A 56,627-nucleotide genomic window follows, 5' to 3' on the forward strand; every position below is an offset into this window, starting at 1 on the left:
CTATACTATCAAGTGAAAAAGCAAAGGAGATGTTTTACATGGCGAAAAACCAGAAATCTTACACTCCGGAATTCAAGCAGCAGATCGTGGATCTGTATAATGCCGGAGGAACCTCGTATCCGCAACTGGAGCGTGAATATGGCGTAAATCGAAGCACACTCAGCAACTGGGTAAAACAGCTCTCCCCATCAAAGTATCCGGGAGGAGACGGTCACCCTTAAGGAGTATAAGGCTCTCCAGAAAGAAATCCAACTCCTTAAGATTGAGAATGAAATATTAAAAAAAGCGACCGCCATATTCGCGAAAGAACAATAGCCGAGATTGTTTCCTTTATCCAGAACAACTTAACCCGCTACTGTGTATCTCAGCTTTGCAGCGCTCTGAAATTCCCAAGGAGTACCTATTACAAGGCTCTGGTTTGTGTACCCTCGAATAAGCAGAAGGCATATGCGGAATTCGGCAGGAAAGTGAAACAGGCATATGATGACTCAAAACAAAGGTATGGGGCTGTCAAAATATGCCGTGTGCTGAATGATAATGGTACACCTTGCAGCGTCAAGAGGGTGCAGAGGCATATGGCAGAGCAGGGACTGCGCTCTATCGTAGTAAAGAAGTACAATCATCATGCCAACCATGGCAGCATCCCGGAGGATAAGAAAAATATCCTGAGGCGTGATTTTGGGACGGAGACCATCAACCAGAAATGGTGTACGGATATCACTTACATCCATGTACAGAAAGAAGGATGGACCTATCTGGCTTCTGTCATGGATCTGTGCAGCCGAAAGATTATAGGGTATGCCTATGGCACATCTATGACGGCGGAACTGGCGGTTAAAGCGGTAGAAAACGCATGCCTGAATGTCAGGGATACCGAGGGGATCATCCTTCATAGTGATCTTGGAAGTCAGTATACGAGCCAGGCATTTGAAGACTGCCTGGGCAGTAAAGGAATCCTGCATTCATTTAGTCGTAAGGGAAATCCATACGATAATGCCTGTATGGAATCTTTCCATTCCGTACTGAAAAAGGAAGAAATCTATCTTCATACTTACCAGGATTTAAAGGAAGCTCGCAGAGCAATCTTTAAATACATAGAGGGCTGGTATAACCATAAACGGATCCATAGCTCTATCGGTTATCTGACACCACAGCAAAAGGAGGATGAGGAACTCAAAAAAGCAGCATAATCTTTCAACTTTTTTTGTCTAAAGTATTGACATAGATCCAGAATGCGCAATGAGTTGGAACTGGAACGTGACAGCCTGAAAGGATTGGCAAAACTGACAAAGAAAGGGGAACTGCAAAGTAGGATTGACCGCAAGAATGAGGAAATCGACCTTTTGAAAGTCGGTTTGTCGGGGATAGTCAAGCGATATGGATTCCAGACGGTTCATGATTTCTACAAAGTCTTTTCTGTCTCTAAAACTGCTAATGCCGAATATCGGAACAAGGTGGATAAATGGGAAGAACAATACGGGGAAAAAGTACAAAAGAAGGAAGAAAGCATATCCAAACGGTTACGGAATTATCAAAGGGAAAATGCAGACAGACAAACAAAACAGATTTCAAAAAGCAGAAACAGAGGGGCAAGATGACATGCCCCTCTAAAATTTTATTAAGATATTTTTGGCTTGTAAAAACTTTACATCAATTTTACAATGCCACGATATTGGATTTGATATTTGCGCTATATGATATAGCTGTAAACTTCAAGAAAAACAAAAAGCAAAGGAGATTCAAAAAATGAAAACATCAAAAAAATTCTTGGCATTTGCCCTTGTGAGTGTTCTAATGCTCTCTGCATTAACGGGGTGCGGTAATAAGAACGGGGGCGATTCCGGCAAGTTCGACACGTCAAGAGAGATCAATGTACTTACCCGCGAAGATGGTTCGGGGACACGCGGCGCGTTCATAGAGCTGTTTGGAATTGAGCAGAAAAATGAAGCGGGAGAAAAAATTGACTATACAGCAGACATCGCCGCCGTTACAAATTCTACGTCTGTTATGATGACAACGGTTGCCGGGGATTTATACTCTATCGGATATATTTCTCTTGGCTCCATGAATGATACTGTAAAGGCGATTCAGATCGACGGCTGCGAAGCAACGATTGAAAATATCAAAAATGGTACATATAAGATCGCGCGTCCCTTTAACATTGCAACAAAAGACGGTTTGAGTGACACGGCGCAGGATTTTATCGACTTTATTATGAGTGCGGACGGTCAAGCGGTGATTGAGGAAAATGGATATATTTCTGTATCTGATGCGGGAAGTTACAGCGGAGAAATGGATTCGGGCAAAATTATTGTAGCGGGTTCCAGCTCTGTCACCCCGGTTATGGAAAAACTCAAAGAAGCCTATCTTGAGAGAAATCCGGGCGTTACGATTGAGATACAGCAAAGCGATTCTTCTACTGGTATGTCTGACACGATAGACGGAACCTGCGATATAGGTATGGCTTCCCGTGAGCTGAAAGATTCCGAAATGGAAAAAGGACTGACCGCTACCGTAATTGCAATGGACGGTATTACAGTGATTGTTAATAATGACTGTCCCATAAATAACCTTACAAGTGAACAGGTAAAAGATATTTTTATGGGTAACGTGGTTCATTGGAGTGAAATATCACAGTAGGATTTTAAGGGGCTGCGGTAAGAAAGCCGCCGCCCCTTTTCAATAAGGAGCATGATTATGAAGAATATAAAAGAAAAAGTGATGAAACTGCTTTTTTTCTTGACAGCCCTTGTTTCCATAGCAGCGGTAATTCTAATCTGCATATTCCTGTTTGCAAGCGGTATCCCTGCAATAAAAGAAATAAGCGTTTTCAAATTTTTGCTGGGTACAAGCTGGAAACCCGCAAATAATCTCTATGGGATTCTCCCTATGATCGTCGGCTCTTTCTATGTAACTGCCGGAGCATTGATTATTGGCGTACCGATTGGAATATTGACAGCGGTATTCATGGCAAGATTTGCTCCGAGAAGTATCTATGCGCCTTTGAAAGCTGCTGTTAATCTAATGGCGGGGATTCCGTCGGTTGTGTACGGTTTTTTTGGATTGGTAGTCTTAGTGCCTTTTATCCGGGAAGCCTTTGGCGGGCGCGGTATGAGTGTACTTACTGCTTCTGTCCTGCTGGGGCTGATGATTTTACCTACCATTATCAGCGTTTCGGAAACTTCAATCCGGGCTGTCCCGGAAAGTTACTATGAGGGAGGGCTTGCTCTTGGAGCTTCCCATGAAAGAAGTGTATTTTTTACGGTTCTTCCCGCAGCAAAGAGCGGTATTTTTGCAGGGGTTGTATTAGGGATTGGGCGGGCAGTCGGTGAAACAATGGCGGTTATGATGGTTGCCGGAAATCAAGCGGTTATCCCGGACAGTATGCTTTCCGGCGTTCGGACACTGACCACAAACATTGTATTGGAAATGGGATATTCTACGGATTTACACCGTGAAGCGTTAATTGGTACGGCTGTTGTTCTGTTTGTTTTCATTCTCATTATCAATCTGTCCCTCTCCCTGTTCAAAAGGAGGGTGAAATAAATGGTTGGGAAATTGAAACGGAAATGGTGCGCATACAGACGAGACCCTAAATCTTTTGTTCTCTTTCTTTCTGTATGCCTTGCAGCAATGATTACAATGCTTGCGCTTATTTTTATTAGTGCATATATATTGATAAAAGGGATTCCAAATTTAACGCCGGATTTATTTGACAGCAAATATACAACAGAAAATGTGTCCCTGCTTCCGGCACTTATCAATACACTGTTCATTATGCTGCTTTCTCTGCTGTTTGCAGTTCCCGTAGGAATTGGTGCAGCAATTTATCTGACAGAGTACGCAAGACGGGGAAATAAACTGGTTCATATCATAGGTATTACCGCTGAAACATTGTCTGGGATTCCGTCAATCGTTTATGGGCTGTTCGGTTCCCTGTTCTTTGTAAAATATCTTGGGCTGGGGTTGTCTTTACTGTCCGGGGCTTTGACTTTGAGTATTATGATTTTGCCGCTTATTATGCGGACAACAGAAGAAGCCTTGCGAAGCGTTCCCGACAGTTACCGTGAGGGCAGCTTTGGGCTTGGAGCCGGAAAGCTACGAACCGTGTTCTCTATTGTCCTGCCCTGCGCTGTTCCGGGTATTTTGTCCGGCGTTATTCTTGGAATCGGGCGTATCGTCGGGGAATCGGCAGCACTGATCTTTACTGCCGGAACCGTTGCAGAAATAGCAACAAGTATTTTTTCGTCGGCAAGAACTTTATCCGTCCATATGTATTCTATTTCGGGCGAGGGGCTGTATATCAAGCAGACCTACGCAACTGCGGTTGTATTATTGGTTGTTGTCATTCTGATAAATGCACTTTCCGGGTTTGTGGCAAAAAAGATAGGAGGTAAAAATACAGATGGATAAAATCGTGGTTGAGGATTTGGATTTATTCTACGGAAACTTTCAAGCCTTGAAAAAAATAAATGTGGCGTTTAAGGAACACGAAATTACCGCGCTGATCGGACCGTCGGGCTGCGGTAAATCAACATTATTAAAAACATTGAACCGAATGAATGATTTGGTGGAGGGCTGCCACATCAAAGGAACTATCCGTTTAGACGGTGAAGATATTTATGGAAATATGGATATTAACCTACTGCGTAAACGTGTAGGAATGGTCTTTCAAAAACCGAATCCATTCCCTATGAGCATTTATGACAATGTTGCCTTTGGAGCAAGGACACATGGAATCCGTTCTAAAGCTGCGCTGGACGAAATTGTAGAGCGTTCCTTAAAAGGGGCGGCAATTTGGGACGAGGTAAAAGACAGGCTGAAAAAATCTGCGCTTGGTATGTCGGGCGGTCAACAGCAGCGTCTTTGCATTGCCCGCGCTTTGGCAGTGGAGCCGGAAGTTTTGCTGATGGACGAACCGACCAGCGCACTTGACCCTATTTCTACGGCAAAGGTAGAGGAACTTGCCGCAGAATTAAAAAAGGACTATACCATTGTCATTGTGACACATAATATGCAGCAAGCACTCCGAATTTCCGACAGGACATCGTTTTTCCTGCTTGGAGAAATGGTGGAGTTTGGCGAAACAGAAAAATTATTCTCCATGCCGCAGGACAAGCGGACAGAGGATTATATTACGGGGAGGTTTGGATAATGCGCCTAAAATTTGATGAACAGTTAGATTTATTAAATAAAGAGTTGATTACAATGGGGGCTTTTTGTGAAAATGCGATTGCTATGTCCGCAAAAGCTCTGACAGAGGGGAATCCCGCGCTTGCAAAGGCTGTTCCCGATCTCTCTGTCCAGATAGACCACAAGGAGCGCGAAATTGAAACTATGTGTCTAAAACTGCTCTTACAGCAGCAGCCAGTGGCAAAAGATTTGAGGGTTGTATCGTCCGCGCTGAAAATGGTGACAGATATGGCAAGAATCGGAGATCAATCCGCAGACATAGCGGAAATTATCACATTAGCCAATATCCACGCCACCGACGACACACAGGTTATCCATGATATGTCGGTTGCTGTCATTAAGATGGTAACAGACAGCATTGACGCTTTTGTGAAAAAGGATATGCAGATGGCGAAAGCCGTGATAGATTATGATGATGTGGTAGATTCCTTTTTTGATAAGGTGAAGAAAATGTTGATTGAGCTTTTCAGTAAACCCGAAACAGACGGTGAATATGCCATAGACCTGTTAATGATAGCAAAATATTTTGAGCGTATCGGAGATCATGCGGTCAATATTGCAAAATGGGTTCTGTTCTCAATCACAGGGAATAAAGAGGGGTGAGCATACCGCCGTTGATGAAATACAGGTAATATGGTATGATTGAGTTCGGAATATTGCCACAGGAAAGAAAGGAGCGGATTTATATGATTTATTGTGTTGAGGACGACAGCTCTATCCGTGATCTGATGATATACACATTAAATTCTGCCGGATTTGAAGCAAAAGGTTTTGACTGCGCGGACAGCTTTTTTGACGCTTTGCAGACAGAAAAGCCCCAGCTTATTATGCTTGATATAATGCTTCCCGGCGAAGATGGCATTTCCATATTGAAAAAGCTGCGTATGCAGGGGACGACAGAGGATATTCCTGTTATTATGGCGACAGCCAAAGGAACCGAATATGACAAAGTAACCGGGCTTGACTTGGGGGCTGATGATTACCTTGCAAAGCCGTTTGGCATGATGGAAATGATTTCCCGTGTGAAAGCGGTATTGCGCCGTACAAGCCCGAAAGAAGAAACAAAAAAGCTAAAAATCGGAAATTTAGAATTGAATTTGGAAACATATATTGTACTTGTAAACAACGAACGGGTTCAGTTGACACTGAAAGAACATAAGCTGCTCCATATTTTTATGGAAAACCCCGGACGGGTGTTTACACGCGATCAGCTTCTTGAAATGATATGGGGCATTGACTACATAGGGGAAACCCGAACCGTAGATGTTCACATTGGAACACTCCGAACAAAATTAGGCGAATGTGGGAGCTATATTGAAACGGTACGGGGAGTTGGGTATCGAATGGAGGGGGAAGTATGACGAAACGAATTTTTCGTTCAATCTGCCTTGTCGCATTGACTGTTTTTCTCGCGTCTGTTGTCCTGTTCATGGGTGTTCTGTATGAATACTTTTCAAATGTTGAACAGGCACAGCTAAAAATGCAGACAACCCTTGCCGCACAGGGCGTTACAAATGAGGGTATTGATTATTTCCATGATTTGAAAGTGAAAAATTACCGTATATCATGGATTGATACAGAGGGAAATGTCATTTTTGATAGTGCGTCTGATACTGCGGAAATGGAAAATCATTTAGAGCGGGAAGAAGTGCGGGAAGCCCTTTCTTCGGGCTATGGTGAAAGCAGACGGTATTCTGCTACTTTGATGGAGCGTTCGTTTTATTCCGCGCAGAAACTTGATGATGGCACTATATTACGGCTTTCTATATCTCAAAATTCTATTTTGACTCTCCTTTTAGGCATGACACAGCCGATTTGCATTATCTTTGTGATTGCGCTGATTCTTTCCATTGTTTTAGCTATTCAAGTTTCAAAAAAAATAGTAAAGCCATTAAATGAAATTGATCTTGATAATCCGTTGTCAAATGAGGGCTATGATGAGCTTTCCCCTTTTTTACGGCGTATTGACAGCCAGCAAAAACAGTTACGGGGACAGAAAGCCGAACTTCTCCAAAAAGAGAATGAATTAAATACGATTATCGGCAGCATGAATGAGGGCATGATTCTCTTAAATCAAAAAGGAAAAATTATCAGTATAAACCCTGCGGCAAGAAAACTGTTAGACGCTGACACAGACTGTATCGGTTCTGATATGCTGTCCTTGTGCCGTAATCTTGAATTGCAGGAAATCCTTACAAAAGCCTTGCAAGGGGAACGGGGCGAGAACATTATCCGGCTGTATGGAGAAAGCTATCAAATTGACGCTGATCCGATCACTTCTGAAAACATTGTGAAAGGAGCCGCACTTTTCTTTTTCAATGTGACGGAAAAAGAAAAAGCAGAACAGATACGCCGAGAATTTACCGCTAATGTGTCCCATGAATTAAAAACCCCGCTTCACTCCATTTCCGGGTATGCGGAGCTTTTGAAAAACGATATGGTAAAGGAGAACGATAAAATACCTTTTGCCGGAAAGATTTATGATGAAGCCGGACGTATGATACGGCTTGTAGAGGACATTATCAGTCTTTCGCACCTTGACGAAGATGCGGACGATATGCAGAGGGAAAATATCGACTTATACACATTGGCAGAAAAGGCGGTACAGAGCTTAGAGCCACAGGCAGATACTGTATGTGTTGCATTGGAGCTTTCCGGCGTTCCGGCTCCCCTTAACGGTATACCCCAGCTTTTATACAGTGTGATTTATAATCTTTGTGACAATGCGATTAAGTATAATCACGAAAACGGAAAAGTAATGGTGAACATACAGAATGAAAACGGCATGGTAGTTTTATCAGTGGAGGACACAGGGATAGGAATTGCACCCGAACATCAAGAGCGGATTTTTGAGCGTTTCTATCGTGTTGATAAGAGCCATTCTAAGGCAGTAGGGGGAACCGGGCTTGGGCTTTCTATTGTGAAACACGCCGCTAAAATCCATAATGCCAAAGTTGATGTAAAAAGTCATGTCGGAAAAGGCACGACGGTTATTGTAACATTTCCCAAGTAAAAATATGAACGGTTTTATTACCTCTTGTCATAAGTGTTAATTTAGAAAAAGCTGAACCGATAACATATATAATTAGCAGTTATCGGTTCAGTTAATTTGTTTCAATTTGTTCATTAAAAAGCTACACTATGCAAATATTGATATAGTAATTATAAAAATTACCACAATTCCAATGAATCTTCCGCATCCACCCACATCTGCATATTTCCATCAAGATAGAGCCTTGCGTATTCAAGCGGCTCGTCTATTGCCAGAGCATTTAAGGCACATTCAGAGCAGGGAGTAGTTTTCAACCCTTCTTCCGCTTTATTGCAGTCTATCCGTAAAAAGTTGCCTACATAAGTGTATACGTCAATGCTGTTATGGTGGATATTGTATGTTGCGTAAATCATATTTATTTTATCTGTCCTCTTTTCAATGATTTTTTGAAAGCATTTCAATCAGTTTACCAATTCCCGTATATTATGTGTTATAATATTTTATGTGATTTTGTTTCCCTCATTTTTTCCCTTATCAGGGTTCGTAATGCCCTGTGGGAATATATAACACAAGGGAAACCTTAAGGGAAAGTTCACCTGCAATAAACTTAGTGTTTTCAAGGGTTAGCGGATATTTTAATAATAAAATATAACAGCTAATATTCCCCTTAAAAATCATCGAATCACAATCGGAATTTGAAAGGGAACATTGGGATGAAAAAGACAATTTTTATAATCGTTATAATCATTGTAGTAGTCAGCGCAATAAGTATCCATCTAATAACCAGCCCCAAAGTATTAGGCAATATGAGCAAAAGTTATTCAGAGCAAATAACTACAACTTCTGATATTTCGTTTTCGGGGAAATCAGGCGATAGAATAAAGTTTTCATTCAAGTCTGATATTATAAGCGGGAATTTAGATATGGTCTTATATGATTCAGTTGGAAATGAAGTATATACATTAGACAGCGCAAAAGCGTTAGAAACTTTTTTCACTTTGGAGCGTTCAGATACATTTACTTTAGTTACCAAATGTAGTAATTTTATTGGAGATTATAAGATTGTTGTTTATAATATGTCAGATTAAAACGTTTTGTCTGACACAGAAATTCCTGTTTGTCGGGAAGTCAAGAATAAAAAGAAATCGGAATTTCATAAGGAGAGGATAATGGTTAAAGAAGTAAAATGGACAAAATATTTATGGCTGAGTTTACTTTCATTTGGAGCATTTATGCTTGAATTGCTGTCAATATTTGCAATTGAAGTTATAATTCTGCATGTAGACATACAGAATTATACAATGTAGCAAAGAAGTATTCATTGTATCATAATGGTTTTTATGTGGGCGTTTTTAGTACCATATAAGTGTAAGAGATAAAGCATATCATGAGTGCTTTACCTTCTGCACTTATTTTTTTATGATAAGGGAGTAATTGGTCTGACGTGGCTTTTTTTGGATTAACCACATCCGTCAATAAAACCGTCAACCACCCCTTATTATAAGCAGTCGTTTAAGCAGGTTGAAACCCGTAAGGCGCTTTCGTGTAACGAACTAAAATGAGTGGTAATAAGTGTGGATGGGACAATTACAAATTTATTTTGGAGTTTACAGATGATAAGTGTAGGAATTGATGTGTCAAAAGAAAAAAGTACCATATGTATCTTGAAGCCATATGGTGAGATTATGAGCAGGCCTTTTGAAGTCTGTCATACAGAGAAAGAACTATCCGAATTGACTTCTATGCTGCTACGTTTGAATGATGATGTCCGTGTAGTTATGGAAGCCACCGGGATCTACCATCTGCCTGTATTATGCTATCTGAAAGAAAAAGGGCTATTTGCGGCAGTGGTCAATCCATTTGAAATGAAGGAATACCGTTGCCAGGGACTGAGGCGTGTGAAAACAGATAAGCAGGATGCGGTTACGATCGCTAACTATGGGATTGACCATTGGTATCGGCTGAGAGAATATGAAGCGGAAGAAAGCAGCTACGCAGAGCTGAAGCTTTTAGGACGGCAGTACCGCCATTATATGCGGATGCGTGTGGAAAGCATGTTGGAACTGACCCATCTTCTGGACTATACGATGCCTGGGATCAAAACGCTGCTGAAAGGCTGGAATGAAACAAATGGAAAAGAGAAGCTGGGGGATTTTGTGGAAGAATACTGGCATTATGATAATATCACGAAGAAATCGGAGGAACAGTTTATAGGGGGCTATCTAAAATGGGCAAAAGAGAAGGAATACCACCAGAGCCAGGAGAAAGCTGTCAAGATTTATGCGCTGGCAAAAGAGGGCATCCCTACAGTATCCTCCGATACCCCATCGACCAAAATGCTGGTACAGGAGGCAGTGCGGGTGTTACGAGAAGTCGATAACACTCTAATGACGATTCTAACACAGATGCAGACATTAGCCAAGAGTCTACCGGAATATCCGGTTGTCAGGGCAATGGGAGGAGTTGGAAATGTCCTTGCGCCTAAATTAATCGCAGAGATTGGGGATGTAAGGAGGTTCCATAGTGGAAAAGCCCTGATAGCCCATGCAGGAATCGACACGCCGCCCTATCAATCAGGGCAGTTCATTGGAACAGAGAGAAAAATATCCAAGAGAGGATCTTCCAGTCTGCGTAAGATCGGATTTGAAGTGATGAGATGTCTGAAAACCCATAAAGAACCAGAAGATGCGGCAGTATATAGATTTATTTTGAAGAAAGAAAAAGAAGGAAAGTCAAAACGTGTAGCAAAAATAGCGGGATTAAATAAATTCCTAAGGATTTATTATGCACGTGTGATGGAAGTATACCAGAAGTAAAAAGAACTAAAACAGAGGGTAAGGCAGACCGGATTTTCCACCGGTCTAATTGTCGTGGGAAAAATTTCATCCAAAAATTTATGAAAAAATCTGCTAAAAAGTCTTGACTTTTCTTAGCAGGTTTCATTGGCGTTCTCCTGCTTTTTTCAAGGAAGCATTATCATTTTCCGGAAAGGGGAAGCAAAAGGGATAAGATTTCCTCGAAAAGTTGGATCGTAACGCTTGCTTGTTTCATTGGCTGAAAAATTATGACTTTCATTGATTGGCATACATTAAAGATTGTCGGAGAAGCACAGGGTAAAACTGTATTCCAATTTTGCGCGCAATATTGATACTATATATTTGAAGTGCTGCTTGTTATTCTAATCATAATATACGGGCAAAAAGCGATTGAAACTCTGTTGAAAAAAGAAAGCCCAATTTCTTTTGGCGGTATTATATTGGCTATGACATGGGGAGCGATTCAAGCGTTTCTGATACCGATGATTATTATAATAATCTATGTAATCTGATACAGCCTCCTTTAGCTCCTCATATGTTTGAAATTTCTTCAGGTAATACATTTCTGATTTCAGCATCCCCCAGAATGCTTCCATTGGTCCGTTATCAATACATCTGGACACTCTTGACATGCTTTGTTTCATTCCCGCTTTGTTAAGCTTTTTACGGAAGTATTTTGAGGTGTATTGGTATCCACGGTCACTGTGGAATAAAGGCTTTGCATCTGGATGGTTTTCATGGGCAGTGTCAAAGGTTTCAAAAACAAGGGCATTATTATTGGAATGTCCAATGACAAAGGAAACAATACTTTTATCTGACAAGTCCAGAATGGCGCTCAGGTATGCCTTCCCACTGCCTCCATATTTCATCTCCGTTACATCTGTAAGTCATTTTTCCCCAAAACGTTCCGCATGGAACTCCCGGTTTAAGATGTTTTCGGCAGTAACCTCTGGCGTTGATTTTACATAGTTTCTTCTCCTGCGCCGGCACACAGATTTCAGATGTAAAATCCGCATAAGGCGCAAGATTCTCTTTGCGTTGACTTGAAATTCATTTTCACGGTTCAATTTAATCGTCATCTGCCTGTAACCCAGAATCCCGCTTTTTTTCCTCGTACGCATCTCTGATAAGGACACATAATTTCTGGTTGAATTTCTCATTTTCACTTGGTTTTCGGTTCAGCCATTTATAATAAGCAGAACGCGAAATTCCCGCAAATCTGCAGAGTTCTGATATTGAGCATCCCTGCTCGTCATATATTTCCTGTATCGCCAGATAAACCGTTTCATTTTGTGTCTGGCTTAGAACCGCCTCCTTTCGATTTCGTCGAGTTTTTAAGAAAGCAACCTCCAGCTGGGCTCTGCGCTTTTCCGCTTGAAGAAGCTTATTTTCCGCACGCAGCTTCTCCAGTTCCGACATTTCTGTTTCAGATTTTCTTTTCCCTCTTTTGTCAATAAGCCCTTCTACGCCGTTTGACTGGTATTTCCTTGTCCATTGGTAAATCTGTTGGTAGGATACCTGGTATTTTTCTGCTGCCTGGGCATAATCCATTCCATGCTCTATGCAGTATGTTACAATTTCCACCCGTTCCTCATATGAGGTTTTTCTTCCTTTGGTCATGACGCTGGTTCCTCCTGTTCCAGAAGCCTTTAACTTCTCATGACCATTATACTTCATAATCCAGTTGCGAAGCTGCTTATCTGAGCGGATTCCATACTTTTTCTGGATTTCCCTTAATGTTCCTTTGCCGGAAAGGTAATCGGCAACAGCATTTTGTTTTGTTTCGGCGGAATAGATACGGAGTTTTGGAGTTGTTTTTAACCCCTCTATTCCTAAAGACTGATACAAGGTCACCCACTCGACGATACGTGTTCCATTTGTTCCCAGGCTTCGGGCGATACTTTCTGTTGAACAGCTTCCCTCCAAATATTTTGTAACGGCATCTAATTTCATTTCAAAAGAGTATTTTGAATGTTGTCCCATAAAATATGCTCCTCCTTATAGTGACAGTTTTATTATTTCATCTGTCTACCATAAGGGGAGCATATCAAAAACTCACAGCTCATCGGCTCTGTTTGTCAGAAAGATAAAAATTTAGTCGTTGTCTTTCGTGCTTATTTCAGCAGTTTTTCTCTGCATCTCATTCAGCTTTTTGTGGAGCGGTATCGCCATGAATACCGTTATAACTGCGGAAAGCACATCGGCAATCGGTTGGGCATACATTATTCCATTTAGCCCCCAGACCATCGGAAGAAGCAGGATAACAGGGATAAAACAAATCCCCTGCCTGCAAGCTCCGAGGATAAAGCCCTCTCTGCCTTTTCCCAGAGCAAGGAACAGGGAAGAATACACTGTATAAAATTCAAAGAGCATAATGGAAATGCCGTTTGCTCTCAAAGATGCTGCCCCAATGCGAATCATCTCAGCATCGCCCTTTGTGAATTGTGAAACGATAGCTGTAGGGAACAGAGCCAGTATCACGCCAAAAATCACACAGAAAACCGTAGACCACAGGATGGAAGTCTTGATTGCTTCACGCAGACGGTCAAACTTCTTCGCCCCGTAACTGTACCCTGCAATGGGCTGAAAGCCTTTGATGAACCCGAATACGGACAAGCTGCCCATTGAAATAAGTCGGGTGACAACGCCCATGCCTGCAATGGCAGAATCCCCGTAATCACCAGCAGCATTGTTGATTAAGGAAATGGACACACTCGTTAAAATCTGGAATACCAATGTCGGGATGCCGATTTTGAAAATCTCAGATATGTTTTCTTTTGTATATGTGCAGTCCTTAACCCGAAAATGGAATACGCTTTTTTTCCGAAAAATATAGGTCAGATATACGCAGGTTGAAACGACTTGTGAGATTGCAGTCGCTATCGCCGCTCCTGCCACGCCTAAATCAAACACATAGATAAACAGCGGGTCTAAGGCGATATTGAGTACCGCACCCGTCAGCAAGGCACACATGGTTGTTTTGGCAGCTCCCTCGCTTGTCACAATGTTATTCATGGTGACATTGAATACATTGAAGATGCAGGAAACAATATAAATGCTTGCGTATGTGGCGGCAAAGGGGAGGATGCTGTCGGTTGCCCCCAAGAGCTTCAGTATTGGATGCAGGAACACCATACAAATAATAATGATGATTGCCCCCACGGATACGCTGCTGTATAAAGCGGTACTTGCCACTTTATCCGCATTTTCCTTATCCCCACGACCTAACAATCGGGAAATGTAAGAAGCCGCACCGTTTCCGAACAGCAGACCAAGACCGACAACGACCTGTCCGAGCGGATAGACCACGGAAATTGCCCCCATCTGGCTCTCCCCAAGCCCGCCGACAAAATAAGCGTCAACAAGGTTGTAGAAAGCATTTACCAACATGCCAACCATTGTTGGGATGCCCATTGCTAAAAGTGCTTTTGGTATGGATGTGCTGCCGAGCAGCTCCATCTTTTTGCTTTGACTGTTCATTTTGAACTCCTTTCTCTTGACAAATAGTATTGTTTATACTACTATAAAATATTGTAATTGCGTTGCGAGAATTATAATACTATAATTTATAGTAGTTGTCAATAGAAAAAGGAGGGACTTTGAATGGCGACCATTGACTTAATTGTATTGGGAATGTTGAAACAGGAATCCTTGAGTGCATACGATATTCAGAAACTGGTGGAATACCGCAACATTTCAAAATGGGTAAAAATCAGCACACCATCCATCTATAAAAAGGTTATTCAGTTGGAAGAAAAGGGGCTTATCACAAGCCGCACGGAGAAAGAGGGAAAAATGCCCGAAAAGGCGGTATATTCCTTGACGGATGCAGGAAATGAGGAATTTGAGAAACTGATGCTCGAAATATCCTGCAAGCCGATTAACATATTCTTGGATTTTAATGCTGTTATCGTAAACTTAGAAAGTATGGCGAAGGAACAACAGAGGGAATGTCTGGACAACATTGAGGGCAATATCTATGTGCTGAAATCCTATCTTGAGGAAAACATAGATTTAAAAGAAAATGTTCCCGATATTCCTGCCACGGGCATGGCGGTTCTGCATCAGCAATTTCGATTAGTGCAGGCAATCGAAGAATGGATAAGGGCATTGAAAGAAGAACTGCTGTAAATGTAGATGATTTAAAACATAGCAAGAATGATGAAAAGGCAGAAAGCTCCTTGTGCTACAATATTTCATTGGAATACCGCACAGGCATATCATAATGCTTAAAAGTGCGGGGAAAAGGAAAGGAGGGAGCAAAATGCAAGGTCAGACAGTACGCATTGTTTCACAAGCTATCCACTATATCGAAGAACATCTGCATGAAAAGATGGATTTAGATATGGTGGCATCGGCACTGCACTATTCCAAGTACCACCTGCATCGGATTTTTACAAAGACCGTCGGCTTGACTATCCACGACTACGCAAAACGGCGGCAGCTTACAGAAGCGGCAAAACTTCTGGTGTTTTCTGCAAAACCGATTATCGAGATTGCCCTTATGAGCGGGTATGAAAGCCAGCAGGCATTTACGGATATTTTTAAGGCGATGTATAAGACTTCCCCTGCGGAATTTCGGGAAACGGAAAACTTCTACCCGTTACAGCTTGAAATCTATCTGAAGGAGGAGCTTGTAAAAATGGATTTGACAAAGGACAATATTAAATTTGCCACTCCCGAAGATGTGGGTGACTGGATGGAACTAGTAAGCCTTACGATTGACGGCTATCCATGTCTGGATAAGGGAGATTACACCGCAAACCTGCATCAGTATATTGCGGATAAAAAGGCTTTGATTTTACGGGATGACGATATGGCTATTGGCGTGATGGGATTTTCGCCCGACACAGGCAGCATAGACTTTCTGGCTGTCCATCCGCAGTATCGGCATCTCGGCATTACAAAGCTGTTCCTTGATAAGCTGGCGGAGGAATTGCTTTGCGGGAAAGAGATTACCTTGACGACATACCGTGCAGGCGATAAGGCAGATACGGGCTGGCGGGAAGAATACCGCCGTCTTGGATTTGCAGAACGGGAACTGCTTGTGGAATATGGCTATCCGACGCAGCGTTTCGTGCTTCCACCGAAAAACAAGGAGGAAATACCGCAAGGGGATACCTCTATGCTATTCGGCAGTAAGGAGGAAACAAGGAATGACCGAAACACAGAAAAACCCGTTAGCAGAGAACTTTAACGCCCTATCCCTTATCCGATTTGCTTTCCCAAGCATGGTGATGATGCTGTTTATGGGATTATACACCATTGTAGACACGATTTTCGTCGCACGGTTTGTAGACACGAACGCTTTGTCGTCCATCAATATCGTCTGTCCCGTCATCAATCTGATTGTCGGTCTGGGGACGATGCTTGCGACAGGAGGAAGTGCGGTTGTTGCGAAGAAAATGGGGAATGGAAACATAAGGGAAGCCCGAAGCAATTTCACGTTGATTGTTGTGGCAGGGGCGGTTATCGGTCTGCTGATTACAGCGTCAGGGCTTCTCTTTTTGGATGAAATCATCTGGGGATTGGGGGCGAGTGAAATATTGTTCTCATATTGCAGGGATTATCTGACCATACAGCTCATTTTCGCCGCCTTTAATATGATGCAGGTGCTATATCAGAATCTGTTTGTGACGGCGGGGAAACCGACATTAGGCTTAGTGCTTGCTGTTCTGGCGGGGATTGCCAATATTGTTTTTGATTATGTTTTTATCGTTTTGCTGCAAATGGGAATCAAGGGAGCTGCTATTGGGACAGGCATCGGATATATGATACCGTCAATTATCGGTACAATATTTTTTCTGATGAAAAGAAGTGAATTGCACTTTTGCAAGCCTGATATGGACGCATCCGTTCTGCTGAAAAGCTGCTCCAACGGTGTGTCGGAACTGGTAAGCCAGTGTTCGACTGCCGTAACGACATTTCTGTTTAATATAACGATGATGAAGCTGTTAGGCGAGGACGGCGTAGCTGCGATTACGGTACTCATCTATTCGCAGTTCCTCTTAACAACGCTTTATATTGGCTTTTCTATGGGGACAGCCCCCGCCGTAAGCTATAACTATGGTAGCGGGAATGTAAAACAGCTAAAAAAGACCGTCCGTATCTGTTTCAGCTTTATAGCGGGGATTTCCATATTTGTATTTTTATTTTCCCTGCTTGGTGGAGAAAGCATTGCAAAGGTATTTGCCGAGGATAACAGGAATGTTTTTGAGATTACAAAGAACGGATTTACCATTTTTTCATTCAGCTTTCTGTTCTCTGGATGCAATATTTTTTCATCCGCTTTATTTACGGCGTTATCGAATGGAAAGGCATCTGCAGCCATATCTTTCCTGCGGACGTTTGGATTTATTATGGTGTTCCTTTTGGCATTGCCGAGATTTTTAGAGGTAACGGGCGTGTGGCTTGCAGTACCGCTTGCGGAGTTTTTCACGCTTATACTGACGGTATATCTGCTATGCAGGCATCGAAAACAATACCATTATTTTTGAAAGAAAGGCAGGCAAGAAATTGAAACAGACAGAATGGATATTATGCCCTGTCTGCGGGAGCAAAACCCGCAGTAGAATTAGGGAGGATACTATTCTGATAAATTATCCTCTCTACTGCCCGAAATGTAGGCAGGAAAGATTGATAGAAGTGAGAAATTTACAAACAATAGTCATCACAGAGCCAGACACATTAGATGCAGAGCCGATGAACGTGTGAGCTGATATGCTCCCCTTATGGTAGACAGATGAAATAATAAAACTGTCACTATAAGGAGGAGCATATTTTATGGGACAACATTCAAAATACTCTTTTGAAATGAAATTAGATGCCGTTACAAAATATTTGGAGGGAAGCTGTTCAACAGAAAGTATCGCCCGAAGCCTGGGAACAAATGGAACACGTATCGTCGAGTGGGTGACCTTGTATCAGTCTTTAGGAATAGAGGGGTTAAAAACAACTCCAAAACTCCGTATCTATTCCGCCGAAACAAAACAAAATGTTGTTGCCGATTACCTTTCCGGCAAAGGAACATTAAGGGAAATCCAGAAAAAGTATGGAATCCGCTCAGATAAGCAGCTTCGCAACTGGATTATGAAGTATAATGGTCATGAGAAGTTAAAGACTTCTGGAACAGGAGGAACCAGCGTCATGACCAAAGGAAGAAAAACCTCATATGAGGAACGGGTGGAAATTGTAACATACTGCATAGAGCATGGAATGGATTATGCCCAGGCAGCAGAAAAATACCAGGTATCCTACCAACAGATTTACCAATGGACAAGGAAATACCAGTCAAACGGCGTAGAAGGGCTTATTGACAAAAGAGGGAAAAGAAAATCTGAAACAGAAATGTCGGAACTGGAGAAGCTGCGTGCGGAAAATAAGCTTCTTCAAGCGGAAAAGCGCAGAGCCCAGCTGGAGGTTGCTTTCTTAAAAAAACTCGACGAAATCGAAAGGAGGCGGTTCTAAGCCAGACACAAAATGAAACGGTTTATCTGGCGATACAGGAAATATATGACGAGCAGGGATGTTCAATATCAGAACTCTGCAGATTTGCGGGAATTTCGCGTTCTGCTTATTATAAATGGCTGAACCGAAAACCAAGTGAAAATGAGAAATTCAACCAGAAATTATGTGTCCTTATCAGAGATGCGTACGAGGAAAAAAGCGGGATTCTGGGTTACAGGCAGATGACGATTAAATTGAACCGTGAAAATGAATTTCAAGTCAACGCAAAGAGAATCTTGCGCCTTATGCGGATTTTACATCTGAAATCTGTGTGCCGGCGCAGGAGAAGAAACTATGTAAAATCAACGCCAGAGGTTACTGCCGAAAACATCTTAAACCGGGAGTTCCATGCGGAACGTTTTGGGGAAAAATGGCTTACGGATGTAACGGAGATGAAATATGGAGGCAGTGGGAAGGCATACCTGAGCGCCATTCTGGACTTGTCAGATAAAAGTATTGTTTCCTTTGTCATTGGACATTCCAATAATAATGCCCTTGTTTTTGAAACCTTTGACATTGCCCATGAAAACCATCCAGATGCAAAGCCTTTATTTCACAGTGACCGTGGATACCAATACACCTCAAAATCCTTGCGTAAAAAGCTTAACAAAGCGGGAATGACGCAGCATGTCAAGAGTGTCCAGATGTATTGATAACGGACCAATGGAAGCGTTCTGGGGGATGCTGAAATCAGAAATGTATTACCTGAAGAAATTTCAAACATATGAGGAGCTAAAGGAGGCCATATCCGATTACATAGATTATTATAATAATCATCGGTATCAGAAGCGCTTAAACTGTATGACACCGATAGAATATAGAAACTATTTGAAAGATGCTACATAAAAACTCTTCCAGTCCTCTTTGCGACTGGCAGGTAAAAATTTTTATTTTTTTAACTGTCTACTTGACAGGGAGCGGTTCACTGCCCTTTAATGATAAGACTTTTCTTATTCTCTCCGTATCCCATTTTTCTGGGAACAATACCGCCATAATATGAAACGCATCCATCAGCCCTGCAATATACGCATGAGTGCCATATTCAAAATCCTGCTTATCCCTACAATCTAAAAGATGTTGGCAAACCGCCCTCTGCTTCTCCGTCAAATCAAGCTGATGAAAAGCATCCTCTGCACTTCCCTCGTTATTACTATCCTTTTGATAACTTGCATCGGTTTGTAACAGTTTCAATACAGATTCGTCTTTCAGTTTCTCTACTGCTATTTTTATCAGTTCTTTAAATTCCTTATCGCACATCACTTCCTCCTGCCATTCCTACTCTTAACTTTTTTATAGGTGCATGGATAACCTTGAAAATAAGTTCATCAACACAATCTGTATATCTGCCCTGCTGTATAAGCTGATTTTTCAGCTCCACAAGGCTATGTAATAAAATGCTTCGCTCATTGCTGTCCACATACAAATGATTCTTCTTTTCTCTCATATATATCACCATCCTTTTTTATTTTCATTATATAAGCAGACAGCGGTATCTTCAAATGTACGGGGATTATGTAACACCAGAAAAAAGCTCTTTGAACGAGTAACTTTTGCCTTTTCAATTAGCAGGATTTTTAGCATGATTTTTGCTCCGATTAGCAGGAAAGGCATTTTGATTAGCAAAAACCTCAATTTTCTTGCTAATCATTAGCAAGAAAATCGGTGACGATAATTAACAGTTCAATTTCTCTTTAGTCAAATCTGATTAGCAAAAACCGCTCCTGCTAATCGGACATTGTTATGAGTTCAAATTTATTTGGAAAATGAAAAACGCCGAAAACCTTGAAAAATCAATGTTTTCGGCGATGTTTTCAGCGTCGCTAAGAGGATTTGAACCTCCGACCTACCGCTTAGGAGTTCTAAATGTCCTTTCGCAGCAAGTAGTTTCTAACCTCCTGTAATACCCTCTAACACCTTATAATACAGGAAAAGCGTGAGGTCTGTGCGGAAGATAGATTCACGAAATGTCCTGTACTGGTAGCAAAAGTGTTAGCAACGTGTTAGCTGGCTCAGTTCCAGCTAGGAAACCATTTATCAAGATTATACGATACTCTTTTCCATAACGCAAGGAATAGACGTTTTGTGTGAAAACATGAAACGTCTATTTTTATATATGCAATAACATCAAAACTTTTATCATTATGTATATATCGAAAATCCTATAAAAATTTTGATTTGTGCATGGCTTTTTGCACTTATATCAAGTATAATCAAGATAACGAAAGATATATGCACGGAAAAGAGGGATTGTATGCAGTTAAACAACTATTTAGAATATCTTGAAAAAACAGTAATGGCTTATTCAGATAAAGTAAAACGTCATTTAGTAAAACAATTCATTCAGCACGGAATTGCGACTAAACAAACAGATACTTCGGGACAGTTATACATAGAGGGGCTAGAAACTGTAGATATTTCAGAAAAAACATTATCCGAACAGCTTGTAACCTGCATTCACCAAAGCAAAAGAGCTGGATATGCTTTAGAAAAATGGGAGTTTTTAAAAGATTATAAGTATTCCGTTATTTTTACCTGTGATGATTTTTCATCAACATTAAAAAGAGCAAAGGAAATCCTTCCTCTTAAAGACACTTATGAAAATGATTACTTATATACATCTTTCGTAAAACCTGTTGCATACTCTATGGATGGATACTATTTTCTGAAATTTAATTTGGCATATGCAGCTATTCATCCTCTCACACAGGAAGAATTTCTAACTAAATATCCCTTTTTAGTTGTGTTTCATGAAAAAGGAGAATTGATAGAATTTCGTTTTGATATTTTAAAACGGGTCTTTTTATCCGACAAAAAAGAACCGACCATATATTCCAACTTAATTGCGGAAATGTCTGATTATTTTAAAGAACATTTTGAGTGCGATTTGATTCCGCTAAATTTAGACTTTATGGTTAATGTATGCAAACGTGATGAAAATGTAAAACTTATTGCTCAATCTATGAAATTACCTAATGGTGGAAACGCACAACTGGATGTCGGCAACCATCAAGAATATATATTACCATTTATCGGAGAACTACGCTCACTATTAAATGACAATCAGGCAGAATTAGAAAAAGTACCTGATTTCAGAGAAGCCTTAGAACAATTTATGTTTGAAATGGAAGAAATGTCCGATTATCCTTGGATTGAATTATTATGGGAAAACGAAATAAAAACACGAAGTAACCGTGTTAAGTTTGTCTTTAATTACATGAATAAATCTTATTGTTTAATACAATATTACTATAGTAATGTGCTAATTGGAATGGAGCGAATGAATTATGTTATCGAATACATTGTCAATCATAGAAATGACGATACAACGCAAAATGAATAAAAATATAGATAGCATTGCCTTAACTAATTTTTCAAGAATTATAGAAAAAATATGTGGATTTATCCTGGCGTTTTGAAAAGAAAATTTTCCTTATCTATTCCTGAAATCTATGATTTTTTATCTGAATTGGAAAAGCAAGGAATTTTGCAAAGTTATTATGAATTATATTGTAGTAATTGCCAAAAATCTATGGGGACAGTACGTTTGTTTAATGAGTTACCAGAAACTTTTGAATGTGAACTCTGCCATAGCGAACTTTCCTCAATAGAAAATTCATTTTTAATATATATGGTGGTACGTGATGATTGATATTATGCCAGATGATAAAGAAATTTCTAAGGCATTAAATGTCCTTAATAGTATATCTGATAAATTAAGATACGAAAAAATTTGTGAAATTAGTGAAGCCCAAAAAAACATTTATAAAGAATTACTTGAAAAATTTAAACAGCTTCATGACAGTTCCCCTACGGACAACGCCCCTAAAAATTTACATAACTTAAAGGGAGAAGCTTTAGAAAATTTAGTTTCTTATCTCCTAACTATCTCTGGAAATATTTTTAATGTAGATAGAAACTTACGAACTTCAACGAATGAAATAGACCAAATCGTTACTTTAACTCCTCAAGGGAAAGTTTTGTTGACATATCATCTGATTGACCCAAAACTTGATACCTTTTTAGGAGAATGTAAAAATTACGACAAAGCCGTTAGTGTTACATACATAGGAAAATTTTGTAGTTTGCTTTTGACAACCAACATAAAAATAGGCATTTTATTTTCGTATTATGGTACTAGCGGAACCGGATGGAGTAATGGTGCTGGACTAATAAAAAAATTTTATCTCCATAAGGAGAAATTGGAAGATAAATATTGCATTATTGATTTCTCTATAAAAGAATTTGAAGCAATCCTTAACGGTAAAAACCTATTACAGATTGTAGATGAACAATTGAAATCTTTACAATTTGACACAGATTATTCCCGTTATCTTTCAAAACATCCAGCAGAAGACTAAAAAGTTAATAAGTATTTCCCTTATAGACGTTCAAAACTGAGCGTCTATTTTTTTACCCCAAAACCAGAAAGGATGTGATACTACGAAGAAATCACCACCGCCGGAGCGTTCCCCTCCGCTTCCAGACCAGAATCCCAAAACAACCATCAAACACCACATTCAGAAAGGACAGGTACATCTATATGGAATTAAAATTCGTTATCCCCAACATGGAAAAGACATTCGGCAACTTGGAGTTTGCCGGAGAAGACAAAACAGAACAGAGAAGAATCAACGGACGCATGGCGGTACTCTCCCGTAGTTTCAACCTGTATTCAGACGTACAGAGGGCGGATGATATTGTGGTTATCCTCCCTGCCGAAGCCGGAGAGAAACATTTTGACTTTGAGGAACGTGTGAAGCTCGTTAATCCCCGTATCACCGCAGAGGGCTATAAAATCGGCACAAGGGGCTTTACCAACTACATTTTGCACGCTGACGATATGGTAAAAGCGTAAGGAAAAGGAGGACATCAGACTATGAGATTAGCAAACGGAATCGTGATTGACAAGGAAGCAACTTTCGGGGCATTGAAATTTTCTGCCCTCCGCCGTGAGGTTCACCTCCAGAATGAAGACGGCTCAGTATCAGAAGAAATCAAGGAGCGTACCTATGACTTAAAATCCAGAGGACAGGGGCGTATGATTCAGGTTTCCATCCCTGCCAGCGTGCCATTAAAGGAATTTGATTACAATGCAGAGGTGGAAATCATCAATCCTGTGGCAGACACCGTGGCAACGGCTACCTTTCAGGGGGCAGAGGTGGACTGGTACATCAAGGCGGAGGATATTATCCTGAAAAAAGGGGCTGCCATGAATCCGCGGCCGCCGAAGAAAGACGCTCCCCCTGTAAAATAACAGGAACCTAAAAAATGAAAGGAGGATTGTTCCCATGAAGCAGCTTTTCCCCTGTGGAAAACGTATCCGCCCCACGGATAAAGACCTTATGTTCCATACTGCCCTTGCCGCCCTGTTCCCTGTCTTCCTGCTGGTTGTACTGCTGTTTCATATCCGGCAGATTGCCGGAACCAACTGGCAGGAAGTGTCCCTCTCCCAGATAATACAGGATGTAAATATCCCTTACCTGTTATTCAGCATGGGCGTGGCAGGGCTGGTGTGCCTTACAGCAGTTCTTCTGTTCTGGCGATACCGCAGGGATGAAGTAAAGCAGCTCATCCACCGCCAAAAGCTGGCAAGGATGGTGTTGGAAAACAAGTGGTATGAATCAGAGCAAAAAAAGGAAGACGCTTTTTTCAAGGACTTGTCTTCCAGCCGTTCCAAAGAAACCATCACTTACTTTCCAAAAATCTACTACCGGATGAAACAGGGCTTGCTCCATATCTGTGTGGAAATCACCTTGGGGAAATATCAGGAGCAGCTCTTAAACTTGGAGAAAAAGCTGGAAAGCGGCTTGTACTGTGAGCTGACGGATAAGGAATTAAAGGATTCTTATGTGGAGTACACCCTGCTTTATGATACCATTGCCAACCGTATTTCCATTGAGGACGTACAGGCAAAGGACGGCAGGCTCCGGCTCATGGAAAATGTCTGGTGGGAGTATGACAAGCTCCCCCATATGCTCATTGCCGGAGGAACCGGCGGCGGAAAGACCTACTTCATCCTGACCCTTATTGAAGCCCTGCTCCGCACCAACGCCGTCCTGTTCGTGTTAGACCCAAAGAACGCCGACCTTGCGGATTTACAGGCGGTTATGCCGGATGTGTACTACAAAAAGGAAGATATGCTCGCCTGCATTGACCGTTTCTATGAAGAAATGATGAAACGCAGCGAAGACATGAAGCTCATGGAGAATTACCGGACAGGGGAAAACTACGCTTACTTGGGGCTTCCTGCAAATTTCCTTATCTTTGATGAATATGTAGCATTTATGGAAATGCTCGGCACAAAGGAAAACGCCGCTGTCCTCAACAAGTTAAAACAAATCGTTATGCTTGGGCGGCAGTCAGGCTTTTTCCTGATTCTCGCCTGCCAGCGTCCGGACGCAAAGTATCTGGGGGATGGAATCCGTGACCAGTTCAATTTCCGTGTGGCTCTGGGGCGGATGTCGGAAATGGGCTATGGGATGATGTTCGGGGAAACCACAAAGGATTTCTTCCTAAAACAGATAAAAGGGCGTGGCTATGTGGACGTAGGAACCAGCGTTATCTCGGAATTTTACACGCCCCTTGTGCCAAAAGGACACGATTTCCTCAAAGAAATAAAAAAACTGATAGACAGCAGGCAGGAAGTGCAGGCGGCGTGCGAAGCGAAAGCCGCAGAAACGGACTGACCTGCTGTGGCTGGTGTGCCGCAAGGCACGCCAGCAGGAACCCCTCGTATCTAACAGAGGGGTACAAATCGACAGGCAACAACCAAACCACAGGGCAGAATCCCACGGTACACAAGGGATTTTCCCCATATCCGGCGTATGTCAACAAGGCTCCGAAAGTTGACATATGCTTTTTAGACAGGAGGGATTTTCACTGAATGAAGAAACATGGTTACGGGACATCAAAGAGAAACGGGAAGTTTACGGTATCTCACAACAAAAACTTGCATTGGCTGCCGGAATCACCCGTCCGTATCTAAGCGATATTGAAACGGGCAAGGCTCACCCATCCGAAGCATTACAGGAAACCATCACGGAAGCTCTGGAACGCTTCAATCCAGACAATCCCCTTGAAATGCTCTTTGACTATGTGCGGATTCGCTTTCCCACTACGGATGTGAAGCATATCGTGGAAGACGTGCTGCGGCTAAAGCTATCTTACTTTATCCATGAAGACTACGGCTTCTATTCTTACACAGAACATTACTATCTGGGTGATATTTTCGTTCTGGTATCGCCGGAATTGGAAAAAGGGGTGCTGCTGGAACTGAAAGGGCGTGGCTGCCGCCAGTTTGAAAGCTATCTTCTTGCACAGGAACGGAGCTGGTATGAATTTTTTATGGATGTTCTCATGGAGGACGGCGTGATGAAGCGGCTTGACCTTGCCATCAATGATAAAACGGGAATCCTGAACATTCCCCATCTGACAGAGAAATGTAGGAATGAGGAATGTATCTCGGTTTTCCGCAGCTTCAAAAGCTACCGCAGCGGCGAACTGGTACGGCGTGAGGAAAAAGAATGTATGGGGAACACCCTTTATATCGGCTCCCTCCAAAGTGAGGTGTACTTCTGCATTTACGAAAAGGACTATGAGCAGTACAAAAAGCACGATATTCCCATTGAAGACGCAGAGGTAAAGAACCGCTTTGAAATCCGGCTGAAAAATGAGCGTGCCTTTTACGCCATCCGTGACCTGTTAGAACATGACAATCCAGAACGGACAGCCTTTCAAATCATCAACCGCTATGTCCGGTTCGTGGATAGGAACGATACGAAGCCCCGTTCTGACTGGCGTATCAATGAGGAATGGGCGTGGTTTATCGGGGAACATAGGGGAAGCCTGAAACTGACAACCAAACCGGAACCCTATTCCTTTGAACGCACCCTGCACTGGCTCTCCCATCAGGTAGCACCCACATTAAAGCTGGCTCTCCGTCTGGATAAGATGAACCACACCCAGATTGTCCATGACATCATCACCCATGCAAAGCTGACGGAGAAGCACGAAAAAATCCTGAAGCAGCAAGCCGCCGCTGCAAAGGAGGTGGTGCTTTAACGGCGGCAATCTTGAAACATAAGGAATCTTACAGGAAAGAAAGGAGCTTTTATGAATTTCGGACAGAATCTTTACAACTGGTTTTTATCCAACGCCCAGTCCCTTGTGCTGCTGGCAATCGTGGTGATTGGACTGTACCTCGGATTTAAGAGGGAATTTTCCAAACTTATCGGTTTTCTGGTGGTGTCCCTTGTAGCGGTCGGTCTGGTCTTCAATGCGGACGGTGTAAAGGACATCTTACTGGAACTGTTCAATAAGATTATCGGTGCATAGAAAAAAACATATCACACTTCCGTTATGGGGCAAGCTCTGATTGCTTCATGGCGGAAGTCCACTAGGGGCTTGGGGAGCGTAACTCCCCAAAAACTGACAGAGAAAGGACGTGATACTGATTGAGGAAATGAGAATCTACATCCTGAACACCACACGGTTTTACCATGAGGATTTTGAGGAATATCCTGGGGCATGGTTTTCCTGTCCTGTGGATTTTGAAGAAATCAGGGAACGTCTTGGGGTTCAAAGTGAGGAAGAAATCGAAATTGAAGACTATGAGCTGCCGTTTCCATTGGAGGGCAACACAAGGCTCTGGGAAATCAACGCCCTTTGCCGGATGATACTGGTAATGCAGGGAACGCCCCTCTATTATGAAATGGATGTGGTACAAAAGCGGTGGTTTCCCAGCTTTACGGAATTTATCGACCACAAAGACCAGATACGCTATTATCCGGTGCAGGACGGGGAATCCCTCGCCCGTTATCTGGTGCAGGAGGTACAGCTATTTGGAGAAGTGCATCCAGACCTGTTGAACCATATCGACTACGCTTCCATTGGTCGGGAACTGGAAACCAGCGAAAACTACCTGTTTACGGACAATGGTATCTTTTATTACCGCTAAAAGGGGGTGAGTAACTTGGAAGAAATGCGGATTTACATTGCCAACTTAGGCAAATACAATGAGGGCGAACTGGTAGGGGCATGGTTCACGCCGCCTGTGGATTTTGAGGAAGTCAAGGAACGTATCGGTTTGAATGATGAATATGAGGAATACGCCATCCATGATTATGAACTGCCCTTTGAGATTGACGAATATACCCCCATTGAGGAAGTCAACCGCTTGTGTGAGATGGTGGAGGACTTACCGGAATATATTCAGGAGGAACTATCAGAGTTGCAATCCTACTTTGGCAGTATCGAAGAACTCTGTGAGCATGAAGACGATATTATCTGCCATTCCGGCTGTGACGATATGGCGGATGTGGCTCGCTACTATCTGGAAGAAACCGGACAGCTCGGAGAACTTCCGGCACACTTACAAAACTATATTGACTACGAAGCCTATGGGCGTGACATGGAATTGGAGGGAACCTTTGTTGTCACGAATCACGGCGTATATGAAATCTTACGGTAGACCCGTCTGTATCTCCTTTGGAAAGTGCAGGCGGATTTTTTGATTCAGGGGCGGCTTTTGCTGCCCCCATCTTTTAGAAAGGACGGACAACATGAAGAAAATACGAAGCTATACCAGTATCTGGTCGGTGGAAAAGGTACTCTATTCCATCAATGATTTTAAGCTGCCATTCCCCATCACGTTCACACAGATGGCGTGGTTCGTGGTATCTGTGTTTGCAGTTATGCTCTTGGGGAACCTCCCTCCCCTTTCGTTCATTGACGGAGCATTTCTGAAATATTTCGGCGTACCCTTTGCCCTCACTTGGTTCATGTGCCAGAAGACCTTTGACGGGAAGAAGCCTTACGGCTTCCTGAAATCCGTACTGGCATATCTGGTACGCCCGAAACTGACCTATGCAGGAAAGCCCGTGAAGCTGGAAAAGGAATATCCGGCACAACCCATCACGGCAGTAAGGAGTGATATTTATGGCATATCCGATTAAGTATATCGAAAATAACCTTGTGTTCAACCATGACGGGGAGTGCTTCGCTTACTATGAGCTGCTTCCCTACAACTATTCCTTTTTAAGCCCCGAACAGAAATATCAGGTACACGATTCCTTCCGGCAGCTTATCGCCCAGAACAGGGACGGGAAGATTCACGCCCTGCAAATCAGCACTGAATCCAGCATACGGGCAGCACAGGAACGCTCCAAACAGGAAGTGACGGGCAAGTTAAAGGACGTTGCCTGTGCAAAGATTGACGCACAGACCGAAGCCCTAATTTCCATGATAGGGGAAAATCAGGTGGACTACCGCTTTTTTATCGGCTTCAAGCTGCTTGTTAATGAGCAGGAAGTCACTATGAAGCAGTTTCGCAGGGAAGCAAAGACCGCTATTTCCGACTTCCTCCATGAAGTCAACCACAAGCTCATGGGGGATTTTGTTTCCATGAGCAATGAGGAAATCTGGCGGTTTCAGAAGATGGAAAAACTGTTGGAAAGTAAAATCTCACGCCGCTTTAAAGTCCGGCGGCTTGATAAGGACGATTTTGGTTATCTGATTGAGCATTTATACGGACAGACCGGAACCGCCTACGAAGACTATGAGTATTACCTGCCAAAGAAGCGTTTTCAGGAGGAAACGCTGGTGAAATACTATGACCTCATCAAACCCACCCGTTGTCTGATAGAGGAAAACCAGCGGTATCTGAAAATCGAACAGGAAGACGGGACAGTTTATGCCGCCTACTTTACCATCAACAGCATTGTGGGGGAACTGGACTTCCCATCCTCGGAAATCTTTTACTATCAGCAGCAGCAATTTACCTTTCCTATTGATACCTCTATGAATGTGGAGATTGTGACAAACCGGAAAGCCCTCTCCACGGTACGGAACAAGAAAAAAGAGCTGAAAGATTTGGACAACCATGCATGGCAGAATGACAGCGAAACCAGTACAAACGTGGTGGACGCTTTAGACAGCGTGAATGAGCTGGAATCCACCTTAGACCAGAGCAAGGAATCCATGTATAAGCTGTCCTATGTGGTGCGTGTGACGGCTCCCGACTTGGAAGAACTGAAACGCCGCTGCAATGAGGTGAAAGATTTTTATGACGATTTGAACGTGAAACTGGTTCGTCCCTTTGGAGATATGCTGGGGCTGCATGGGGAATTTCTTCCTGCCAGCAAACGGTATCTGAACGATTACATCCAGTATGTCACCAGTGACTTCCTCGCTGGTCTTGGCTTCGGGGCAACCCAGATGTTAGGAGAAACGGAGGGTATTTATATCGGTTACAGCCTTGATACAGGAAGAAACGTGTACTTAAAGCCTGCCCTTGCCAGTCAAGGGGTAAAAGGCTCCGTCACCAACGCCCTTGCTGCCGCTTTTGTCGGCTCCCTCGGCGGTGGAAAATCATTCAGCAACAACATGATTGTCTATTATTCCGTATTGTTTGGGGCACAGGCTCTCATTGTTGACCCAAAAGCGGAACGGGGACGCTGGAAAGAAACCCTGCCGGAAATCACCCATGAAATCAATATCGTAAACCTGACTTCGGAGGAACAGAACAGGGGCTTACTTGACCCGTATGTGATTATGGAGAACCCAAAGGATTCCGAATCACTGGCAATCGACATCCTGACTTTTTTAACGGGCATTTCCAGCCGTGACGGGGAAAAGTTCCCTGTTCTTCGGAAAGCTATTCGTGCAGTAACAAACAGTGAAGAACGGAGGCTTTTCAAAGTGATTGAGGAACTACGGGCGGAGGGAACCACCATCAGCACCAGCATAGCCGACCATATCGAATCCTTTACGGACTATGACTTTGCACACCTGCTCTTTTCGAATGGGGATGTCACACAGTCCATCAGCCTTGAAAAGCAGCTCAATATCATTCAGGTAGCGGATTTGGTGCTGCCGGATAAGGAAACCTCATTTGAAGAATACACCACAATGGAGCTGCTTTCCGTGGCAATGCTCATTGTAATCAGCACCTTTGCCCTCGACTTCATCCACACCGACCGCAGCGTGTTTAAGATTGTGGATTTGGACGAAGCATGGAGCTTCTTACAGGTAGCACAGGGCAAGACCCTCTCTATGAAGCTGGTTCGTGCCGGACGTGCCATGAACGCAGGCGTTTACTTTGTCACCCAGAACACAGACGATTTGCTGGATGAAAAGCTGAAAAACAATCTGGGCTTGAAATTTGCGTTCCGTTCCACAGACATCAACGAAATCAAGAAGACCCTCGCCTTTTTCGGGGTGGATTCCGAAGATGAAAACAACCAGAAGCGGCTCCGTGACTTGGAAAACGGACAGTGCCTCATCAGTGATTTGTACGGGCGTGTGGGCGTGATACAGTTCCATCCTATCTTTGAAGACCTGTTCCATGCCTTTGATACCAGACCGCCCGTAAGAAAAGAGGTGGAATGATGGTGATACATAGAACTTCCAACCGACAGCAATTCCCAGTTCCCTATCACACAAAAAAGGGCTTGTCTTGGAAGATGGCAGGAAAAGTGATTGGCAGGGTGCTTCTGGCACTCCTGCTCCTCCTCCTGCTACTTGCAGTCTTTGGCACAGCCGCCCACGCTGCCGGACTGGTGGATGATACGGTGGATGCTGCCAACGAATACAGCAAATACCCTCTGGACAACTACCAGCTTGATTTTTATGTGGACAGCGGATGGGACTGGCTCCCGTGGAACTGGCTGGACGGTATCGGAAAACAGGTGATGTACGGGCTGTATGCCATCACAAATTTTATCTGGACAATCAGCCTGTACCTTTCCAATGCCACGGGCTATCTGATTCAGGAAGCCTACTCGCTGGATTTCATTTCCTCTACGGCGGATTCCATTGGGAAAAATATGCAGACCCTTGCAGGCGTTACCACAGGCGGCTTGTCCTCGGAGGGATTTTATATCGGGTTCCTGCTGATTCTCATTCTGGTGGTGGGGATTTACGTTGCCTACACAGGGCTTATCAAACGGGAAACCACAAAAGCCATCCATGCCGTTGTCAATTTCGTGGTGGTGTTCGTGCTGTCCGCTGCCTTTATCGCTTATGCTCCTAATTATATCGGGAAAATCAATGAATTTTCCGCAGACATCAGCAATGCCAGCCTGACCCTTGGTACAAAGATTGTGCTGCCTAACTCGGAAAGTCAAGGAAAAGACAGCGTGGATTTGATACGGGACAGCCTGTTTTCCATTCAAGTCAAGCAGCCGTGGCTCCTGCTGCAATATGGCAATTCAGATATGGAAAGCATTGGAGCAGACCGTGTGAAAAGCCTGCTTTCAACCAATCCAGACGAAAACAACGGGCAGGACAGGGAAGAAATCGTAGTGGAGGAAATCGAAGACAGGGAAAATACGAACCTTACCATCACAAAGACCATTAACCGCTTGGGAACCGTCTTCTTCCTGTTCATGTTCAATATCGGTATCTCCGTTTTTGTATTCCTGCTCACAGGGATAATGATTTTCTCACAGGTACTTTTTATCATCTACGCCATGTTCCTGCCTGTGAGCTTCCTCCTTAGCATGGTTCCCTCTTTTGAGGGGATGTCAAAGCGTGCCATTACGAAACTGTTCAACACCATCCTTACCAGAGCCGGAATCACCCTGATTATCACGGTAGCGTTCAGTATTTCCACCATGCTCTATAACCTGTCTGGGGAATATCCGTTCTTCCTGACGGCATTCTTGCAGATAGTGACCTTTGCCGGAATCTATTTCAAGCTGGGGGATTTGATGGGGATGTTCTCCTTACAGAGTGGGGATTCCCAAAGCATGGGAAGCCGTATCATGCGAAGACCCCGTATGCTCATGCACGCTCATATGCACCGTTTACAGCATAAGTTGAGACGTTCTGTGGCGGCTCTTGGGGCTGGAACGGCTGCATACCACGCAGGAAAACAAGCTGGCTCAGACCAGAGAACTGCTTCCAACTCCGGCTCTTCCAAACGCACACAGGCAGACCACAGCAGACCAGACGCACAGGCAGCACCGGAAAAGGAATCCGCATGGAAACGGGATGGTTCTGCGGTAGGTGCGGCGGCAGATACCAAAGATAAGATAGCCGATACTGCCGGACAGCTTCGGGAGCAGGCAAAGGATTTGCCTGTCAATGCAAAGTACGCCCTTTACCACGGGAAAACACAGGTATCAGAGGGAGTACGGGATTTTACTTCCAGCGTGACCCAGACCCGAACTGCCAGAGCGGAACAGCGGAACGCACAGGCAGAAATCCGCAGACAGACCATCGCAGAACGCAGGGCGGAACTGGAACAGGCAAAACAGCCGCAAAAGACAGCTTCCAAAGCACCCAAAGGGGCGGCTCCTGTCCATGAACGCCCTGTTACTGCAAAGCAGCCGGAAGATTTCCGACATCATGCAGATACCTCTCATACAGGAAAGCCAGCTATGCAGCCTGCTTCCCCATCCATCAGGGAACGGGGACAGGTTTCTTATGAGGGAGCTGTGGTAGAACGGTCTTCGGTTCCGGTGGTAAAAGCAGCTTCCATCCACCATGAACAGACACCGCCTGTAAGGACAGAACGCCAGATAGTCCCTCCGGCTTCCCCAGACAAACCAAATGAAAGACAAAAGACAGCTCCAACTCCTACACCTGCTGCTCCCCGTCCGGCAAGACCTGTCCAAAATGATACGGCTCCTGTGATACCGGAAAGAAAACGGGCTGCCCCTGTGGTAAAAGAATCCAACTTTACCATCCGGCGTACCACCGCCAGAAAGGAGTGGACAAAAACAGTAACAGCGGCTTCCAAACAAAAGAAAGGGGAGAAGCCATGAAGTTAAGACACCTTTTCTTTGCCTGTTCCAGCGTGTTCGTGATGATATTCTCCCTGCTTCTTTTAGTGGTGATTGTCTTCTCGGATGAGGAAGACGGAGGAAGCGGCGGAAACCTTATCTATGGGGGCGTGAACGTATCACAGGAAGTCCTCGCCCATAAGCCTATGCTGGAAAAGTATGCAAGGGAATATGGCATAGAGGAATACTTAAATGTGCTGCTCGCCATCATTCAGGTGGAATCCGGCGGCACACTGGAAGACGTTATGCAGTCCTCGGAATCTCTGGGGCTTCCCCCAAACTCCCTTAGTACAGAGGAATCCATCAAACAGGGCTGCAAATATTTCTCGGAACTGCTCGCAGCGGCGGAAACAAAGGGCTGTGACTTAAACAGTGTGATTCAGTCCTACAACTACGGCGGCGGCTTCCTAGACTATGTGGCAGGGCGTGGGAAAAAATACACTTTTGAACTGGCAGAGAGCTTCGCAAGGGACAAATCCGGCGGAAAGAAAGTCACCTACACCAACCCTGTTGCGGTAGAGAAAAACGGGGGCTGGCGGTATTCCTATGGAAATATGTTCTATGTCCTCTTGGTATCGCAATACCTGACCGTGGCACAGTTTGATGATGAAACGGTACAGGCTATTATGGAGGAAGCCTTAAAGTATGAGGGCTGGACGTATGTGTACGGGGGCGATTCCCCATCCACTTCCTTTGACTGTTCTGGACTGGTGCAGTGGTGCTATGGCAAGGCAGGAATCGCCCTACCACGGACAGCACAGGAACAGTACAATGTGACGCAGCATATCCCCCTGTCCGAAGCAAAAGCAGGGGATTTGGTCTTTTTCCACTCCACCTACAACGCCGGAACCTACATCACCCATGTGGGGCTGTATGTGGGAAATAACCGGATGTACCATGCCGGAAATCCCATTGGCTACGCAGACCTGACAGGCTCTTACTGGCAACAGCACCTTGCCGGAGCCGGACGAATCAAACAATAAGAAAGGATGAACCGATATGATTCAGATTAGAAAAGAGGAAAACCAGAAAAAGCAGAAAGAAAAGAAACTGAAAGTTTACAAAGTCAATACCCACAAAAAAACTGTGATTGCCCTGTGGGTGCTGCTGGCGGTGAGCTTCCTATTTGCCGTCTATAAGAATTTCACGGCGATAGACATTCATACTGTCCATGAAACCAAAGTAATTGAGGAACAAATCCTCGACACTCACAAGATAGAGAATTTTGTGGAGAATTTCGCAGAAGTCTACTATTCATGGGAACAGTTCGCCGCTTCCATTGATAACCGGACAAATGCTTTAAAAGGCTATCTCACCGGAGAGCTGCAAGCCCTAAATGTAGATACTGTCCGAAAGGACATCCCCGTATCGTCTGCCCTGACCGATTTTCAGATATGGGAAATCACAGAGGAAAAGGAACAGCATTATCAAGTGACCTATACAGTGGAACAGCGTATCACAGAGGGGGAATCCAGTAAAACCGTCCGTTCCGCCTATCAGGTGACGGTCTATGTGGACGGCTCTGGAAACCTGACAATTATCCAGAATCCAACTATCACCAGCGTTCCCGTAAAATCCGGCTACACCCCAAAAGCGGTACAAAGTGACGGTACAGTGGATTCCATCACTACGGAGGAAATCAACGAATTTCTCACTACCTTTTTCAAGCTGTACCCTACGGCAACCGCAAAGGAACTGACCTATTATGTAAATGAGGGTGTGCTGAAACCTGTGGGAAAAGAGTATATTTTCTCGGAACTGGTGAATCCGGTTTACAATCGAAACGGAAATCAGGTGACCGCTTCCCTTGCGGTGAAATATCTGGATAACCAGACCATGACAACACAGGTATCACAGTTTAACCTTGTACTGGAAAAGAACGGGGAAAACTGGAAGATTGTGAAATAATTTTGTGTGCAATAGGCAGGTAATTTTTTTGTTATCTGCCTATTTTTCTAAAGTTTGAGTTTCATTCAAATAATCTTCTCCCCATTTACATAACTCATCTAATATTGGTGTAAGACTTTTTCCAAAATCCGTCAAAGAATATTCCGTTTTGGGTGGTATTACAGGATATACTTTTCTGTTTATAAGACCATCCTTTTCTAGTTCCCGTAATTGTTGTGCTAACATTTTATCTGTTGCCTTTGGCATTCGTTTATGCAATTCACTATATCTTAAAGTCTTTCCCATCAAGTGCCACAGAATAACAGCCTTATATTTTCCACCGATTAGCTGAATCGTTGCTTCAACCGGACAATTATATCCACTGCAACTTAAGCTCATAATATCACCTTACTTTCTTTTTAGATAGTATATTCCTAAATAGTGCGTTCTTGCTCTATTTTTAGATATAGGTATAATTATAGTATAGGTTGACCTGAATCACAATACAAAGGAGATTTTGAAAATGGAATTTTTAGAACTTGCTAAAAAAAGATATTCTGTTAGAGCATATGATAACAGACCTGTTGAAAAAGAAAAACTTGATAAAATTTTAGAAGCAGCTCATGTAGCTCCGACAGCAGCTAATTTACAGCCAGTAAAATTGATTGCTGTTCAGGAAAAAGAGCAGTTAAATAAACTTGCAAAGGCAGCTAATATTTATCACGCTCCATTGGCAATTATTGTATGTGCTGACCATGAGAAAGCATGGGTGCGTCCATTTGACCAGAAACAGACCACTGATATTGACGCTTCTATCTTAACAGACCATATGATGTTACAGGCTACAGAACTTGGGCTTGGTACTGTATGGGTATGTTATTTCAAGCCAGATATTGTAAAAAAGGAGTTTCATCTTCCCGATAATTTGGAACCAGTCAATATCTTAGTTATTGGATATGGAAAAGAACCCGAAGCCAGCTCAGAACGCCATGCTGCTACCCGTATTGCTATAAATGATTTAGTATCTTATAATTACTTATAATGAAAATATTATAGCGTACTCTTGTGGTAATAGATAAGGATAGGTAATTTTTAAAAATCATAAAATTGAATTGAATATTTTTATAAAATCCGCTATTCTTATAACAGATAAGGAAAGGAGCAGGCACAATGGCAGTAAATAAAATGTGTGCATAGCAAAGGCTATTGCACATCAAATTATGATAGCCTTTGCAATCCTAAGTAACACAAATTAGGAGGTGCAGAATGAGCTATTATAAGGCAGAAGAAGTTTTGCCAGAACATATTATAAAAGAAATCCAGAAATACGTTGATGGACACTCCATTTATGTTCCAAAAAAGCCAGATAATAGAAAAAATTGGGGAGAAAGTACCGAAACTTTATCTTTCCTTGAAAAGAGAAATGAGCAGATTTATTCTGAATATTTGGATGGCTGCTCTATTACCCAACTTTCAGCAAAATATTATCTGGTAGAAAAAAGCATACAACGTATTATCCGGCAAAAAAAGAAAAAATAACCTGTATTATGTGCCATAGATAAGTTTCCATATTCTCTATGGCACACTTTTATTTCACAAATATTCTTGTGGTTTAAAATTCCCCCCTGTTACGGTTATAATTTTTTAAAAAGATTGGAGGGAAAATATAATATGCCATATTTTACATATCAGAATAAAAAAATTTTCTTTGAAGAATATGGAACAGGCATACCACTATTATTACTTCATGGAAATTCGCTATCTTCAAGAATGTTTCTTCCAGTAGTTAATGATTTACAAAAATATTCCAAAGTTATTTTAATTGATTTCTTAGGAAATGGCTACTCTGATAGACTTTCCAGCATATCGGATGATTTATGGTATGATGAAGCACAACAGGCAATCTCACTGATTGATTATCTTGGCTATTCACAAGTAAATCTATTAGGGAGTAGCGGAGGTGCTTTAGTTGCTTTAAATATAGCATTAGAAAGACCTGATTTAGTTGGAAAAATTGTAGCTGATAGCTTTGAGGGAGAAACACCATTGGAGTCCTTTGTTGCAAACATATATCAAGACAGAGCAATCTCTAAGGAAAACCTGTGGCTACGGACTTTGTATCAGCAAAATCATGGGGACGATTGGGAAAATGTTGTTGATAATGATACTCTTGCAATCTATACACACTATCAAAACCATAAGACATTCTTCCACAAAAATTTATGTGAATTAAACTTACCCGTCCTACTAACAGGAAGTAAAGAGGATGAATTTATGTCCGGTGAATTTTTTGAAAATGTTTATACAAAGCTCCCGATTAGAGATAAAAGGATATGTATTTTTGAACACGGTGGACATCCTGCTATGATTTCAAATAAAGATACCTTTATACCTTTAGTAATAAGTTTTTTGGAAAATATAGAAAAGTAGTATAATTGATAAAGGTAGGTGCTTTTCATGGCAGAACAACAAATATGGGTACTTTGTCCTGTCTGTAACAACAAGACACGAACTAAAATACGCAAAGACACGGAACTGGTAAATTTCCCTCTCTTTTGTCCAAAATGCAAAAAAGAAAATTTAGTGACAATAAAAAACGGAATTACAACCATTATCAAAGAGCCAGACGCTTAGACGCAGAGCCGATAATTTATAAGCTATGAACCGCTCCCTGTCAAGTAGACAGTTAAAAAAATAAAAATTTTTACCTGCCAGTCGCAAAGAGGACTGGCAGAGCTTTTATGCAGCATCTTTCAAATAGTTTCTATATTCTATCGGTGTCATACAGTTTAAGCGTTTCTGATACCGATGATTATTATAATAATCTATGTAATCTGATACAGCCTCCTTTAGCTCCTCATATGTTTGAAATTTCTTCAGGTAATACATTTCTGATTTCAGCATCCCCCAGAACGCTTCCATTGGTCCGTTATCAATACATCTGGATACTCTTGACATGCTTTGTGTCATTCCCGCTTTGTTAAGCTTTTTACGGAAGTATTTTGAGGTGTATTGGTATCCACGGTCACTGTGGAATAAAGGCCTTGCATCTGGATGGTTTTCATGGGCAGTGTCAAAGGTTTCAAAAACAAGGGCATTATTATTGGAATGTCCAATGACAAAGGAAACAATACTTTTATCTGACAAGTCCAGAATGGCGCTCAGGTATGCCTTCCCACTGGCTCCATATTTCATCTCCGTTACATCCGTAAGCCATTTTCCCCAAAACGTTCCGCATGGAACTCCCGGTTTAAGATGTTTTCGGCAGTAACCTCTGGCGTTGATTTTACATAGTTTCTTCTCCTGCGCCGGCACACAGATTTCAGATGTAAAATCCGCATAAGGCGCAAGATTCTCTTTGCGTTGACTTGAAATTCATTTTCACGGTTTAATTTAATCGTCATCTGCCTGTAACCCAGAATCCCGCTTTTTTCCTCGTACGCATCTCTGATAAGGACACATAATTTCTGGTTGAATTTCTCATTTTCACTTGGTTTTCGGTTCAGCCATTTATAATAAGCAGAACGCGAAATTCCCGCAAATCTGCAGAGTTCTGATATTGAACATCCCTGCTCGTCATATATTTCCTGTATCGCCAGATAAACCGTTTCATTTTGTGTCTGGCTTAGAACCGCCTCCTTTCGATTTCGTCGAGTTTTTTTAAGAAAGCAACCTCCAGCTGGGCTCTGCGCTTTTCCGCTTGAAGAAGCTTATTTTCCGCACGCAGCTTCTCCAGTTCCGACATTTCTGTTTCAGATTTTCTTTTCCCTCTTTTGTCAATAAGCCCTTCTACGCCGTTTGACTGGTATTTCCTTGTCCATTGGTAAATCTGTTGGTAGGATACCTGGTATTTTTCTGCTGCCTGGGCATAATCCATTCCATGCTCTATGCAGTATGTTACAATTTCCACCCGTTCCTCATATGAGGTTTTTCTTCCTTTGGTCATGACGCTGGTTCCTCCTGTTCCAGAAGTCTTTAACTTCTCATGACCATTATACTTCATAATCCAGTTGCGAAGCTGCTTATCTGAGCGGATTCCATACTTTTTCTGGATTTCCCTTAATGTTCCTTTGCCGGAAAGGTAATCGGCAACAGCATTTTGTTTTGTTTCGGCGGAATAGATACGGAGTTTTGGAGTTGTTTTTAACCCCTCTATTCCTAAAGACTGATACAAGGTCACCCACTCGACGATACGTGTTCCATTTGTTCCCAGGCTTCGGGCGATACTTTCTGTTGAACAGCTTCCCTCCAAATATTTTGTAACGGCATCTAATTTCATTTCAAAAGAGTATTTTGAATGTTGTCCCATAAAATATGCTCCTCCTTATAGTGACAGTTTTATTATTTCATCTGTCTACCATAAGGGGAGCATATCACTATACAAGCTTATAGACTATCGGCTCATTTTAATTTCAATCTTATTCTTGTAGGCAATAGAAGTTATTTATCTTCCATTTCCTTGTATTTGACAATACCATCCGCAACGCTTTCCATGATAACAAGGTCTGCGTCTGTAAAATTGTCAATTTTGCTTTCAAGCTGTCTTCGTCTGCTGCTTTTTGCCAGACTATCAGAGGATAAAAAGAACTCATCCACTGATACATTCAGCAGAGATACAAGGTCGTAAAGCACCTGTAAACTTGGGTGCTGCCCTTTATTCTCAATATTGGTTAAATAGCGTGGGTCAATCTCAATCATTGCTCCCACCTGTTCACGGGTCAAACCCTGTTTTTTACGGGCTTCTTTTATGGCAAGCCCAAACGCCCTGAAATCATATTTATCTTCTTTTTTACGCATAATACACCACCTCTGTACATTTTACTGTTCCTGTTGTAATAGTGACAGGTATAGAAAAACGTATTGCATAGTTGTACAGTTCCTATCATGCGTATTAAAGATAAAACTATGCTGCCGAAACGGAAATAAAAAAAACCGTTATTTGGCAGCATACTTTCCCTGCGTCAAAAATCACATCATCTTTTCCAGACGACGGTTTAACAAAAGCCGCCGTCTTTTTTTGCATGAAATATAGATGATTTTTAAAGTCTACTACTTTATACAGACAGCGGCTTACAGGAGGAAGCCGCTATGCAAAATATTTTCTTAAATATATCTACATTCGGTAAACCGTTAAAAAAAGCCATCCACCTACACTAGAAAAGTCTGACCCTCAATGTGGTTTTTCAGAATACATAGAAAGAACTATAGAAGCACACAAGCAGAAATATCGTCTGTTTGCGTGCTTTTTTAGTTGGAAGAAAAAGGTTTTAAATTTTTCTTCTCAAAACGCAACTGCACCCCCTGTCCTGTCGGGACTAAGAGCGAAAAGGGGGAAAGAAGCAGAAATTCCTATCAATTCGCTCCCTTTCAAGGCTGGAAAGGGGGTGAGAAATGATGAAGCCATCTGAATTTCAGACAACCATAGAGAATCAATTTGATTATATCTGTAAAGTCGCTATGGAGGATGAACGCAAAGACTATCTCAAAGCGTTGTCCAGACAGTGCAAACGGGAAACTCTGTTCTGTGATATGGACGATTATACCGTTAATTTGTTTTCTTCCGAAGACACCTATCCATCCCACTTCCATACTTTTGAAATGGACGGATTTACTGTCCGTATTGAAAACAGCCTGTTAGCAGAAGCGTTGGAAAATCTGGATGGAAAGAAACGTGACGTTATCCTGAGATATTATTTTCTTGGATTTGACGATACGGAAATTTCAAAAATTCTGGAAGTCAACCGTTCTACCATCCAGAGAAGAAGACACGCCGGACTGGAATTTATCAAAAAATTTATGGAGGACGAAGCATGACAGCAAAGCACCCTATGATTCCGTTTCCTGTGATTGTAAGGGCTGCGGACGGCGATATTGAAGCAGTCAATCAGATTGTACGCCATTACAGCGGTTTTATTGCCAGCCGTTCCATGCGTCCCATGAAAGACGAATATGGGAATACCCACATGGTTGTAGATGAAACCCTACGCCGCCGGATAGAAACACGTCTGATTGCAAAGATTTTATCTTTTGAAATCAGGGAACCAAAGTAAAAATAACGCTCTCCTGTGGAAGCATGGACAAGCTCATGCTTCCCAGACAGAGCTTGCCAGTCTATTAAAGTGCATTATCACCAGTGCATTTTAACAGGCTGACAAAGCCGGATTGTTCCTTGAAAAAGAAAGCGTCTAATCAACGCAGCATAAAGCAGCCGAATACGTTTCGATAGAAAGAGAGCCGTTGGGCTGGCACGCCGTGACCCACCAAAGGAGGGATGAAACCAGATAGCGATTCCTGCCAGCGTTCCATAAGCAGTTTGCCGCAGAGCTGCCGCCATGACCTTCTATCGTGATAATGATACTTCCGTACAGCCTTAGTCCGTGTGATGATGTAGCACCGATGGCAAAGGGTACGGCTGGATGAGAACCATGCAGGGGTGAGATTCCCATGAGCTTTAGCGAAAGCTGTTCGGCTGACTTACTCACAGTAAAATACACTGAACCTCTACAAAACTTTAATTTCCTGTGTTATACTCAAAGTGTTAGAGAGGTGTATTTTACTGTTACCATCATAGAAAGGAGCCTTAATCTTATGTTAGATGGTAAAGAGAATACACACGGTATTACAACGTCTGAAAAAAAGACATATACGGTAGATGAAATAGCAGCTCTTTTAAACATCAGTATGAAGTCGGCATATGCTTTAGTCAAAAGCGGTCAATTTCACTATATCAGAGCTGGCAGGATGATTAGAGTATCTAAAATATCTTTCGATAAATGGTTACACGAATAATCATTTAAGGAGAGATAATATGGCTTCAATCAAACAAAGAAAATCAAAATTTTCAGTTATTTACTGGTATATGGATGGTACAGGCGAAAGAAAGCAGAAATGGGACACCCTAGAAACCAAAAAAGAAGCAAAGGCACGAAAAGCGTTTATTGAATTTTATCAACAAACCTATGGATATGTTCTCGTCCCTTTAGAAGAACAATTCGCCCATCAGCGTGAGGAAGCAGAACAGGCAATAGATACCCCAGATGATGAAATCACTTTAAAGGAATTTCTTGTTACTTTTGTCAATCTATATGGCGTATCGAAGTGGTCTGCCAACACTTACAGCAGTAAATTGAGTTCAATTAACAACTATATCAACCCTATCATTGGAGATTGGAAATTAAATGAAATCACCACAAAAAAACTTTCTCAATATTACAATGACCTGTTGAGTGTTCCAGAAGTTCCTCGTGCTAACCGAAAAGCAACTGGTCGCTGTGTGCAGCCTGCCAACATTAAAAAAATCCATGATATTATCCGCTGTGCCTTAAATCAGGCTATCCGTTGGGAATATCTGGACAGCAAAATGCGGAATCCGGCTTCCTTAGCCACCTTACCCAAAGTACCAAAGGTAAAACGTAAGGTCTGGAATGTACAGACATTCAAGGAAGCAATCAAACTTGTGGATGATGATTTACTCCTGCTTTGTATGCACTTGGCATTTGCCTGCTCATTAAGAGTAGGTGAAATTACGGGGCTTACTTGGGATGATGTGATTATTGATGAAGAAGCTATTGCAAATAATAATGCAAGAGTTATCGTCAATAAGGAGCTGGCAAGAATTTCTCAATCAGCTATGCAAAAGCTGAAAGAAAAAGATATTATTAAAATTTTCCCAACCCAGAAGCCCCACTGTACTACAAGGCTGGTGTTAAAAACACCCAAAACAGAAACAAGTAATCGTACCGTATGGCTGCCGACAACGCTTGCTCAATTGCTGGTTCAATACAAAAAAGACCAGCAGGAATTGAAAGATTTTTTAGGAAGTGCCTATAATGATTATAACCTTGTTATTGCTCTTGAAAATGGGAATCCCGTAGAAAGCCGCATTGTTCGGGACAGATTTACAACGCTGTGTGAGGAACACAATTTTGAAATTGTTGTTTTTCACAGCCTACGCCATTTAAGCACAAAATATAAGCTCAAAATGACACATGGCGATATTAAGTCTGTTCAGGGAGATACAGGTCACGCCGAAGCAGAAATGGTAACGGATGTTTACTCTGAAATCGTGGATGAAGACAGACGGCTTAATGCAAAGAAGCTGGATGAAGAATTTTATGACACCCTTGATACAGAGAAACCCGAACACAATCTCCATTCAGAAGCACAGGAGCCTATCAGTGACAATGACAAACTTCTGCTTGAATTGCTAAAATCCATGACACCGGAAATGAAAGAAAAGCTCTTAAAAGAAACCCTTTCTAACTGTTAGCAAAGGGCTTTGTTCCAAACAAAAAAAAACTGCTAACCAAAAAGTGTTAGCAAATATCGTAAAAATCCATGAAATCATCATCTACCTTAAATGAGTGTTAGCAAGCTATCTTGCAAAATAAATGGCTTTTGGAAATTCCCACGGACATAAGCAGCTATACATTGCTTCCCTGTCCGTGATAACAAAAAAAGCTGTAAACCCTTGAAAACAAAGGCTTACAGCGTTGTTTACTGGCGTCCATGACAGGAATCGAACCTGCGGCGTTTCGCTTAGGAGTAGCCCCATTTGCTAGTAGGCAGCTCCCTCTTAGTGTTATCTAATCCCTTTATTTCCTTGCTTGTCACGGATTCAGAATGTTATCTCGTACCGACCTGTGACTGCTGATTTTAAGGTGTTTTAAATGCTCCTTTTAGCAGGCGATTAGCAAGGGGCTTGAATTTAGGGAAATGTTACGCTGTAAAACCTTTCCCGATTGATACCTGCATTTCACAATTAATTTCTAAATAGTTTCATCTGTTGCTTTTTTTCTTAATCTTTAAATCATAATCTTCAATTTTCAATCAAGGTCAAAATGCACCTATAATCTCAAAATGTAAATTACTTTCTTCTTTCACAATAATTTGTAACCATTTTATCAATTAATTTTTCCTGTGCTTTTTTATTATCTAGTGTCAAAATCATTTGCATATGCTTTTCACCTTCTTCACTAACAGATAATTGCTCAAAATACTGCAATTTACTTTTATTGCTCATAGTAACAAAGGCAAATATAATTGCAGAAATAAATTCTGTAACTATACCTGAAATAGCAGTAATTATGGCTATGTCTGTCTTTCCAACAAAAGCAAAAACTATACCTATAGATATTATACCAAACCCTGCCCAAATTATCTTTTTTGCAGTATCTATAATCATTTGATTCTGTTGAATTTCACTTAAATGGTATGCACTTGTTAAAGTTCGTGTAGCATTTTCTTCAACATTTAATATTTGTTGATTAGCAATAGTATGTATATTTTTACCAGAAACTCCATTTAACTCAGAATATATATTCAATATATTGTCTTTTGACTCTTCCAAAATTCATCCCCCTATTTATCCATACCTTGATTTTCAAATGCACCAATAATTAGAGGGTTAACAAATATAACATTTCCACAATGCATACATGTCATTGCTACTAACGGCATAATCTGTCCACCTAATTGAATATTTCCACTGTCATCCATTGTCATTGGGGAGACTATATTTCCATCAAAATTCCAATTATTGTGACCACACATAGGACAATTTTTATTAATCCACTTTTGATTTATTATATCTAAAAATTTTTGATTATTTAATTTATTCATGATTCTTATCTCCAACCTTTTATATTCTATAAATTTATTTTTCAAATATAATCGAAAAACTATTTCTCCGTTTCCAGTTCCAACCTTTGCAGGATGTCTTTGATGATGCCTGCATCTTGAATTAGATTGATTCCAAAACACTTTTTTCCCGCATCTTTCAAAGACGCTCCTACATGATAGGCTGTCACTCGGTCAAGAATCAAAAACCTGTCATGGAATACTTTGGTATACTTTATTTTCAGTGTCGGATACTGTGCATTGAAATTCTTAACATCAGCTTTCGTTAACTTTGTCTGCTCCTGCGTATAAATAGTTACTGCAACATCAGACTTTTTCTTTGAAAGCAGATTCAATGTCCCAACATCTACATATCCGTCTATCAGAGTGATTTCTTTCTCTGATTTTTGAATTAGACTTACTATCAGACTGAACGCATCATAAATCTGTCCGTCAAAAAATACCTTTTGACTGGATTCCTCATGTTCGGATATGTACTCAAAAACTCTCTCAAAACGCTCATCTGTTTCTGCTTGGTAATTTATCTGGCGAACCTCCATTGCATTTAACCTCTCATACAGCAAAGAGGTATTTGCCATATACTTCCGCATCTCCACAAAGGTGTCCATAATCCTACTGCTTACTCGGATAGCAACATCACTACGCAAAACCGCAGAAAGCATTGCAATTCCTTGTTCTGTAAAAACAAATGGCAGTTTCCTACGCCCGCCATATCCATTATCATCCTCCAAACTTGAAATCACAAATTGTGATTTCAAGTTTTCATATTCCTCTTTCGTCAGTTGAAATCGAAATCTTTCTGGAAATCTTGAAATGTTACGCTTTACTGCCTGATTTAATACTCTCGTTTCTACTTGATACAGCATCGCTAAATCACTGTCTATCATAACCTGCTGGTTACGGATAACATATATCATGCTTTTTATATCGGACTCTGCTGATTCAATACTTATTTCTTGGGTATCAGTATTTGCATTTGTCAGAGCTGTTTGTTCTGTATCAGCCATCTTTATCGCCCTTTCTATTTTGAAATGCCAGATTGAAACCTCAAAACTATGAGTAACTTGAAATCACAATTTGCGACTTCAAGTTCTGTTACTTCGTCTATCCATAAACTCGAAATTCCAAATCGGAATATCAAATTTTATGTACGCTTATTGTTTACATTTAGAGTATATCATACATTTTTTTATGAGGATAGCCATAATCTTGCCTTCATCTTGAATAAGTTTGATATCAAACATTTTTTCTGCATATTTTGAAGATGTTCCTACACAATAAGTTTTAACTTCGTCCCAACTTGTGACAAAGTTATAATCTTGAACTTGAAACTCTCGCCTTTTCAATTAGCAAGATTTTCAGCAAAATTTTTAGAATAATTAGCAGAAACGCCATTTTGATTAGCAAACTCAGATATAGTAAAATGCCGAAAACTCTGGAAATCCAGTGTTTTCGGCATTTCTGAAAGCGTCGCTAAGAGGATTTGAACCTCCGACCTACCGCTTAGGAGGCGGTCGCTCTATCCAGCTGAGCTATAGCGACAATCTATTAAACATTTGCACCTTAACTAATGCTTTATTATTATACTTCAACACCTGATAATTGTCAAACCTTTTACACAACTTCATACAATTATTTCATCGTTTCTCATATCTAAAGAAATAACAGACACCTGCTATTTCTTTAGATATACATCTGCATAACTAACACCCAATTCCAAAGCACTTGCATGGTCGTTTACATAGATATCAATGTGCTTCTCTTTAATTGCGCCGCCACAATCCTCCGCAGTAAACACATGCCCGCCAATAATAACCTGAGTCCCATAAGGAATAACTTTCGGGTCAACCGCTATAGTCCTTCCTTCAACAACTGGTGCCCCAGTAGCCGTAATTCCAGTCTCAACGTTACAACAGAGTTCACATGCACAATAATAAGTCAACTTAAATGTACCTAAATTTTTTCCATACATATCTTGTGTTGCATTCACATCATTAATACTTCCGCCTGCATATTCATAGCCATTATCCTTCAACACTCTTGTGGCCCATACTGCGTTTTCTTTATTCACATCAGACTGGACAATCCCCATATCTGTACTCATGGCTTCAATCGTTTTTCCGTCGCCTGCATACATAACAACATGGTAAATATTTCCGCTATTAGCATAAAAGATTAAATCACCTGGTAAAGCATCTTCTACTGGTATCTTCGTTCCATATTGTGCTTGATCCCGTGAGACTCTCGGCAGCTCATATCCAAACTGCTTATATATACTCTGCACAAACCCCGAACAGTCAGCCCCTTCTGTCAGACTTGTTCCACCCCACACATAGGGATTTCCCACAAACTGACCAGCAAATTCCACAATAGAGCTTCTTATCTCCCCACTTGGAATTCCAGATTTCGTTGATGTCAACGTATAATAACACGCTCTATTTTCTTCTGGTTTTATTTTTTCTTCTGCTAATGGAAATATATCTTCCTTCTTTTCCTCTACCAGTTTCGTAATTTCCTCGTTATGCTGAATCGTTTTTCTTTTGACAAAGCCTCGCACATCTCCAGATTCTACGTAAATCCATTCTTCACCTTTATCCTCTAGTATAAAGCATAATCCTCCTTTGGGAATGACACCGATTATTCGACTTCCTTCGTCTTTATCTTCCATCACTTCCACAGCTCCATCTTCGGCAAATCCATACTTTTTCTCTACAACTGTCTGATTCACAGTAGCTCTTAGATATGTATATGCATTGTTTTTCTGCCATGGCACCCATTCCTGCGCCATAGGTGCAGTATCTTCAATTCCTGTGTATTCCTGTTTTAGCTTTTCGGCTCTATCCTTTGCTTTCTTTTGATATATCTCCAACTGTTGTCCTGCTTCTTCACCGGTGATAACTTCCTCCGAACGCACAAAGCCGCGTACTCTCCCTGATTCGACATACAACCACTCATCTTCTTCCTTCAAAATATAAAGTAAACCATTTTTTCGCAGTTTTCCAATTACCCTTACTTCATCTTCTTTATCTTCTTCTGATACAATTGATTCTCGAATAATAATATCATTTTTTGCAAAGGCATATTTTCTTGCAACTGTCCAAAAACGATAATCCTCTACCACTTCAGGAAGCTTCACCAATTTTTGTTTTAATACAAGAGATGCATTTTTTATTTTTTCTGAAGATATTTTTTCCGGCTTTAATTTATTTGCATCAATATTTTCATTATTAAAATTTATATCCAATCCAGGTTTTAATTCCATTGACCCTGATGGTTTTGCCGAATTGGAATTATCTTCTGAATCAACAGATACATCAGGTTTTCCCGGTTTCCCTGATATGAGAGAATCCTCAGAATTGTCTGGATTACTCTGATCTCCCTTATTTTCAGAATCCTCAGATTGGCCTGGCTGTTCTAAATTGTCCGAATTCGTCGAACTATCCGGTTGTTCCGATTGGTCTGGATTTATTGTACTATCTGGATTGGCAGATTGTTCCGGATTATCAGTACCATTGGAATTGTCTGGAATTCCATCACCATTCGGTTGTTCTGGATTATCAGTACTATTGGAATTGTCTGGAATTCCACCGCCACTCGGTTGTTCTGGATTATCGGGACTATCGGAATTATCTGGTGCTTCAGAACTATCCGGTTGTTCTGGATTATCGGGACTAATAAGATTGTCCGAAACTCCTTCGCCATTCGGATAATCTGAATTCACTAGATTGTCCGAATTGTCTGCTAATACTCCTTTATCGGGTTGGATTATGCTATTGGTTTTGTCTGAATCGGATATTCCATTTTCATCTGGCTTCCCTGTTACATTACTTTCTCCTAAATTCTCCGATTCTTTTAATATTGCAGTCGTTCCTAATTTAGATGATAGTGTTTCTTCTTTAATATTTTTTACTGGTAATTTAGGGTCCGACGTGAACGAACTCACTGGAATTACTACCTTCTTTATACCATTTTCATCTGTACTGCAAACTTGGGTATGATATTTCTCAGCTTCTATTTTTTCTGAATAATTTATGGCAGGCACAGATACAGATACATTCCCAACAAATATTCCAACCATTCCAACTGCACATATTTTTTTAATTATACCCTGGTGAACACTGTCCTGTAAATTCTTCGGGTAAGCGGACTGCGTCCCACAAGGCTTTCTTCTCTGTTTATTCAAATACTTTTCTTCTTTCTATTTCAATTTATTTGCTTATTTTTACATTTTATAACATTTTATACCTAATTACAATACACCTTTTTTTTACCAAAATAATTTATTATTATTTATACCTCACAATTAAACAAAAATCAGGTAAAAAGTCATATAGTTATATCTCTGACTTTTCACCTGATTTTCTGGCTCATTTTTAGAAATTTATCCTTCCCTGCAGCCACATATTTCCTTTAAATCTTCTTCCGACTGCCGGATCACCAATCACACTTTTTACAGGTACACAAATATCAAACACTAGTTCATTAACGTCTAATCTCATTACGTAGATTTCTTCTCTTGTATATTCATTAATGATCCTCTGCAATTCCAATATTTCACCCATAATAGAATAATGATCACATTCAATTCCATAAGGCATAATGTAAGTATCGACAATACTGAACACATCTTCACTTACCAAGCGTTGTGACACTTTTGAATATGTATCAATATCATCCATTGTAAGACTTTCAATAGCAGCAGGATCTCCCGTCCTCGCTGCACTAACAAGCATCATTCTATTATGAATTTCTTCCTTCTGCCTTTTTTCCTGCTCTTTATCTTTTAATACAGGAAGTAGAATGGTTCCTCCATTACACAGTCCCGATAAAGTTACCGATTTATATTTTACAGAATTTTTTGCTTTCTGACGCTCTTTCAGTAATTCTACTGTATTTTGAAGGTGGAAAATTAAATTGATTCCCACCTTAACGTCCTCACATATTCCGGCATATGCTTCTCTGTCCATCCTTCTTTCTATATATACATCCGCATGGCTGGTAATTCCGGTTCCTAAAAAGAATGGGTAATAGTAATTTTTTTCAAATTCTTCATGAATATCTCTGTCACCAAACATTGCAATACCTATTCCGGCGCCATACTCCTTCTGATATTCACATATGTCCATTTCTTCATCCTGTGCAATCAAATCATGCTGTGTAAATGAAGTCTTTACTTGGGTAAGAATATTTTTCAATTTTCTTTTGCTGTTAATATTGCCAAATCCAATGGCATTCATATATTGATGCATATTATTTTCCTTATAAATGCAATTATTTAGGTACAAACACTTTATGGGGATGCCCACTTATTGTGCCGCTTATCTCTTAGGTATAAGAATCTCTGCACCTCCCATGTATGGTCTGAGTACTTCCGGAATCCTTACTGTTCCGTCCGCCTGTAGATTATTTTCCAAAAATGCAATTAACATTCTAGGAGGCGCTGCAACCGTATTGTTCAAGGTATGTGCAAAATATTTTCCTTCGCTTCCTTTCACACGAATTCCAAGTCTTCTTGCCTGCGCGTCTCCAAGATTTGAGCAGCTTCCAACTTCAAAATATTTTTTCTGTCTAGGTGACCATGCCTCTACATCACAGGATTTCACCTTCAGATCTGCCAGATCTCCGGAGCAGCATTCCAAAGTACGCACTGGAATATCCATGGAACGGAAAAGATCTACTGTATTCTGCCACAAATTATCATACCATTTCATACTTTCTTCCGGCTTACATACCACAATCATCTCTTGCTTTTCAAATTGATGAATTCTATAGACGCCTCTTTCTTCGATTCCATGGGCGCCTTTTTCTTTGCGGAAGCAAGGAGAATAACTAGTCAATGTCTGAGGAAGTTCTTCTTCTGGCAGCATCTTTCCAATGAATTTTCCAATCATTGAATGTTCACTGGTTCCAATTAGATAAAGGTCTTCACCCTCAATCTTATACATCATAGCATCCATTTCCGCAAAACTCATTACACCAGTTACTACATTGCTTCTAATCATAAATGGAGGAATACAATATGTGAATCCTCTGCCAATCATAAAATCGCGAGCATAAGATAATACAGCTGAATGAAGTCTTGCTATATCTCCCATCAAATAGTAGAAACCGTTCCCTGCAACTTCTCCTGCACTTTCCAAATCAATTCCGTTAAAACTGCCCATAATTTCTGTGTGATATGGAATCTCAAAATCTGGAACTATTGGTTCACCGTACTTTTGTATCTCAACGTTTTCACTGTCATCTTTTCCAATCGGCACAGAAGGATCAATGATATTCGGAATTGTCATCATAATCTTTTTAATCTTTGCCTCTACTTCTTTTTCTTGTGCGGACAGATTTTCTACCCTTTCTGCATTCTCCTGTACTTTTTTCTTTAATTCTTCTGCTTCCTCCTTTTTCCCCTGCCCCATACATGCACCAATCTGTTTAGAAATGGTATTACGTTCTGCACGAAGTCCTTCTACCTCCTGCTTAATATCTCTATTCCGCTGATCTAATTCTAATACGTCGTCCACCAGAGGTAATTTCTCATTCTGAAATTTTTTCTTTATATTCTCTCTCACTACATCTGGATTCATTCTTACAAATTTGATATCTAACATTTCTTTTTCCTCCTCATAAGTTTGTTTTATTTTTTTACATCCTTAACATCCATCTCATAATTTTCAAATATTGCTTTGTCTAATGCTTCTGCTTCTTCCTCAGCCAATTCAACATAGCTTTCACCTTTAATGATTTCTTTTATATAAGTATAACATCCTTCTCTACTGTGCATAGCATTCAAAATCCATCCACTATTATTCTTATCCAGCAGGGCAACTGCAAAACTTAGTTTTCCACCCATTTCATTAAAAGCATCATATTTTACAATACCTGTTTTTTGAAAACCTCTTTCATACTTTTTAAATAATTCTTTAATATCTGAACGATTCTGTTTTGTTATCTTAAGAATGGAATCTACTTCTCCAAATTTTTCTTTCAAACTTTCTTCTAAAGTTTTCCCATTTCTTCCTTTCATAAACGTATTATAGCTACTTTGTAATTTATTATATTTTACAGTAAGGTTTACATACAAAACAAATAATACGACAATCAATATTAATAGAAATAAAAGTATGAATGCCGGATCTATTCCTAATGTAACCAGTATCTTACTCTCCATATATTATTCTTCCCTTCGTATACTCATTATCATATCGAACATTCGTTCCAATTCTTTATCTGAATAATATTCTATCTCTATCTTTCCTTTTCCATTTCCTTTTGAAGAAATATTGACTTTTGTTCCCATTACTTCTTTTATTTTATCTTCAATATCTTTGTAGACAAATGGATTCTCTATTTGCTTCTTTTCTTTTGGTTTCTTGGGATTCTTAATGTCTTTAATCAGTTTCTCAGTTTCCCTTACACTTAGTTTCTCATCAAATATTTTGTTAGCAAGTATGTACTGCTGTTCTTTATTGTCGATTGCAAGTAAAGCTCTTGCATGACCTGTTGATATCATATCATCTATAATCATTTGTTGAACTTTTTCGTTCAGTTTTAATAGACGCATAGAATTCGTAACAGCAGTTCTGCTCTTTGAAACCCTTTCAGCAACTTCATCCTGCTTTAAATTAAATTCTTCCAAAAGCCTTTTAAATGCCATTGCTTCTTCAATCGGATTTAAATTTTCCCGTTGTATATTTTCTATTAGCCCAATTTCTATTATTTCTTGTTCTGAATATTTCTTAATAATTACAGGGACTTCTTTAATTCCAGCAATTTTAGCTGCCCTCCATCTTCTCTCACCTGCTATTATTTCATAATAATCATTTCTTTGTCTGACCAACAATGGCTGCAAGATTCCGAACTGTTTAATGGAATCAGCCAACTCTAATAAACCATCTTCTTCAAATTTCTTTCGCGGTTGTTCTCTATTGGGTTCTACCAGATTTATTTTCATCATCTGTTCTCCAGAGTTTGTTTCTAATTCCGGTTCACTTTTTGATGGTACTTCTGATTCCTTAGCTTTTGTTCCTCTATTATCAGGAATCAGACTGTCTAACCCTTTTCCCAGTCCTTTTTTCTTTACCGCCATTTATATCCTCCTCTTATGATTCCCTACTAATCACTTCTTCCGCAAGCCTCATATAACTTTCCGCACCTGCTGATCTTGGATCATATTGATTAATTGGTGTTCCAAAACTTGGCGCTTCTGCAAGACGAATATTTCTTGGAATAATAGTCTTATATATATTTTGTTCCAAATTATCTTTTACATTTTCTACTACCTGTAGTGACAAATTAGTTCTTGCATCGTACATTGTAAATACGACTCCTTCGATCTCTAATATGGGATTCAGTCTATCTTTAACCAGCTCAACTGTATGTATCAACTGACTTAAACCTTCCAGTGCATAATATTCGCATTGAATTGGAACCAATACTGAATCAGCAGTAGTCATGGCATTAACTGTAAGTAAACTTAATGATGGCGGACAATCAATAATTACATAATCATAATTATCTCTTATCTTTTGAATCGAGTTTTTAACTACAAACTCTTTATTTTCTACATCAATCATCTCAATTTCAACTGCTGACAAATCGACATTGGAAGGAAGTATGTCCAAATTTTCAATAGTATTTTTATGAATTACTTCTTCCACATCAGCTTCACCAATTATCATATCATAGATTGTTCCATCTATTGAATTCTTATCTAAGCCGAGTCCACTCGACATATTCCCCTGAGGGTCCATATCAATAGCAAGAACTTTTCGACCCTTTTCCGCAAGAGATGCCGACAAATTAATCGCAGTCGTTGTTTTGCCGACGCCACCCTTTTGGTTAGCAATAGCTATAATTCTTCCCATCTATAATCACCTTTCTTTTTCATTGAAAATAGTATAACACTTTTCTTTCTACATATCTAGCAAATGTTTTATTTAAACATATATTTTATAAATGTTTCACGTGAAACATTTTGTAAAACGTATTAAATAAGTTTAATATTCTAAAATATAAGAATTTTATATCTATAAATTTCTATTTACCATTTTTTATTGTTATCAGTAGAATTCCGTTTAAAATCTTAATTATATTTTTATCAACCTTAAATCCTTCATTGAACGAATTTCTCCATCTAAAATCAAATTAGAAAATACTCTTTAGCATATCCTAATAGAAAATAATTATTTCACTGAAAATTGTAAATCGAAATATATTCTTTATCTATACCCTGCCAGACAATATCCATCTTACTACCAGGTCTTCTATTATGATGCAGCCTTTGGGTATACATTTATGAAGGAAGTCTACCATTTCGAAGGGCATAAATTAAGGGATACCCTTTGGATATACAATTATAAACAAAATACTTCCCACTAAAAAATTTACAATCTACTCATATATTATAACAAGCAGACATATTTTAGTAGCTCAACAAAACACAAATTATAATTTAATACATGATTATACACACTAAACAAACCTCATCAACTTCAACAGCATACATTATAAAGTACATTCTGCCTGATTATAAGTTAATGAAATACTATAATATCTATCCCACTATATCAGCAGACATTATTCGACAAAATATTCTTAACCACAATATTTTCATCAACTAATACATAAATAACTCACATATTAATTTAATCTTCTTCCCCTTCCACACATTATAATACATGGACAATACAAACAGATTATGCTATACTAATATCAATAAATTACCAAAGAATTTAGAATAATCCTATGGAAAACCATTGTAATTTAATTGTCTAATCCTAGTATATCTTAGTTTAGACAATATATTTACCAACTATCAAGAACACTAATTCAAATTGATTTTAACTTATTTTCTTTAAAATGATACCCAAGGGTTTACTATAATAAAACCTAATTAGAGAATAATCTCCACCTATTCATGTGAAATATACTTTTCTCTTGTTTAGAATAAAGTAAATGTTTCACGTGAAACATTTACTTTATTCATATTCAATACATAAGATTTACACCTCAATTTATGTCCTAATACACAAATAAACTTTGTGAAACAAAATTATTGAATAAGAATCCAAAATTCTTTTTAATCATATGAAAGGAAGTATATAAATGAATTGGAAAAAGAAACTTATAAGTATTACCGCATTAGCAAGTTTTGCAACTTTTATAATTCATATAATCAATAAACTCATTTACTTTTTAGCAACTATGGATAACCTATTATCCAATTCCTCCGGTTCATATTATAATTGGAAATTTGGAAAAATTTATTACAAAAAAATAGGCATAGGCCATCCCCTTCTTTTACTTCATGATTTAGATACTTACAGCTCTGGTCATGAATGGAATAAAGTTCTAAAAGATCTTTCCAAAACAAATACCGTTTATCGGGTTGACCTTTTAGGATGCGGAAGATCCGATAAACCCAATATTACATATACCAATTACCTATATGTACAATTAATTAATGATTTTATCAAACAAGTCATCGGAGAAGAAACCGACATTCTTGCAACAGGTGAATCAGGTGCATTTGCAATCGCAGCCTGCCATAATAATAATTTAGCTATCCGTAAATTAATACTTGTCAATCCACCAGATATTGATAAACTAGCAAAAATTCCTGATAAACGCAGCAAATTATTTATTAACATACTGCAGCTTCCTGTTATTGGTACCTTTATATATAATTTACTTACCGGAAGAATCAATACAGGCAAGATTTTTAATGAACATTATTTTTATGACTCAAATCTTATTGAGCATGATTTACTTAGCACTTATTATGAAACTGCTCACATGGAAGCTGGTTCCAAATATTTATTTGCAAGTCTCTACGGGCACTATACTACAATTAATCTAAAACATTGTCTAAAAACAATAACAAATAGTATTTACTTTATTATAGGAAGCGAAAAAGAAAATATTATAGAAACTACAGATGAATACCATTCCATCTTACCATCTATAGAAATAGAAAAAATAAATGAAACAAAACAACTTCCACAATTAGAAAAACCCTATGAATTTATGGATAAAGTCAGAATCTTTTTTAGAAGACGAATTTTAAAAGGACTATCGGGAAATGATATATTTCCCGATAGTCCTTTTTTATCTTATAGGTTCCTTTGCAGGAATTCCAGATTTACGCGGATATTTTTTACCTGTATCTTTCACTTTTTCTATCTTCACTAATGATCTCTTAATGTCTGTATCCGGAAGTTGAAATTTCACAATCTTATCAATCCTTCCTCCCAACACCTGAACCGCTTTTTTAGACTCTAACATCTCATCATCAATATTTCCAGATTTATAAGATACAAACATTCCTCCTATTTTTACATATGGCAGACAATATTCCGATAATGTAGAAAGATTAGCAACAGCCCTGGATACACACAATTCAAACTGTTCCCTATAGTCTTCTTTTCTGGCAAAATCCTCTGCTCGTCCATGAATTGTATAAATATTTATAAGTCCTAACTCATGAATTACATTATTCAAAAATCGTATTCTTTTATTTAATGAATCCAATAAAACTACTTCAATATTTGGAAACGTAATCTTCAAAGGTATACCTGGAAAGCCTGCTCCTGTTCCCACATCAATAATCTTATTCACACAACTCATGTCAAGACATTTTACAATCGAAAGACTGTCAACAAAATGCTTCTCCACAATTTCCTCATATTCCGTAATACCTGTAAGGTTCATTACTTTATTCCATTCAATCAACATTTCATAAAATCTATGAAACTGCTTCAACTGTTCATCATCTAAACTAACTTTAATCCCCTGCATCTTTTCCTTTAATAA

The 56,627-nt window shown here is 40.4% G+C and carries 65 protein-coding genes, 1 tRNA gene and 2 pseudogenes (1 of these 68 only partly in view); 44 read left to right on the forward strand and 24 right to left on the reverse strand.

What is annotated here, in order from left to right; genetic code table 11:
• Positions 1-38: 38 nt before the first annotated feature.
• The 10 genes from GN277_RS29695 (at position 39) to GN277_RS01470 (ending at position 8,206) form a co-directional block, all read left to right on the forward strand.
• Positions 39-221, forward strand: coding sequence for a transposase (locus GN277_RS29695; RefSeq protein WP_244324550.1), 183 nt, complete (start codon positions 39-41; stop codon positions 219-221).
• Between the two features lie 111 nt (positions 222-332).
• Positions 333-1,190 carry an IS3 family transposase gene (locus GN277_RS01430; RefSeq protein WP_244324943.1) on the forward strand — a complete coding sequence of 286 codons (858 nt, stop codon included), beginning with the start codon at positions 333-335 and terminating at the stop codon, positions 1,188-1,190.
• A gap of 42 nt (positions 1,191-1,232) precedes the next feature.
• On the forward strand, positions 1,233-1,598 hold the full coding sequence (locus GN277_RS01435; RefSeq protein WP_159749222.1) for a hypothetical protein: 366 nt from the start codon (positions 1,233-1,235) through the stop codon (positions 1,596-1,598).
• Between the two features lie 148 nt (positions 1,599-1,746).
• Positions 1,747-2,640, forward strand: coding sequence for a substrate-binding domain-containing protein (locus GN277_RS01440; protein WP_159749224.1), 894 nt, complete (start codon positions 1,747-1,749; stop codon positions 2,638-2,640).
• A gap of 57 nt (positions 2,641-2,697) precedes the next feature.
• Entirely contained in the window at positions 2,698-3,546 is an 849-nt protein-coding gene (gene pstC / locus GN277_RS01445) for a phosphate ABC transporter permease subunit PstC (protein WP_016223443.1), read from the forward strand.
• On the forward strand, positions 3,547-4,413 hold the full coding sequence (gene pstA, locus GN277_RS01450; protein ID WP_016223442.1) for a phosphate ABC transporter permease PstA: 867 nt from the start codon (positions 3,547-3,549) through the stop codon (positions 4,411-4,413).
• Positions 4,406-5,155, forward strand: coding sequence for a phosphate ABC transporter ATP-binding protein PstB (pstB, locus tag GN277_RS01455; RefSeq protein WP_159749225.1), 750 nt, complete (start codon positions 4,406-4,408; stop codon positions 5,153-5,155). The genes pstA and pstB overlap by 8 nt, the downstream gene beginning before the upstream one ends.
• Entirely contained in the window at positions 5,155-5,796 is a 642-nt protein-coding gene (gene phoU / locus GN277_RS01460; protein WP_004071611.1) for a phosphate signaling complex protein PhoU, read from the forward strand. The genes pstB and phoU overlap by 1 nt, the downstream gene beginning before the upstream one ends.
• An 83-nt stretch (positions 5,797-5,879) precedes the next feature.
• Complete coding sequence (locus tag GN277_RS01465; protein WP_016223440.1) at positions 5,880-6,554, forward strand: winged helix-turn-helix domain-containing protein; 675 nt, start codon at positions 5,880-5,882, stop codon at positions 6,552-6,554.
• Positions 6,551-8,206, forward strand: a complete 1,656-nt coding sequence (locus tag GN277_RS01470; protein WP_016223439.1) for a sensor histidine kinase — start codon at positions 6,551-6,553, stop codon at positions 8,204-8,206. The genes GN277_RS01465 and GN277_RS01470 overlap by 4 nt, the downstream gene beginning before the upstream one ends.
• A gap of 158 nt (positions 8,207-8,364) precedes the next feature.
• On the opposite strand, the gene GN277_RS01475 is transcribed toward GN277_RS01470, so the two are convergent.
• The gene (locus tag GN277_RS01475; protein WP_456300583.1) at positions 8,365-8,598 is read right to left on the reverse strand and encodes a DUF6061 family protein; all 234 of its coding nucleotides are present in this window, start codon (positions 8,596-8,598) and stop codon (positions 8,365-8,367) included.
• 300 nt (positions 8,599-8,898) lie between these two features.
• On the opposite strand from GN277_RS01475, the gene GN277_RS01480 reads away from it, so the two are divergent.
• The 3 genes from GN277_RS01480 to GN277_RS01490 all read left to right on the forward strand — a co-directional run bounded on the left by GN277_RS01480 (position 8,899) and on the right by GN277_RS01490 (position 11,001).
• Entirely contained in the window at positions 8,899-9,273 is a 375-nt protein-coding gene (locus tag GN277_RS01480) for a hypothetical protein (RefSeq protein WP_159749227.1), read from the forward strand.
• Positions 9,274-9,354: 81 nt separating this feature from the next.
• The gene (locus tag GN277_RS01485) at positions 9,355-9,492 is read left to right on the forward strand and encodes a hypothetical protein (RefSeq protein WP_159749229.1); all 138 of its coding nucleotides are present in this window, start codon (positions 9,355-9,357) and stop codon (positions 9,490-9,492) included.
• 306 nt (positions 9,493-9,798) lie between these two features.
• Positions 9,799-11,001 carry an IS110 family RNA-guided transposase gene (locus tag GN277_RS01490; protein ID WP_159749231.1) on the forward strand — a complete coding sequence of 401 codons (1,203 nt, stop codon included), beginning with the start codon at positions 9,799-9,801 and terminating at the stop codon, positions 10,999-11,001.
• A 362-nt stretch (positions 11,002-11,363) separates the two neighbouring features.
• On the opposite strand, the pseudogene GN277_RS31080 reads toward GN277_RS01490, so the two are convergent.
• From GN277_RS31080 to GN277_RS01510, 4 genes and pseudogenes are all read right to left on the reverse strand, one after another.
• Positions 11,364-11,873, reverse strand: a pseudogene (locus GN277_RS31080) (transposase); the annotation flags it as partial.
• Positions 11,874-11,888: 15 nt separating this feature from the next.
• Positions 11,889-12,080 (reverse strand): IS3 family transposase, encoded by a 192-nt coding sequence (locus GN277_RS01500; protein ID WP_159749235.1) that lies wholly within the window; start codon positions 12,078-12,080, stop codon positions 11,889-11,891.
• A complete protein-coding gene (locus GN277_RS01505; RefSeq protein WP_159749237.1) occupies positions 12,070-12,984 on the reverse strand; it encodes a helix-turn-helix domain-containing protein in 915 nt (304 codons plus the stop codon). The genes GN277_RS01500 and GN277_RS01505 overlap by 11 nt, the downstream gene beginning before the upstream one ends.
• Before the next feature lie 111 nt (positions 12,985-13,095).
• Positions 13,096-14,481 (reverse strand): MATE family efflux transporter, encoded by a 1,386-nt coding sequence (locus GN277_RS01510; protein WP_159749239.1) that lies wholly within the window; start codon positions 14,479-14,481, stop codon positions 13,096-13,098.
• Positions 14,482-14,604: 123 nt separating this feature from the next.
• Between GN277_RS01510 and GN277_RS01515 the strand changes: the two genes are divergently transcribed.
• The 7 genes and pseudogenes from GN277_RS01515 to GN277_RS01545 all read left to right on the forward strand — a co-directional run bounded on the left by GN277_RS01515 (position 14,605) and on the right by GN277_RS01545 (position 19,353).
• Positions 14,605-15,132, forward strand: a complete 528-nt coding sequence (locus tag GN277_RS01515; protein WP_159749241.1) for a PadR family transcriptional regulator — start codon at positions 14,605-14,607, stop codon at positions 15,130-15,132.
• 133 nt (positions 15,133-15,265) lie between these two features.
• The gene (locus GN277_RS01520) at positions 15,266-16,198 is read left to right on the forward strand and encodes a GNAT family N-acetyltransferase (RefSeq protein WP_159749243.1); all 933 of its coding nucleotides are present in this window, start codon (positions 15,266-15,268) and stop codon (positions 16,196-16,198) included.
• Positions 16,158-17,498: an MATE family efflux transporter gene (locus tag GN277_RS01525; RefSeq protein ID WP_159749245.1), complete on the forward strand. Its 1,341-nt coding sequence runs from the start codon at positions 16,158-16,160 to the stop codon at positions 17,496-17,498. Before GN277_RS01520 ends, GN277_RS01525 begins: the two co-directional genes overlap by 41 nt.
• A gap of 19 nt (positions 17,499-17,517) precedes the next feature.
• Positions 17,518-17,715, forward strand: a complete 198-nt coding sequence (locus GN277_RS01530) for a cysteine-rich KTR domain-containing protein (RefSeq protein ID WP_081645618.1) — start codon at positions 17,518-17,520, stop codon at positions 17,713-17,715.
• A gap of 69 nt (positions 17,716-17,784) precedes the next feature.
• Entirely contained in the window at positions 17,785-18,468 is a 684-nt protein-coding gene (locus GN277_RS01535; protein ID WP_159749247.1) for a helix-turn-helix domain-containing protein, read from the forward strand.
• A 23-nt stretch (positions 18,469-18,491) separates the two neighbouring features.
• Positions 18,492-19,160: pseudogene (locus GN277_RS01540) on the forward strand (IS3 family transposase); the annotation flags it as partial.
• Positions 19,135-19,353, forward strand: coding sequence for an IS3 family transposase (locus GN277_RS01545; protein WP_159749249.1), 219 nt, complete (start codon positions 19,135-19,137; stop codon positions 19,351-19,353). The pseudogene GN277_RS01540 and the gene GN277_RS01545, both read left to right, overlap by 26 nt.
• 57 nt (positions 19,354-19,410) lie before the next feature.
• Here the strand turns inward: GN277_RS01545 and GN277_RS01550 are convergent, their stop codons facing one another.
• Positions 19,411-19,764: a hypothetical protein gene (locus GN277_RS01550; protein ID WP_159749251.1), complete on the reverse strand. Its 354-nt coding sequence runs from the start codon at positions 19,762-19,764 to the stop codon at positions 19,411-19,413.
• Positions 19,754-19,951 carry a hypothetical protein gene (locus tag GN277_RS01555; RefSeq protein WP_159749253.1) on the reverse strand — a complete coding sequence of 66 codons (198 nt, stop codon included), beginning with the start codon at positions 19,949-19,951 and terminating at the stop codon, positions 19,754-19,756. Before GN277_RS01555 ends, GN277_RS01550 begins: the two co-directional genes overlap by 11 nt.
• A gap of 807 nt (positions 19,952-20,758) precedes the next feature.
• Between GN277_RS01555 and GN277_RS01560 the strand changes: the two genes are divergently transcribed.
• The 15 genes from GN277_RS01560 (at position 20,759) to GN277_RS01630 (ending at position 35,201) form a co-directional block, all read left to right on the forward strand.
• Positions 20,759-21,847: a hypothetical protein gene (locus GN277_RS01560; RefSeq protein WP_159749255.1), complete on the forward strand. Its 1,089-nt coding sequence runs from the start codon at positions 20,759-20,761 to the stop codon at positions 21,845-21,847.
• A 72-nt stretch (positions 21,848-21,919) separates the two neighbouring features.
• On the forward strand, positions 21,920-22,156 hold the full coding sequence (locus GN277_RS29700; protein WP_244324551.1) for a hypothetical protein: 237 nt from the start codon (positions 21,920-21,922) through the stop codon (positions 22,154-22,156).
• Positions 22,149-22,865, forward strand: a complete 717-nt coding sequence (locus GN277_RS01570) for a hypothetical protein (RefSeq protein WP_159749257.1) — start codon at positions 22,149-22,151, stop codon at positions 22,863-22,865. The genes GN277_RS29700 and GN277_RS01570 overlap by 8 nt, the downstream gene beginning before the upstream one ends.
• A gap of 182 nt (positions 22,866-23,047) precedes the next feature.
• Positions 23,048-23,362, forward strand: coding sequence for a YdcP family protein (locus GN277_RS01575; protein WP_002578441.1), 315 nt, complete (start codon positions 23,048-23,050; stop codon positions 23,360-23,362).
• Between the two features lie 21 nt (positions 23,363-23,383).
• Entirely contained in the window at positions 23,384-23,761 is a 378-nt protein-coding gene (locus GN277_RS01580) for a YdcP family protein (RefSeq protein ID WP_159749259.1), read from the forward strand.
• Positions 23,762-23,795: 34 nt separating this feature from the next.
• A complete protein-coding gene (locus tag GN277_RS01585; RefSeq protein WP_159749261.1) occupies positions 23,796-25,193 on the forward strand; it encodes an FtsK/SpoIIIE domain-containing protein in 1,398 nt (465 codons plus the stop codon).
• 166 nt (positions 25,194-25,359) lie between these two features.
• Positions 25,360-26,568 carry a MobT family relaxase gene (gene mobT / locus GN277_RS01590; RefSeq protein WP_159749263.1) on the forward strand — a complete coding sequence of 403 codons (1,209 nt, stop codon included), beginning with the start codon at positions 25,360-25,362 and terminating at the stop codon, positions 26,566-26,568.
• Between the two features lie 51 nt (positions 26,569-26,619).
• Complete coding sequence (locus GN277_RS01595) at positions 26,620-26,841, forward strand: hypothetical protein (protein WP_002570387.1); 222 nt, start codon at positions 26,620-26,622, stop codon at positions 26,839-26,841.
• A 127-nt stretch (positions 26,842-26,968) separates the two neighbouring features.
• A complete protein-coding gene (locus GN277_RS01600; protein WP_159756272.1) occupies positions 26,969-27,463 on the forward strand; it encodes an antirestriction protein ArdA in 495 nt (164 codons plus the stop codon).
• Between the two features lie 24 nt (positions 27,464-27,487).
• The gene (locus tag GN277_RS01605) at positions 27,488-27,976 is read left to right on the forward strand and encodes an antirestriction protein ArdA (protein ID WP_408641715.1); all 489 of its coding nucleotides are present in this window, start codon (positions 27,488-27,490) and stop codon (positions 27,974-27,976) included.
• Positions 27,977-28,067: 91 nt separating this feature from the next.
• On the forward strand, positions 28,068-28,460 hold the full coding sequence (locus GN277_RS01610) for a conjugal transfer protein (protein ID WP_005427021.1): 393 nt from the start codon (positions 28,068-28,070) through the stop codon (positions 28,458-28,460).
• A complete protein-coding gene (gene tcpF, locus GN277_RS01615; RefSeq protein ID WP_159749267.1) occupies positions 28,444-30,894 on the forward strand; it encodes a conjugal transfer ATPase TcpF in 2,451 nt (816 codons plus the stop codon). The genes GN277_RS01610 and tcpF overlap by 17 nt, the downstream gene beginning before the upstream one ends.
• Positions 30,894-33,275 carry a CD3337/EF1877 family mobilome membrane protein gene (locus GN277_RS01620; protein WP_159756275.1) on the forward strand — a complete coding sequence of 794 codons (2,382 nt, stop codon included), beginning with the start codon at positions 30,894-30,896 and terminating at the stop codon, positions 33,273-33,275. The genes tcpF and GN277_RS01620 overlap by 1 nt, the downstream gene beginning before the upstream one ends.
• Entirely contained in the window at positions 33,272-34,276 is a 1,005-nt protein-coding gene (locus GN277_RS01625) for a bifunctional lytic transglycosylase/C40 family peptidase (protein WP_159749269.1), read from the forward strand. Before GN277_RS01620 ends, GN277_RS01625 begins: the two co-directional genes overlap by 4 nt.
• A gap of 16 nt (positions 34,277-34,292) precedes the next feature.
• A complete protein-coding gene (locus GN277_RS01630) occupies positions 34,293-35,201 on the forward strand; it encodes a conjugal transfer protein (protein WP_159749271.1) in 909 nt (302 codons plus the stop codon).
• Positions 35,202-35,240: 39 nt separating this feature from the next.
• Here the strand turns inward: GN277_RS01630 and GN277_RS01635 are convergent, their stop codons facing one another.
• Positions 35,241-35,579, reverse strand: a complete 339-nt coding sequence (locus tag GN277_RS01635) for a winged helix-turn-helix transcriptional regulator (protein WP_027642214.1) — start codon at positions 35,577-35,579, stop codon at positions 35,241-35,243.
• Between the two features lie 124 nt (positions 35,580-35,703).
• Here GN277_RS01635 and GN277_RS01640 point away from each other — a divergent pair, with 124 nt between their 5' ends.
• The 4 genes from GN277_RS01640 to GN277_RS01655 all read left to right on the forward strand — a co-directional run bounded on the left by GN277_RS01640 (position 35,704) and on the right by GN277_RS01655 (position 37,814).
• On the forward strand, positions 35,704-36,222 hold the full coding sequence (locus GN277_RS01640) for a nitroreductase family protein (protein ID WP_159749273.1): 519 nt from the start codon (positions 35,704-35,706) through the stop codon (positions 36,220-36,222).
• A gap of 224 nt (positions 36,223-36,446) precedes the next feature.
• Positions 36,447-36,719: a CD3324 family protein gene (locus GN277_RS01645; RefSeq protein WP_027642212.1), complete on the forward strand. Its 273-nt coding sequence runs from the start codon at positions 36,447-36,449 to the stop codon at positions 36,717-36,719.
• Positions 36,720-36,851: 132 nt separating this feature from the next.
• A complete protein-coding gene (locus tag GN277_RS01650) occupies positions 36,852-37,610 on the forward strand; it encodes an alpha/beta fold hydrolase (RefSeq protein WP_159749275.1) in 759 nt (252 codons plus the stop codon).
• A 27-nt stretch (positions 37,611-37,637) separates the two neighbouring features.
• Complete coding sequence (locus GN277_RS01655; RefSeq protein WP_080664505.1) at positions 37,638-37,814, forward strand: cysteine-rich KTR domain-containing protein; 177 nt, start codon at positions 37,638-37,640, stop codon at positions 37,812-37,814.
• Positions 37,815-37,919: 105 nt separating this feature from the next.
• Here the strand turns inward: GN277_RS01655 and GN277_RS01660 are convergent, their stop codons facing one another.
• The 4 genes from GN277_RS01660 to GN277_RS01675 form a co-directional block, all read right to left on the reverse strand.
• Positions 37,920-38,375 (reverse strand): IS3 family transposase, encoded by a 456-nt coding sequence (locus tag GN277_RS01660; protein ID WP_159749277.1) that lies wholly within the window; start codon positions 38,373-38,375, stop codon positions 37,920-37,922.
• A gap of 5 nt (positions 38,376-38,380) precedes the next feature.
• Entirely contained in the window at positions 38,381-38,779 is a 399-nt protein-coding gene (locus GN277_RS29705) for an IS3 family transposase (RefSeq protein ID WP_159756278.1), read from the reverse strand.
• 26 nt (positions 38,780-38,805) lie between these two features.
• Complete coding sequence (locus tag GN277_RS01670) at positions 38,806-39,489, reverse strand: helix-turn-helix domain-containing protein (RefSeq protein WP_159749279.1); 684 nt, start codon at positions 39,487-39,489, stop codon at positions 38,806-38,808.
• A 131-nt stretch (positions 39,490-39,620) separates the two neighbouring features.
• Complete coding sequence (locus GN277_RS01675) at positions 39,621-39,977, reverse strand: helix-turn-helix domain-containing protein (protein ID WP_103900081.1); 357 nt, start codon at positions 39,975-39,977, stop codon at positions 39,621-39,623.
• A 594-nt stretch (positions 39,978-40,571) separates the two neighbouring features.
• Here GN277_RS01675 and GN277_RS01680 point away from each other — a divergent pair.
• Positions 40,572-40,994 carry a sigma factor-like helix-turn-helix DNA-binding protein gene (locus tag GN277_RS01680; protein WP_159749281.1) on the forward strand — a complete coding sequence of 141 codons (423 nt, stop codon included), beginning with the start codon at positions 40,572-40,574 and terminating at the stop codon, positions 40,992-40,994.
• Complete coding sequence (locus GN277_RS01685) at positions 40,991-41,230, forward strand: helix-turn-helix domain-containing protein (protein ID WP_159749283.1); 240 nt, start codon at positions 40,991-40,993, stop codon at positions 41,228-41,230. Before GN277_RS01680 ends, GN277_RS01685 begins: the two co-directional genes overlap by 4 nt.
• 135 nt (positions 41,231-41,365) lie before the next feature.
• Here the strand turns inward: GN277_RS01685 and GN277_RS01690 are convergent, their stop codons facing one another.
• Positions 41,366-41,662, reverse strand: a complete 297-nt coding sequence (locus tag GN277_RS01690; protein ID WP_204162688.1) for a hypothetical protein — start codon at positions 41,660-41,662, stop codon at positions 41,366-41,368.
• Between the two features lie 106 nt (positions 41,663-41,768).
• Here GN277_RS01690 and GN277_RS01695 point away from each other — a divergent pair, with 106 nt between their 5' ends.
• Together GN277_RS01695 and GN277_RS01700 are read left to right on the forward strand one after the other, a co-directional pair.
• Entirely contained in the window at positions 41,769-41,969 is a 201-nt protein-coding gene (locus tag GN277_RS01695) for a helix-turn-helix domain-containing protein (RefSeq protein ID WP_039884107.1), read from the forward strand.
• Between the two features lie 19 nt (positions 41,970-41,988).
• Positions 41,989-43,449, forward strand: a complete 1,461-nt coding sequence (locus tag GN277_RS01700; protein WP_159749285.1) for a site-specific integrase — start codon at positions 41,989-41,991, stop codon at positions 43,447-43,449.
• Between the two features lie 597 nt (positions 43,450-44,046).
• Here GN277_RS01700 and GN277_RS01705 read toward each other — a convergent pair.
• The 10 genes from GN277_RS01705 to GN277_RS01750 form a co-directional block, all read right to left on the reverse strand.
• Positions 44,047-44,529, reverse strand: a complete 483-nt coding sequence (locus GN277_RS01705) for a TRADD-N-associated membrane domain-containing protein (RefSeq protein WP_159749286.1) — start codon at positions 44,527-44,529, stop codon at positions 44,047-44,049.
• Between the two features lie 11 nt (positions 44,530-44,540).
• Positions 44,541-44,801, reverse strand: coding sequence for a hypothetical protein (locus tag GN277_RS01710; protein WP_159749288.1), 261 nt, complete (start codon positions 44,799-44,801; stop codon positions 44,541-44,543).
• Between the two features lie 59 nt (positions 44,802-44,860).
• Positions 44,861-45,826: an ORF6N domain-containing protein gene (locus GN277_RS01715; RefSeq protein ID WP_159749290.1), complete on the reverse strand. Its 966-nt coding sequence runs from the start codon at positions 45,824-45,826 to the stop codon at positions 44,861-44,863.
• Between the two features lie 461 nt (positions 45,827-46,287).
• Positions 46,288-46,361: transfer RNA gene (locus GN277_RS01720), tRNA-Arg, on the reverse strand.
• Between the two features lie 133 nt (positions 46,362-46,494).
• The gene (locus GN277_RS29710; protein ID WP_244324554.1) at positions 46,495-49,002 is read right to left on the reverse strand and encodes an NlpC/P60 family protein; all 2,508 of its coding nucleotides are present in this window, start codon (positions 49,000-49,002) and stop codon (positions 46,495-46,497) included.
• Positions 49,003-49,192: 190 nt separating this feature from the next.
• The gene (locus GN277_RS01730; protein ID WP_159749292.1) at positions 49,193-50,068 is read right to left on the reverse strand and encodes a DUF3881 family protein; all 876 of its coding nucleotides are present in this window, start codon (positions 50,066-50,068) and stop codon (positions 49,193-49,195) included.
• Positions 50,069-50,137: 69 nt separating this feature from the next.
• Complete coding sequence (gene serS, locus GN277_RS01735) at positions 50,138-51,424, reverse strand: serine--tRNA ligase (protein WP_159749294.1); 1,287 nt, start codon at positions 51,422-51,424, stop codon at positions 50,138-50,140.
• A 26-nt stretch (positions 51,425-51,450) separates the two neighbouring features.
• A complete protein-coding gene (locus GN277_RS01740) occupies positions 51,451-51,984 on the reverse strand; it encodes a DUF4446 family protein (RefSeq protein WP_159749296.1) in 534 nt (177 codons plus the stop codon).
• A 3-nt stretch (positions 51,985-51,987) separates the two neighbouring features.
• A complete protein-coding gene (locus tag GN277_RS01745; RefSeq protein WP_159749298.1) occupies positions 51,988-52,902 on the reverse strand; it encodes a ParB/RepB/Spo0J family partition protein in 915 nt (304 codons plus the stop codon).
• A gap of 13 nt (positions 52,903-52,915) precedes the next feature.
• Positions 52,916-53,680 carry a ParA family protein gene (locus GN277_RS01750; protein ID WP_159749300.1) on the reverse strand — a complete coding sequence of 255 codons (765 nt, stop codon included), beginning with the start codon at positions 53,678-53,680 and terminating at the stop codon, positions 52,916-52,918.
• A 1,240-nt stretch (positions 53,681-54,920) separates the two neighbouring features.
• Here GN277_RS01750 and GN277_RS01755 point away from each other — a divergent pair.
• Positions 54,921-56,006, forward strand: a complete 1,086-nt coding sequence (locus tag GN277_RS01755) for an alpha/beta fold hydrolase (protein WP_244324555.1) — start codon at positions 54,921-54,923, stop codon at positions 56,004-56,006.
• Here the strand turns inward: GN277_RS01755 and rsmG are convergent.
• Positions 55,923-56,627 carry the 3' portion of a 16S rRNA (guanine(527)-N(7))-methyltransferase RsmG gene (gene rsmG / locus GN277_RS01760; protein ID WP_159749302.1) on the reverse strand. The gene runs 9 nt beyond the window's last position, so only the last 705 of its 714 coding nucleotides appear in the window; its start codon lies off the right edge, out of view; it ends in the stop codon at positions 55,923-55,925. The two genes, GN277_RS01755 and rsmG, sit on opposite strands and share 84 nt — an antisense overlap.

The organism is Sporofaciens musculi (assembly GCF_009830285.1).
Lineage (GTDB): Bacteria > Bacillota > Clostridia > Lachnospirales > Lachnospiraceae > Sporofaciens > Sporofaciens musculi.

What these genes read in the sequence shown, in the direction of transcription:
- phoU (WP_004071611.1), top strand. Translation starts at nt 5,155, where the DNA reads ATGCGCCTAAAATTTGATGAACAGTTAGATTTATTAAATAAAGAGTTG.
- GN277_RS01435 (WP_159749222.1), top strand. Translation starts at nt 1,233, where the DNA reads ATGCGCAATGAGTTGGAACTGGAACGTGACAGCCTGAAAGGATTGGCA.
- GN277_RS01750 (WP_159749300.1), bottom strand. Translation starts at nt 53,680, where the DNA reads ATGGGAAGAATTATAGCTATTGCTAACCAAAAGGGTGGCGTCGGCAAA.
- GN277_RS01660 (WP_159749277.1), bottom strand. Translation starts at nt 38,375, where the DNA reads ATGAAATATGGAGCCAGTGGGAAGGCATACCTGAGCGCCATTCTGGAC.
- GN277_RS01680 (WP_159749281.1), top strand. Translation starts at nt 40,572, where the DNA reads ATGATGAAGCCATCTGAATTTCAGACAACCATAGAGAATCAATTTGAT.
- GN277_RS01745 (WP_159749298.1), bottom strand. Translation starts at nt 52,902, where the DNA reads ATGGCGGTAAAGAAAAAAGGACTGGGAAAAGGGTTAGACAGTCTGATT.
- GN277_RS01570 (WP_159749257.1), top strand. Translation starts at nt 22,149, where the DNA reads ATGATTGATATTATGCCAGATGATAAAGAAATTTCTAAGGCATTAAAT.
- GN277_RS01645 (WP_027642212.1), top strand. Translation starts at nt 36,447, where the DNA reads ATGAGCTATTATAAGGCAGAAGAAGTTTTGCCAGAACATATTATAAAA.
- GN277_RS01470 (WP_016223439.1), top strand. Translation starts at nt 6,551, where the DNA reads ATGACGAAACGAATTTTTCGTTCAATCTGCCTTGTCGCATTGACTGTT.
- GN277_RS01740 (WP_159749296.1), bottom strand. Translation starts at nt 51,984, where the DNA reads ATGGAGAGTAAGATACTGGTTACATTAGGAATAGATCCGGCATTCATA.
- GN277_RS01535 (WP_159749247.1), top strand. Translation starts at nt 17,785, where the DNA reads ATGGGACAACATTCAAAATACTCTTTTGAAATGAAATTAGATGCCGTT.
- GN277_RS01555 (WP_159749253.1), bottom strand. Translation starts at nt 19,951, where the DNA reads ATGAGAGAAAAGAAGAATCATTTGTATGTGGACAGCAATGAGCGAAGC.
- GN277_RS01630 (WP_159749271.1), top strand. Translation starts at nt 34,293, where the DNA reads ATGATTCAGATTAGAAAAGAGGAAAACCAGAAAAAGCAGAAAGAAAAG.
- GN277_RS01500 (WP_159749235.1), bottom strand. Translation starts at nt 12,080, where the DNA reads ATGACGATTAAATTGAACCGTGAAAATGAATTTCAAGTCAACGCAAAG.
- GN277_RS01545 (WP_159749249.1), top strand. Translation starts at nt 19,135, where the DNA reads ATGTCAAGAGTGTCCAGATGTATTGATAACGGACCAATGGAAGCGTTC.
- GN277_RS01650 (WP_159749275.1), top strand. Translation starts at nt 36,852, where the DNA reads ATGCCATATTTTACATATCAGAATAAAAAAATTTTCTTTGAAGAATAT.
- GN277_RS01605 (WP_408641715.1), top strand. Translation starts at nt 27,488, where the DNA reads ATGCGGATTTACATTGCCAACTTAGGCAAATACAATGAGGGCGAACTG.
- GN277_RS01675 (WP_103900081.1), bottom strand. Translation starts at nt 39,977, where the DNA reads ATGCGTAAAAAAGAAGATAAATATGATTTCAGGGCGTTTGGGCTTGCC.
- pstB (WP_159749225.1), top strand. Translation starts at nt 4,406, where the DNA reads ATGGATAAAATCGTGGTTGAGGATTTGGATTTATTCTACGGAAACTTT.
- GN277_RS01465 (WP_016223440.1), top strand. Translation starts at nt 5,880, where the DNA reads ATGATTTATTGTGTTGAGGACGACAGCTCTATCCGTGATCTGATGATA.
- GN277_RS01550 (WP_159749251.1), bottom strand. Translation starts at nt 19,764, where the DNA reads ATGTGCGATAAGGAATTTAAAGAACTGATAAAAATAGCAGTAGAGAAA.
- GN277_RS01480 (WP_159749227.1), top strand. Translation starts at nt 8,899, where the DNA reads ATGAAAAAGACAATTTTTATAATCGTTATAATCATTGTAGTAGTCAGC.
- GN277_RS01440 (WP_159749224.1), top strand. Translation starts at nt 1,747, where the DNA reads ATGAAAACATCAAAAAAATTCTTGGCATTTGCCCTTGTGAGTGTTCTA.
- GN277_RS01600 (WP_159756272.1), top strand. Translation starts at nt 26,969, where the DNA reads ATGAGAATCTACATCCTGAACACCACACGGTTTTACCATGAGGATTTT.
- GN277_RS01620 (WP_159756275.1), top strand. Translation starts at nt 30,894, where the DNA reads ATGGTGATACATAGAACTTCCAACCGACAGCAATTCCCAGTTCCCTAT.
- GN277_RS01595 (WP_002570387.1), top strand. Translation starts at nt 26,620, where the DNA reads ATGAATTTCGGACAGAATCTTTACAACTGGTTTTTATCCAACGCCCAG.
- pstC (WP_016223443.1), top strand. Translation starts at nt 2,698, where the DNA reads ATGAAGAATATAAAAGAAAAAGTGATGAAACTGCTTTTTTTCTTGACA.
- GN277_RS01755 (WP_244324555.1), top strand. Translation starts at nt 54,921, where the DNA reads ATGAATTGGAAAAAGAAACTTATAAGTATTACCGCATTAGCAAGTTTT.
- GN277_RS01685 (WP_159749283.1), top strand. Translation starts at nt 40,991, where the DNA reads ATGACAGCAAAGCACCCTATGATTCCGTTTCCTGTGATTGTAAGGGCT.
- GN277_RS01505 (WP_159749237.1), bottom strand. Translation starts at nt 12,984, where the DNA reads ATGGGACAACATTCAAAATACTCTTTTGAAATGAAATTAGATGCCGTT.
- GN277_RS01655 (WP_080664505.1), top strand. Translation starts at nt 37,638, where the DNA reads ATGGCAGAACAACAAATATGGGTACTTTGTCCTGTCTGTAACAACAAG.
- GN277_RS01700 (WP_159749285.1), top strand. Translation starts at nt 41,989, where the DNA reads ATGGCTTCAATCAAACAAAGAAAATCAAAATTTTCAGTTATTTACTGG.
- GN277_RS01585 (WP_159749261.1), top strand. Translation starts at nt 23,796, where the DNA reads ATGAAGCAGCTTTTCCCCTGTGGAAAACGTATCCGCCCCACGGATAAA.
- GN277_RS01695 (WP_039884107.1), top strand. Translation starts at nt 41,769, where the DNA reads ATGTTAGATGGTAAAGAGAATACACACGGTATTACAACGTCTGAAAAA.
- GN277_RS01525 (WP_159749245.1), top strand. Translation starts at nt 16,158, where the DNA reads ATGACCGAAACACAGAAAAACCCGTTAGCAGAGAACTTTAACGCCCTA.
- GN277_RS01710 (WP_159749288.1), bottom strand. Translation starts at nt 44,801, where the DNA reads ATGAATAAATTAAATAATCAAAAATTTTTAGATATAATAAATCAAAAG.
- GN277_RS01475 (WP_456300583.1), bottom strand. Translation starts at nt 8,598, where the DNA reads ATGATTTACGCAACATACAATATCCACCATAACAGCATTGACGTATAC.
- GN277_RS01670 (WP_159749279.1), bottom strand. Translation starts at nt 39,489, where the DNA reads ATGGGACAACATTCAAAATACTCTTTTGAAATGAAATTAGATGCCGTT.
- serS (WP_159749294.1), bottom strand. Translation starts at nt 51,424, where the DNA reads ATGTTAGATATCAAATTTGTAAGAATGAATCCAGATGTAGTGAGAGAG.
- pstA (WP_016223442.1), top strand. Translation starts at nt 3,547, where the DNA reads ATGGTTGGGAAATTGAAACGGAAATGGTGCGCATACAGACGAGACCCT.
- GN277_RS01580 (WP_159749259.1), top strand. Translation starts at nt 23,384, where the DNA reads ATGAGATTAGCAAACGGAATCGTGATTGACAAGGAAGCAACTTTCGGG.
- GN277_RS01730 (WP_159749292.1), bottom strand. Translation starts at nt 50,068, where the DNA reads ATGCATCAATATATGAATGCCATTGGATTTGGCAATATTAACAGCAAA.
- GN277_RS01610 (WP_005427021.1), top strand. Translation starts at nt 28,068, where the DNA reads ATGAAGAAAATACGAAGCTATACCAGTATCTGGTCGGTGGAAAAGGTA.
- GN277_RS01490 (WP_159749231.1), top strand. Translation starts at nt 9,799, where the DNA reads ATGATAAGTGTAGGAATTGATGTGTCAAAAGAAAAAAGTACCATATGT.
- GN277_RS01560 (WP_159749255.1), top strand. Translation starts at nt 20,759, where the DNA reads ATGCAGTTAAACAACTATTTAGAATATCTTGAAAAAACAGTAATGGCT.
- GN277_RS01635 (WP_027642214.1), bottom strand. Translation starts at nt 35,579, where the DNA reads ATGAGCTTAAGTTGCAGTGGATATAATTGTCCGGTTGAAGCAACGATT.
- GN277_RS01625 (WP_159749269.1), top strand. Translation starts at nt 33,272, where the DNA reads ATGAAGTTAAGACACCTTTTCTTTGCCTGTTCCAGCGTGTTCGTGATG.
- GN277_RS01640 (WP_159749273.1), top strand. Translation starts at nt 35,704, where the DNA reads ATGGAATTTTTAGAACTTGCTAAAAAAAGATATTCTGTTAGAGCATAT.
- GN277_RS01510 (WP_159749239.1), bottom strand. Translation starts at nt 14,481, where the DNA reads ATGAACAGTCAAAGCAAAAAGATGGAGCTGCTCGGCAGCACATCCATA.
- GN277_RS01575 (WP_002578441.1), top strand. Translation starts at nt 23,048, where the DNA reads ATGGAATTAAAATTCGTTATCCCCAACATGGAAAAGACATTCGGCAAC.
- GN277_RS01515 (WP_159749241.1), top strand. Translation starts at nt 14,605, where the DNA reads ATGGCGACCATTGACTTAATTGTATTGGGAATGTTGAAACAGGAATCC.
- GN277_RS01715 (WP_159749290.1), bottom strand. Translation starts at nt 45,826, where the DNA reads ATGGCTGATACAGAACAAACAGCTCTGACAAATGCAAATACTGATACC.
- tcpF (WP_159749267.1), top strand. Translation starts at nt 28,444, where the DNA reads ATGGCATATCCGATTAAGTATATCGAAAATAACCTTGTGTTCAACCAT.
- mobT (WP_159749263.1), top strand. Translation starts at nt 25,360, where the DNA reads ATGCTTTTTAGACAGGAGGGATTTTCACTGAATGAAGAAACATGGTTA.
- GN277_RS01485 (WP_159749229.1), top strand. Translation starts at nt 9,355, where the DNA reads ATGGTTAAAGAAGTAAAATGGACAAAATATTTATGGCTGAGTTTACTT.
- GN277_RS29695 (WP_244324550.1), top strand. Translation starts at nt 39, where the DNA reads ATGGCGAAAAACCAGAAATCTTACACTCCGGAATTCAAGCAGCAGATC.
- GN277_RS01520 (WP_159749243.1), top strand. Translation starts at nt 15,266, where the DNA reads ATGCAAGGTCAGACAGTACGCATTGTTTCACAAGCTATCCACTATATC.